58 protein-coding genes and 2 pseudogenes (2 of these 60 only partly in view) are annotated in these 56,844 nt (G+C 69.1%); 29 read left to right on the forward strand and 31 right to left on the reverse strand.

All coding sequences use genetic code 11. From position 1 onward, the window contains the following. A protein-coding gene (gene glpD / locus B9C99_RS09610; protein ID WP_039584835.1) for a glycerol-3-phosphate dehydrogenase crosses the window boundary here: on the forward strand, positions 1-960 show its 3' portion. 771 nt of this gene lie to the left of the window's left edge; the window shows 960 of its 1,731 coding nt (coding positions 772-1,731); its start codon lies beyond the left edge, outside the window; its stop codon occupies positions 958-960. A gap of 36 nt (positions 961-996) precedes the next feature. Here the strand turns inward: glpD and B9C99_RS09615 are convergent, their stop codons facing one another. Then, positions 997-1,518: a hypothetical protein gene (locus B9C99_RS09615; RefSeq protein WP_088897670.1), complete on the reverse strand. Its 522-nt coding sequence runs from the start codon at positions 1,516-1,518 to the stop codon at positions 997-999. 53 nt (positions 1,519-1,571) lie between these two features. After that, a pseudogene (locus B9C99_RS09620) lies at positions 1,572-2,174 on the reverse strand (oxygenase MpaB family protein); the annotation flags it as partial. Between the two features lie 355 nt (positions 2,175-2,529). On the opposite strand from B9C99_RS09620, the gene B9C99_RS09630 reads away from it, so the two are divergent. Further along, a complete protein-coding gene (locus tag B9C99_RS09630) occupies positions 2,530-4,338 on the forward strand; it encodes a zinc ribbon domain-containing protein (protein ID WP_088897671.1) in 1,809 nt (602 codons plus the stop codon). Between the two features lie 35 nt (positions 4,339-4,373). On the opposite strand, the pseudogene B9C99_RS09635 reads toward B9C99_RS09630, so the two are convergent. Beyond that, positions 4,374-4,649: pseudogene (locus tag B9C99_RS09635) on the reverse strand (oxygenase MpaB family protein); the annotation flags it as partial. Between the two features lie 163 nt (positions 4,650-4,812). Here B9C99_RS09635 and B9C99_RS09640 point away from each other — a divergent pair. Further along, the gene (locus B9C99_RS09640) at positions 4,813-5,481 is read left to right on the forward strand and encodes a TetR/AcrR family transcriptional regulator (RefSeq protein ID WP_160874324.1); all 669 of its coding nucleotides are present in this window, start codon (positions 4,813-4,815) and stop codon (positions 5,479-5,481) included. On the opposite strand, the gene B9C99_RS09645 is transcribed toward B9C99_RS09640, so the two are convergent. The 5 genes from B9C99_RS09645 to B9C99_RS09665 are packed head-to-tail and all read right to left on the reverse strand — an operon-like array spanning position 5,451 to position 14,394. Then, entirely contained in the window at positions 5,451-6,251 is an 801-nt protein-coding gene (locus B9C99_RS09645) for a DNA-formamidopyrimidine glycosylase family protein (protein ID WP_088897673.1), read from the reverse strand. The genes B9C99_RS09640 and B9C99_RS09645 overlap by 31 nt on opposite strands. A gap of 1 nt (position 6,252) precedes the next feature. Further along, positions 6,253-10,815 (reverse strand): ATP-dependent helicase, encoded by a 4,563-nt coding sequence (locus tag B9C99_RS09650; RefSeq protein ID WP_088897674.1) that lies wholly within the window; start codon positions 10,813-10,815, stop codon positions 6,253-6,255. 51 nt (positions 10,816-10,866) lie between these two features. Next, positions 10,867-11,427, reverse strand: a complete 561-nt coding sequence (locus B9C99_RS09655) for a hypothetical protein (RefSeq protein WP_088897675.1) — start codon at positions 11,425-11,427, stop codon at positions 10,867-10,869. A gap of 37 nt (positions 11,428-11,464) precedes the next feature. After that, positions 11,465-12,850: an FAD-binding oxidoreductase gene (locus B9C99_RS09660; protein ID WP_088897676.1), complete on the reverse strand. Its 1,386-nt coding sequence runs from the start codon at positions 12,848-12,850 to the stop codon at positions 11,465-11,467. Further along, entirely contained in the window at positions 12,847-14,394 is a 1,548-nt protein-coding gene (locus tag B9C99_RS09665) for an AMP-binding protein (protein WP_088897677.1), read from the reverse strand. Before B9C99_RS09665 ends, B9C99_RS09660 begins: the two co-directional genes overlap by 4 nt. 100 nt (positions 14,395-14,494) lie before the next feature. On the opposite strand from B9C99_RS09665, the gene B9C99_RS09670 reads away from it, so the two are divergent. After that, a complete protein-coding gene (locus tag B9C99_RS09670) occupies positions 14,495-14,752 on the forward strand; it encodes a Rho termination factor N-terminal domain-containing protein (protein WP_016692801.1) in 258 nt (85 codons plus the stop codon). Positions 14,753-14,774: 22 nt separating this feature from the next. Here B9C99_RS09670 and B9C99_RS09675 read toward each other — a convergent pair whose 3' ends face one another. Continuing rightward, on the reverse strand, positions 14,775-16,280 hold the full coding sequence (locus tag B9C99_RS09675; RefSeq protein ID WP_088897678.1) for an aldehyde dehydrogenase family protein: 1,506 nt from the start codon (positions 16,278-16,280) through the stop codon (positions 14,775-14,777). Positions 16,281-16,316: 36 nt separating this feature from the next. Here B9C99_RS09675 and B9C99_RS09680 point away from each other — a divergent pair, with 36 nt between their 5' ends. The 3 genes from B9C99_RS09680 (at position 16,317) to B9C99_RS09690 (ending at position 19,061) form a co-directional block, all read left to right on the forward strand. Beyond that, positions 16,317-16,781, forward strand: coding sequence for an Lrp/AsnC family transcriptional regulator (locus B9C99_RS09680; RefSeq protein WP_016692799.1), 465 nt, complete (start codon positions 16,317-16,319; stop codon positions 16,779-16,781). Positions 16,782-16,848: 67 nt separating this feature from the next. Then, positions 16,849-18,183 carry an L-lysine 6-transaminase gene (gene lat, locus B9C99_RS09685; RefSeq protein WP_088897679.1) on the forward strand — a complete coding sequence of 445 codons (1,335 nt, stop codon included), beginning with the start codon at positions 16,849-16,851 and terminating at the stop codon, positions 18,181-18,183. Between the two features lie 47 nt (positions 18,184-18,230). After that, entirely contained in the window at positions 18,231-19,061 is an 831-nt protein-coding gene (locus B9C99_RS09690) for a tyrosine-protein phosphatase (protein WP_088897680.1), read from the forward strand. 3 nt (positions 19,062-19,064) lie between these two features. On the opposite strand, the gene B9C99_RS09695 is transcribed toward B9C99_RS09690, so the two are convergent. The 11 genes from B9C99_RS09695 to B9C99_RS09745 form a co-directional block, all read right to left on the reverse strand. Beyond that, positions 19,065-19,937: a hypothetical protein gene (locus B9C99_RS09695; protein WP_253250021.1), complete on the reverse strand. Its 873-nt coding sequence runs from the start codon at positions 19,935-19,937 to the stop codon at positions 19,065-19,067. 49 nt (positions 19,938-19,986) lie between these two features. Next, entirely contained in the window at positions 19,987-21,123 is a 1,137-nt protein-coding gene (locus B9C99_RS09700) for a hypothetical protein (protein ID WP_253250022.1), read from the reverse strand. Positions 21,124-21,125: 2 nt separating this feature from the next. Then, entirely contained in the window at positions 21,126-21,407 is a 282-nt protein-coding gene (locus B9C99_RS09705) for a hypothetical protein (protein WP_088897683.1), read from the reverse strand. Further along, a complete protein-coding gene (locus B9C99_RS09710; RefSeq protein WP_088897684.1) occupies positions 21,404-21,721 on the reverse strand; it encodes an SAV_915 family protein in 318 nt (105 codons plus the stop codon). Before B9C99_RS09710 ends, B9C99_RS09705 begins: the two co-directional genes overlap by 4 nt. Positions 21,722-21,818: 97 nt before the next feature. After that, a complete protein-coding gene (locus B9C99_RS09715) occupies positions 21,819-22,181 on the reverse strand; it encodes a VanZ family protein (protein ID WP_088897685.1) in 363 nt (120 codons plus the stop codon). A 3-nt stretch (positions 22,182-22,184) separates the two neighbouring features. After that, positions 22,185-22,619 carry a DUF1707 domain-containing protein gene (locus B9C99_RS09720; protein WP_088897731.1) on the reverse strand — a complete coding sequence of 145 codons (435 nt, stop codon included), beginning with the start codon at positions 22,617-22,619 and terminating at the stop codon, positions 22,185-22,187. Positions 22,620-22,738: 119 nt separating this feature from the next. Beyond that, positions 22,739-23,116: a DUF1707 domain-containing protein gene (locus B9C99_RS09725; protein WP_088897686.1), complete on the reverse strand. Its 378-nt coding sequence runs from the start codon at positions 23,114-23,116 to the stop codon at positions 22,739-22,741. A 129-nt stretch (positions 23,117-23,245) separates the two neighbouring features. Then, positions 23,246-25,036, reverse strand: coding sequence for an acetyl/propionyl/methylcrotonyl-CoA carboxylase subunit alpha (locus B9C99_RS09730; protein WP_088897687.1), 1,791 nt, complete (start codon positions 25,034-25,036; stop codon positions 23,246-23,248). A gap of 120 nt (positions 25,037-25,156) precedes the next feature. Further along, a complete protein-coding gene (locus B9C99_RS09735) occupies positions 25,157-26,662 on the reverse strand; it encodes a condensation domain-containing protein (protein ID WP_088897688.1) in 1,506 nt (501 codons plus the stop codon). A gap of 7 nt (positions 26,663-26,669) precedes the next feature. After that, complete coding sequence (locus B9C99_RS09740; protein ID WP_016696122.1) at positions 26,670-27,083, reverse strand: SufE family protein; 414 nt, start codon at positions 27,081-27,083, stop codon at positions 26,670-26,672. Beyond that, complete coding sequence (locus tag B9C99_RS09745) at positions 27,080-27,973, reverse strand: sulfurtransferase (protein ID WP_016696120.1); 894 nt, start codon at positions 27,971-27,973, stop codon at positions 27,080-27,082. The genes B9C99_RS09740 and B9C99_RS09745 overlap by 4 nt, the downstream gene beginning before the upstream one ends. Positions 27,974-28,035: 62 nt before the next feature. Between B9C99_RS09745 and B9C99_RS09750 the strand changes: the two genes are divergently transcribed. After that, complete coding sequence (locus tag B9C99_RS09750; protein ID WP_088897689.1) at positions 28,036-28,452, forward strand: group III truncated hemoglobin; 417 nt, start codon at positions 28,036-28,038, stop codon at positions 28,450-28,452. Positions 28,453-28,465: 13 nt separating this feature from the next. Here B9C99_RS09750 and B9C99_RS09755 read toward each other — a convergent pair whose 3' ends face one another. From B9C99_RS09755 to B9C99_RS09765, 3 genes are all read right to left on the reverse strand, one after another. Continuing rightward, a complete protein-coding gene (locus B9C99_RS09755; RefSeq protein ID WP_088897690.1) occupies positions 28,466-29,128 on the reverse strand; it encodes a nucleoside triphosphate pyrophosphatase in 663 nt (220 codons plus the stop codon). Position 29,129: 1 nt separating this feature from the next. Then, positions 29,130-29,456 carry an acyl-CoA carboxylase subunit epsilon gene (locus tag B9C99_RS09760; RefSeq protein WP_088897691.1) on the reverse strand — a complete coding sequence of 109 codons (327 nt, stop codon included), beginning with the start codon at positions 29,454-29,456 and terminating at the stop codon, positions 29,130-29,132. Between the two features lie 156 nt (positions 29,457-29,612). Further along, positions 29,613-31,253, reverse strand: coding sequence for an acyl-CoA carboxylase subunit beta (locus B9C99_RS09765; protein WP_016694905.1), 1,641 nt, complete (start codon positions 31,251-31,253; stop codon positions 29,613-29,615). 116 nt (positions 31,254-31,369) lie between these two features. Here B9C99_RS09765 and B9C99_RS09770 point away from each other — a divergent pair, with 116 nt between their 5' ends. From B9C99_RS09770 to B9C99_RS09785, 4 genes are all read left to right on the forward strand, one after another. Beyond that, positions 31,370-32,215, forward strand: coding sequence for a biotin--[acetyl-CoA-carboxylase] ligase (locus tag B9C99_RS09770; protein WP_016694904.1), 846 nt, complete (start codon positions 31,370-31,372; stop codon positions 32,213-32,215). Between the two features lie 55 nt (positions 32,216-32,270). Beyond that, positions 32,271-32,834 carry a PH domain-containing protein gene (locus B9C99_RS09775; protein ID WP_088897692.1) on the forward strand — a complete coding sequence of 188 codons (564 nt, stop codon included), beginning with the start codon at positions 32,271-32,273 and terminating at the stop codon, positions 32,832-32,834. Positions 32,835-32,909: 75 nt separating this feature from the next. Next, positions 32,910-33,593, forward strand: coding sequence for a response regulator transcription factor (locus B9C99_RS09780; protein WP_026061725.1), 684 nt, complete (start codon positions 32,910-32,912; stop codon positions 33,591-33,593). A 10-nt stretch (positions 33,594-33,603) separates the two neighbouring features. Next, the gene (locus tag B9C99_RS09785) at positions 33,604-34,911 is read left to right on the forward strand and encodes a HAMP domain-containing sensor histidine kinase (protein WP_016694901.1); all 1,308 of its coding nucleotides are present in this window, start codon (positions 33,604-33,606) and stop codon (positions 34,909-34,911) included. Positions 34,912-34,947: 36 nt separating this feature from the next. Here the strand turns inward: B9C99_RS09785 and B9C99_RS09790 are convergent, their stop codons facing one another. Continuing rightward, complete coding sequence (locus B9C99_RS09790; protein WP_088897693.1) at positions 34,948-35,481, reverse strand: GtrA family protein; 534 nt, start codon at positions 35,479-35,481, stop codon at positions 34,948-34,950. A 190-nt stretch (positions 35,482-35,671) separates the two neighbouring features. Between B9C99_RS09790 and B9C99_RS09795 the strand changes: the two genes are divergently transcribed. Then, on the forward strand, positions 35,672-36,946 hold the full coding sequence (locus B9C99_RS09795) for a 5-(carboxyamino)imidazole ribonucleotide synthase (RefSeq protein WP_088897694.1): 1,275 nt from the start codon (positions 35,672-35,674) through the stop codon (positions 36,944-36,946). Then, positions 36,939-37,451, forward strand: a complete 513-nt coding sequence (gene purE, locus B9C99_RS09800; RefSeq protein WP_016694898.1) for a 5-(carboxyamino)imidazole ribonucleotide mutase — start codon at positions 36,939-36,941, stop codon at positions 37,449-37,451. Before B9C99_RS09795 ends, purE begins: the two co-directional genes overlap by 8 nt. 13 nt (positions 37,452-37,464) lie before the next feature. On the opposite strand, the gene B9C99_RS09805 is transcribed toward purE, so the two are convergent. Further along, a complete protein-coding gene (locus tag B9C99_RS09805) occupies positions 37,465-37,944 on the reverse strand; it encodes a MarR family winged helix-turn-helix transcriptional regulator (protein ID WP_088897695.1) in 480 nt (159 codons plus the stop codon). Between the two features lie 145 nt (positions 37,945-38,089). Here B9C99_RS09805 and B9C99_RS09810 point away from each other — a divergent pair, with 145 nt between their 5' ends. Both B9C99_RS09810 and B9C99_RS09815 read left to right on the forward strand, forming a co-directional pair. Further along, positions 38,090-39,532: an MFS transporter gene (locus tag B9C99_RS09810; protein ID WP_016694896.1), complete on the forward strand. Its 1,443-nt coding sequence runs from the start codon at positions 38,090-38,092 to the stop codon at positions 39,530-39,532. A gap of 49 nt (positions 39,533-39,581) precedes the next feature. Beyond that, a complete protein-coding gene (locus B9C99_RS09815) occupies positions 39,582-39,995 on the forward strand; it encodes a hypothetical protein (protein ID WP_253250023.1) in 414 nt (137 codons plus the stop codon). Here B9C99_RS09815 and B9C99_RS09820 read toward each other — a convergent pair. Both B9C99_RS09820 and B9C99_RS09825 read right to left on the reverse strand, forming a co-directional pair. Continuing rightward, positions 39,973-40,683, reverse strand: a complete 711-nt coding sequence (locus B9C99_RS09820; protein ID WP_088897696.1) for a TIGR03089 family protein — start codon at positions 40,681-40,683, stop codon at positions 39,973-39,975. The genes B9C99_RS09815 and B9C99_RS09820 overlap by 23 nt on opposite strands. Positions 40,684-40,703: 20 nt before the next feature. Further along, positions 40,704-42,197, reverse strand: a complete 1,494-nt coding sequence (locus tag B9C99_RS09825; protein WP_088897697.1) for an LCP family protein — start codon at positions 42,195-42,197, stop codon at positions 40,704-40,706. 296 nt (positions 42,198-42,493) lie between these two features. Here B9C99_RS09825 and rfbD point away from each other — a divergent pair, with 296 nt between their 5' ends. From rfbD to B9C99_RS09845, 4 genes are read left to right on the forward strand one after another with little or no spacing between them, the layout of a single operon-like run. Next, positions 42,494-43,363, forward strand: coding sequence for a dTDP-4-dehydrorhamnose reductase (rfbD, locus tag B9C99_RS09830; RefSeq protein WP_088897698.1), 870 nt, complete (start codon positions 42,494-42,496; stop codon positions 43,361-43,363). A gap of 59 nt (positions 43,364-43,422) precedes the next feature. After that, complete coding sequence (locus tag B9C99_RS09835) at positions 43,423-44,349, forward strand: glycosyltransferase family 2 protein (RefSeq protein ID WP_088897732.1); 927 nt, start codon at positions 43,423-43,425, stop codon at positions 44,347-44,349. Continuing rightward, positions 44,339-45,424, forward strand: coding sequence for a sugar phosphate nucleotidyltransferase (locus B9C99_RS09840; RefSeq protein WP_016694889.1), 1,086 nt, complete (start codon positions 44,339-44,341; stop codon positions 45,422-45,424). The genes B9C99_RS09835 and B9C99_RS09840 overlap by 11 nt, the downstream gene beginning before the upstream one ends. Before the next feature lie 14 nt (positions 45,425-45,438). Further along, a complete protein-coding gene (locus B9C99_RS09845) occupies positions 45,439-46,203 on the forward strand; it encodes an SGNH/GDSL hydrolase family protein (RefSeq protein WP_088897699.1) in 765 nt (254 codons plus the stop codon). Positions 46,204-46,290: 87 nt separating this feature from the next. Here B9C99_RS09845 and B9C99_RS09850 read toward each other — a convergent pair whose 3' ends face one another. The 3 genes from B9C99_RS09850 to cofD are packed head-to-tail and all read right to left on the reverse strand — an operon-like array spanning position 46,291 to position 49,204. Then, positions 46,291-46,845: an NUDIX domain-containing protein gene (locus B9C99_RS09850; protein ID WP_060651331.1), complete on the reverse strand. Its 555-nt coding sequence runs from the start codon at positions 46,843-46,845 to the stop codon at positions 46,291-46,293. 2 nt (positions 46,846-46,847) lie between these two features. Beyond that, the gene (locus tag B9C99_RS09855) at positions 46,848-48,215 is read right to left on the reverse strand and encodes a coenzyme F420-0:L-glutamate ligase (RefSeq protein ID WP_088897700.1); all 1,368 of its coding nucleotides are present in this window, start codon (positions 48,213-48,215) and stop codon (positions 46,848-46,850) included. Further along, complete coding sequence (gene cofD / locus B9C99_RS09860; RefSeq protein ID WP_088897701.1) at positions 48,215-49,204, reverse strand: 2-phospho-L-lactate transferase; 990 nt, start codon at positions 49,202-49,204, stop codon at positions 48,215-48,217. Before cofD ends, B9C99_RS09855 begins: the two co-directional genes overlap by 1 nt. A gap of 334 nt (positions 49,205-49,538) precedes the next feature. Here cofD and B9C99_RS09865 point away from each other — a divergent pair, with 334 nt between their 5' ends. Then, positions 49,539-49,805: a WhiB family transcriptional regulator gene (locus B9C99_RS09865; RefSeq protein ID WP_167414258.1), complete on the forward strand. Its 267-nt coding sequence runs from the start codon at positions 49,539-49,541 to the stop codon at positions 49,803-49,805. Between the two features lie 120 nt (positions 49,806-49,925). Here the strand turns inward: B9C99_RS09865 and B9C99_RS09870 are convergent, their stop codons facing one another. Then, a complete protein-coding gene (locus B9C99_RS09870; protein WP_059382262.1) occupies positions 49,926-50,420 on the reverse strand; it encodes a metallopeptidase family protein in 495 nt (164 codons plus the stop codon). Between the two features lie 87 nt (positions 50,421-50,507). On the opposite strand from B9C99_RS09870, the gene B9C99_RS09875 reads away from it, so the two are divergent. The 8 genes from B9C99_RS09875 to B9C99_RS09910 form a co-directional block, all read left to right on the forward strand. After that, positions 50,508-50,903, forward strand: coding sequence for a DUF3499 domain-containing protein (locus B9C99_RS09875; protein ID WP_172414905.1), 396 nt, complete (start codon positions 50,508-50,510; stop codon positions 50,901-50,903). A 76-nt stretch (positions 50,904-50,979) separates the two neighbouring features. Further along, the gene (locus B9C99_RS09880) at positions 50,980-52,350 is read left to right on the forward strand and encodes a phosphomannomutase/phosphoglucomutase (protein ID WP_088897702.1); all 1,371 of its coding nucleotides are present in this window, start codon (positions 50,980-50,982) and stop codon (positions 52,348-52,350) included. 102 nt (positions 52,351-52,452) lie between these two features. Further along, positions 52,453-53,538, forward strand: a complete 1,086-nt coding sequence (locus tag B9C99_RS09885) for a tobH protein (protein ID WP_088897703.1) — start codon at positions 52,453-52,455, stop codon at positions 53,536-53,538. Continuing rightward, positions 53,538-54,815: a mannose-6-phosphate isomerase, class I gene (gene manA, locus B9C99_RS09890; protein ID WP_088897704.1), complete on the forward strand. Its 1,278-nt coding sequence runs from the start codon at positions 53,538-53,540 to the stop codon at positions 54,813-54,815. The genes B9C99_RS09885 and manA overlap by 1 nt, the downstream gene beginning before the upstream one ends. Before the next feature lie 208 nt (positions 54,816-55,023). Further along, positions 55,024-56,268 carry an alkane 1-monooxygenase gene (locus B9C99_RS09895; protein WP_088897705.1) on the forward strand — a complete coding sequence of 415 codons (1,245 nt, stop codon included), beginning with the start codon at positions 55,024-55,026 and terminating at the stop codon, positions 56,266-56,268. Positions 56,269-56,270: 2 nt separating this feature from the next. Beyond that, positions 56,271-56,438 carry a rubredoxin gene (locus tag B9C99_RS09900; protein ID WP_172414906.1) on the forward strand — a complete coding sequence of 56 codons (168 nt, stop codon included), beginning with the start codon at positions 56,271-56,273 and terminating at the stop codon, positions 56,436-56,438. Beyond that, complete coding sequence (locus tag B9C99_RS09905; RefSeq protein ID WP_016694878.1) at positions 56,435-56,620, forward strand: rubredoxin; 186 nt, start codon at positions 56,435-56,437, stop codon at positions 56,618-56,620. Before B9C99_RS09900 ends, B9C99_RS09905 begins: the two co-directional genes overlap by 4 nt. A gap of 69 nt (positions 56,621-56,689) precedes the next feature. Continuing rightward, positions 56,690-56,844: the 5' end (the start) of a TetR/AcrR family transcriptional regulator gene (locus tag B9C99_RS09910; protein WP_088897707.1), read on the forward strand. 451 nt of this gene lie beyond the right edge of the window; 155 of the gene's 606 nt are visible here — the first part of the coding sequence; its start codon is at positions 56,690-56,692; the stop codon falls past the right edge of the window.

Consider the following 56,844-nt stretch of genomic DNA (forward strand, 5'->3'; position numbering starts at 1 on the left):
TCGAAGGGTGTGCACATCGTCGTACCCCGCGACCGGATCGTCAGCGACTCGGCGATCATCCTGCGTACCGAGAAGTCGGTGCTGTTCGTCATCCCGTGGGGCAACCACTGGATCATCGGCACCACCGACACCGACTGGAATCTCGACCTGGCGCACCCGGCGGCGACGAAGGCCGACATCGACTACATCCTCGACCACGTCAACCGCGTGCTCGTCGTCCCGCTCACCCACGACGACATCGACGGTGTCTACGCCGGGCTGCGCCCGCTGCTGGCGGGGGAGAGCGACGAGACGTCCAAGCTCTCGCGTGAACACGCCGTCGCGCGGGTGGCACCCGGGCTCGTGGCCATCGCCGGCGGCAAGTACACGACCTACCGCGTCATGGCCGAGGACGCCGTCGACCTCGCGGCCGAGGACATCCCGGCCCGGATCGCGTCGTCGATCACCGAGAAGGTGCCCCTCGTCGGGGCCGACGGGTACTTCGCGCTGGTCAACCAGACCATGCACCTCGCCGAGCAGTACGGCCTGCATCCCTACCGCGTCAAGCATCTGCTCGACCGCTACGGCTCCCTTGTCGAGGACGTGCTGAGCCTCGCGAAGGGCCGGCCCGAACTGCTCGAACCGCTGACCGATGCCCCGCAGTACCTGCAGGTCGAGGTGGTCTACGGTGCGGCCGCCGAGGGCGCTCTGCATCTCGAGGACCTGCTGGCGCGCCGGACCCGCATCTCGATCGAGTACCCACACCGGGGCCTGCACTGCGCGGAGCAGACGGCCCGGCTGGTCGCTCCGGTCCTCGGCTGGGACGACGCGATGATCGACCGGGAGGTCGCGACGTATCGGGCGCGGGTCGAGGCGGAGATCGAGTCGCAGAACCGACCCGACGACGAATCCGCGGACGCGCTGAGGGCAGCGGCCCCCGAGGCCCGGCCGGAGATCCTCGAACCGGTGCCGATCACCTGACCGGCGTCGGTGCGCAGGTGCCGCCCCTCGCGACCGTCAGTGTGTGAGCACGACCTTCACGACGACGACGATCGTCGCGACCAGCGCGACTCCCACCGCGGCCACCACGGTCCGGTGGTTCGGTCTGCGGCCCTGCAGTCGGCGCACGACGAACACGGTCGAGCCGATACGGATCAGCACGGCGACCTCGGCGAGGATGTGCGCCGTACGGGGCTCGAGCCAGCCGATCCAGGCCGTGGCGAGCACGAGACAGGGCAACACCGCCGACGACAGGATCGGAACGGAGTCGCGGAGTTCCTCGATGCGTTCGCTGCGCGTGAGTTGTTCACCCGAACGAACGGATTGGGCGACCGACTCCGCGAAAACGTGGGCGATGAACGTCGAGAGCGCGGTGCCGACCACGATGGCGATCCCGATGTACTCGGGAGAGGTCGTGATGGGGACGAGCGCGGCCAGCACCAGGATGTTGCCGTAGACATAGGCGCTGATACGGGAGGCCGCCGAACTCGGCGGCAGGGGACGGCGCCGTCGGGACAACAGGTACGAGGGCGTGGACACCTCGATAGCGTGACACAGAACGCCCTCGTCGACGCCCCTACCGGCAGGACGCGTCAGGGTGAAACAGAAGTGGGACGGTGGTGATCCGTCACCTTCGGGCTGTAGTGCATCGGCGAGTCGCGGCGGTCGAGGGGCGGCAGGTTGCGCCCCGGTGTCTCGAGCAGGGCGGTATCGGCGGGGATCCGCCCGAAGGCGCGGTCCCAGCCGGCCCGCGCCCGCGGGTGGTAGCGGTACCGCCACGGCACGAGTTTCGTGCCGAGTCCGATCGCGCGACCGACGAGAGCGTGCAGTGCCGCCTCCGGTCGGCTCCACCGGTAGCCGAGCAGCTCGCGCACCGGCGGGTCGTACAAGCCGACGGTGAGCCACAGGAAACCGGCGGTCACCGGTGGGCGGATCAACTTCCACACCCCTTCGGGGAACCACCGTAGGAAGGGCGGACGGTCGAGGTTCGACAGGTCGAGCACGTCGCGGGTGGCCTTGTTGTCCTCGAGCACGGTGCGGCACATGCGGTCCCAGTACTCGAGGAAGTCCTCCCAGGAGGCGGGGACCGAGTGCATCGGCATGCCGTACAGCCGGTACCACTGCACGTGCTCGTCGAACAGGCGGTGCTTCTGTTCGAGGGTGAGCGGGCCGTCGAACCACTCGATGGAGACGACGAGGCTCACAACAGTCGACGAGAAGCCCGATACTCCCTCATACTCACTGACACTTCTTCCGACCTCCTTCGCCCTCGAGGAGACCACGAAGTACCGCAGCATCCTGCGTAGCGCAGGTTCACATCCCCTGTTCGTCGAACCGGTTCCGATCACCGCACTATCGCAGAAACAACCCTCGTGTATCCAGGGACAACCCCGTCGCACACCACCCACGACGTAGTGGTGCGGGCCGAACAGAACATATCGGTACCCCGCGATACCGTCACCGCCGAGAATCTGACACCGGCACTGCCGGAAAGGAACACGTGCGGCAGCCTGAGTGCAGCCCGCACCGGGGGCGACGAGGGGGGACGCGATGGCCGGCACCGACCCGACCGAGCGACGTCAGTTCGCGTTCACCACCCGCCCCCATATGGCGGTCGACGACACTACCGGCGATCCGATCGGGCTCGACGACCTCGACAGTCGCGTCCGGTGGCTGCTCGACCTGATCACCGGCGCCGAAACCGAACTGCTCACACGCCTGTGGCAGCCCGCCACCTTCGACACCCTCGCTGCCGGTCGTGAGGGTGACGGCCGGGCACTACCGAAACACGGGCACGTCGCCGCTGCCCGTCTCGGCTGGACCCCCACCTACCCCGACGACGTCTGTGTGCCGTCGCGAGTGTCGCGGGTGGTCACCGCACAGGCCACCGCGACGCTACGGACCTTGACCTACCCCGACACTGCGATCGCGTCGCTCTCGGCCCGGTTCGATCCCGCCACAGGACACATCGCCCCGCCTACCGGTGGGGAGGTATATGTGCCGTCGGGGTTCGCCCGCGGTGTACGACGGCAGTTGGTCGCCCGTACCCGCAGGGGCGACGAGGCGACCTCGGATGCTCCGACCTCGGATGTTGCGCAGCCCGAACGGCTGCGGATCACCGACATCCAAACACCACCGAAGGTCACCGCGATGGCCCGCCTCGCCGTCGCCGACAAACAACTCGCCGAGCTCACCGTCACCGACCGCACGATGGAGTTGACGGTGAAACTCCCGACCGCAGCGTCCCCCACCCGGCGAGCACACTGGCAACGAGTCCGGTTGACCGCTGTGCTTCCACCGCACCTGCACGGCCGCCCGATCACCGGGTGGCATCTGCCGACTCTGACCCTCGACGGTCGGGGGCTGTTGCTGCGCTGCGCGGCCACCGAAGCTGTCCCCGCACCGGATCTGCCAGCAGCAACGGTCGCGGTGGGGGTGGACTGGTCACCGGCCACTCTCGGAGCCGCCGCGATCACCACCGACACCGGCGACGGCCTGATCTCCGATCTGCGGGGTTACACCTACGATGACCGCGGACTCGGCATCAAACTGGCCCGCCTGCAGACCGAAGGCCAGTTCCTGCACCGCAAGGCCGCCCGCTTACGCCAACTGGCCGAGAACGCGCCACCCCAGGTGCGGTCGGAGTTGGAAGCGAAGATCGCCGTGCTCGACGAGAATCGCGCCGCGGTCGGTGCCAAGCGCGGCAAGATCAATCGGGAGCTGGCGTTTCATTTCGCGCGTCAGGTCGCCGACTACGCGGTCGCCGCCGATGCGACGATGATCGCCGTCGAAGACCTCGCGACCCTCGAGCCGCGTGGGCGTGGCCGGGTGAACAACAATCGGGCGGCGCAGTCCGCGCGCCACAAGGCCGCCGACGCGCTGGCGCATACTGCCGCACGGGTGGGTGTGGTGGTGGTGACGGTGCCGGCGAAGGGGTCGTCGGCGTGGTGTCCGGGCTGCAACGAGGAACTTGCCCGGCCGAAGGGATATCACGATGCCTGGTGCGGATCCTGCCGACTGGGTGGGAATCGTGATTATATGGCGGGGGTGAACCTCGCCAAACGCGGATTGTTGGGACGAGGGAAAGCGGTCCGCACCCGCGGCGGGGGTGTGAAGGTCCGGACCACCGAGCATGCTCCGGTGCGTAAATGTCGGGACAAGACCGGCCCGACACCGGGCAGGCCGCGGCATCGCCGTGTCCGCCATAGTGTTCCGGCCTCGACACCCGCTGAGGGGGTGAACACGTTGAAGTCTCGTCCTGCACCTGAAGCGTCGGTGTGGGACACGGTCGAGCCCGCGGCATCGGAAGATGTCTCGGGTAGCCGTGAGGAACGTGAGTCTGGGCCGCCTGGCACGTAGGTGGCAGGAAGTATCAGGTTTACGCAGACGCTGTAGAAGAAGGTCGCGTGCGCCCAGTAGAAGGTGTCGGGATCGAGCGCGTGGTACCTGCGGCCCTTCTTGTCGATCCCCTTGATGGTGTTGTGGTAGCCACGCACCTTCGCTGCGGTCTCCGGGGCGCGGGGGCCGTCGAAGACGACGCCGTAGATCGGGTACAGCGACCGGTAGAGCCGTTCCCATCGTTCGTCGAAGAACTTCGAGTGCTCCTCGACCCCGGCGCCGAGTCCGGGATGCATGTTCTGCATCGACCCCGCCCACGGCCCGAAGAGCATGCCGCGCCAGCCGCCGAAGTATCGCCAGGTCGAGGAATCGGGACCCAGGGGTTCCGGGAGGTCCGGCCGCGCAGGGCGCGGTGCCGCGTGGTGCGACGACTCGGCGGTGTCCGGCCCGACGGAACCCTGACTACGCATGTTGTCAGAGTAGGATTCGGCGGGCATGCAGTCAACGACGGGAAGCGACAAGGTGGACACCACGCGCCGCAGCTGGGCGGGCGTCGGCATCGACGAACGCCGTCGGCTGCGCAGGGAACGTCTCCTCGAGGTGGGCGTCGACCTGCTCGGAGCGCCCGACGGCGCGGCGGCGAACGTCCGGGCCGTGTGCCGGGCCGCCGAACTCACCGAACGGTACTTCTACGAGAGCTTCACCGACCGCGACACCTTCGTCCGCGAGGTCTACGCCCACGTCGCCGACCGCGCCCGCGACGCGCTGACCGAGGCAGTGCTCTCCGCCCCCACCCTCGGCCGGGCCGAGGCCGCGGTGCGGGCGTTCGTCGAGCTCATGGTCGACGATCCCGCGAAGGGACGCGTGCTCCTCCTCGCTCCGCTGCGCGAACCCGCGATCAGCCGGCGCGGTATCGAACTCGCGCCGGCCTTCGTCGCGCTGGTCCGCGACCAGCTACCACCGGGCGGCGACGAGGGGCAGCGCCACATGGTGGCCGTGGGTGTCGTCGGCGCCCTCACCAGCCTGTTCATGGGGTATCTCGAAGGCGACCTCGCGGTGTCGCGGGAGACCCTCGTCCGGCACTGCGTCGCGCTCGTCGAGGACGCCGGTAGGGCGGCGTGCCTGCAGGGCGATCAGGCCGGGGATCCTTCCGGGCGCGGCTGACATCGCGGGCACCGGTAGACCACCCGTTCGGGATCGGTCGCGGTGCCGATCTCGCCGAACCGGATCGGGGTATGGCAGCGTCTGCACGGCTTCCCGCGACGCCCGTACACCCACAGATTGCGACCCGGTCGCCGGTCGCCGGTGGTGATGCGGGTCGTCCGGTCCCGGTTCGCGACCAGCAACCGGTGCGCGAGGTCGACCCACGCTGCGGGATCCCCGGCCTGCGCGACCGGCGTCCACGGATCGACACCCCGCAGGAAGCACAGTTCGGAGCGGTACACGTTGCCGACGCCGGCCATGATGCGCTGATCGAGCAGGGCCACCCCGATCGGACGGTTCGGATCGTGCGCGAGATTCGCCGCCGCACGCTCGGGATCCCAGTCGGGACCGAGCAGATCCGGCCCGAGATGACCCACGGCGTCGTCCTCCCGGTCGCGAGCGAGTACCTCGACGATGCCGAGCTCGAAACCCACCGCCTGCACGTCCTCGGTGCCGAGCACGATGCGCGCCTTGTATCCGGGCTTGCGCCAGCGTGTTCCACGCGGGTAGACGTGCCATTCGCCTTCCATCTTCAGGTGCGAATGGATCGAGACGTCGGCTACACGGACGAGCAGGTGCTTGCCCCGCGAGACCACCTCGTCGACCGTGCATCCGGTGAAATCGGCGGTGGCGAAACGCGGCACCCGGAAGTCCGTCTCGGTGAGCACCTTTCCCTCCAGAGCGGTTCGGAGGCGGTGCGCGGCACGGAACACGGTGTCTCCCTCGGGCACGTCAGAACCTCAACCGGTAGCCGCGCGGCGTCGCCGAGAATCCCGCCTCGGCAAGATATCCGGCGAACTCGTGCCCGTGGATCGACTCACCGTCGACCTTCTCGACGACGATCTTGTCGACACCACCGCGTTTGACGGTCGCGGCGAGCGACGCGCACGCGTTGCGCAACCGGCCCGGATCGTCGTCGAAGGTGAGCAGTGTGCGTCCGCCGCGTTCGACGAACAGCACGAGCGCCCCGTCGACGAGCACCACGAGCCCACCGGCCTTGCGGCCCGGCCGGTGCCGCGGCCCGTCGTCGTCGGCCGACGACTTCGGCCACGGCAGCGCCGCACCGTACGGGTTGGCGGGATCGCACGCCGCGAGGGTGACGGCCGCGGTCTCGGAGTGCCGGCCCTCGATCGAATCCGAGAACGACCGCAGACGGTCGACGACCGACGGTGTCGAGAACTGCGCTCCGCCCAGCGAATCGACGAAATAGCCGCGACGGCACCGGCCGGTCTCCTCGAACCGGCTGAGCACCTTGTACATCGTCGCGAACCCGCCGGGCACACCCTCACCCACGACGACACCGCGGGTGACCACGCCGTACCGCTCGAGCAGCAGTTCGGCGGTGGTGTGCGCGCGGACCGTCGCGTCGGTCTCGCGCTCGGGCAGCATCGACCAGCGCCCGCTGACGGTCGGGGGCCCGGTGCGGCTCGGCAGGGTGGGCCGCGCTCGGTACATCCGGGCCCGCGGCGCCCGGCGCGGGGTGCGGTGGGCGGGCTTGGCGCGGGAGGTGTCGCCGATCAGGGCGCGCAGCGGGGCGAGGGTGTCGCCCGCGACGTGCCCGCTCCACACCAGCTCCCACAGAGCGTCGGCGACCGTCGTGTCGCTCGCCGTGGTGTGGAGGACGGTGACGGCGTCGACGAGTTGCCGGAAGAAGTACGCGCCGCCGCCCGCGAGCGACTCGAGGATCGCCCGGTGCACCGGTCCGAGCTCGATGTCGTCGACCGGAGCCAGGCTCACCGGGGCCAGATCGGCCGGATGCAGTGCCACCCAGCCGTCCTTCCCGGAGATGGACCCGGCACCCGACCACAGGACCTCGCCGGTCGTGGTGAGCTCGTCGAGCATCGTCGGCGTGTAGTCGCGCACACGCGGCGCGAGGATCAGCGGTTCGAGGGCGCTCGCGGGCACCGGTACCCCGGCGAGCTGTTCGACGACGGTGAGGACACCGTCGATGCCGTAGAGCGCACTCGTACCCGGGCCGGTGCCGAGGTGGTGCCAGTCGGGCAGGAATCGTCCGAGGGTCGTGGTGCTGACGGGTTCGACGTCCTGCCGGGCGGCGGCGAGCGACCGGCGCCGCAGCCTCCGGAGCACCTCCGTGTCGCACCATTCCGATCCGCTCGCGCCCGGACGGAATTCGCCTGCCGTGACACGCTTCTCGGCCGCCAGCCGGTCGAGGACGGATTCGACGACCGCCGTGCCCAGTCCGAACCGGGCGGCGGCCTGCGCGGTGGTGAACGGACCGTGGGTACGGGCGTGCCGGGCGATCAGATCGCCCAGCGGGTCGGGGACCGGCTCGACGAACACCGTCGGAACGCCGATCGGCAGGGGCACGCCCAGCGCGTCGCGCAGACGCGAGGCATCCTCGATCGCCGCCCACCGATGTTCACCGGCATACGAGACCCGCAACGCGCGACGCTGGGTCTCGAGGTCGGCGATCCACTCCGCCGGATCGTCGGTGGTGCGCTCGCGCAGTTCGGCGTCCGTGAGCGGACCGAGCAGGCGCAGCAGATCGGCGACGCCCTCGGCGTCTCGCGCCCGTCGCTGCGGGGTCAGTCGCTGCAGTTCGTGCTCGGCCTCGGTGATGACGTCGGCGTCGAGCAGTTCGCGCAGCTCGACCCGGCCGAGGAGTTCGGCGAGCAACGTCGAGTCGAGCGACAGCGCCGCCGCCCGCCGCTCGGCGAGCGGGCTGTCGCCCTCGTACAGGAACTCGCCCACATAGGAGAACAGCAGCGACGTCGCGAACGGTGAGGCCGTGGGGGTCTCGACCTCCACCAGTCGGATCCTGCGCTGGGCGATACTGCCGAGCAGGTCGCGCAGGGCGGGCAGGTCGTAGACGTCCTGCAGGCACTCGCGCACCGTCTCGAGCAGGATGGGGAAGTCGGGATAGCGGCGAGCGACGTCGAGCAGCTGCGCCGATCGTTGGCGCTGCTGCCACAGCGGGGCCCGCTTGCCGGGGTTGCGGCGGGGCAGGAGCAGGGCCCGCGCCGCGCACTCCCGGAAACGGGACGCGAACAATGCGGATCCGCCGACCTGTTCGGTGACGATGTCGTCGATCTCCTCGGTGTCGAAGACGAAGATCTCCGAGCCGGGTGGGGCGTCTTCGGTGTCGGGCAACCGGACGATGATGCCGTCGTCCGAGGGGGTGGGATGGGATTCGACGCCGTAGCGTTCGAGCAGTCGCGCGCCCACCGCGAGCGCCCACGGTGCGTGCACCCGCAACCCGAACGGCGAGTGCAGCACCAGCCGCCAGTCGCCGAGTTCGTCGCGGAACCGTTCGACGACGAGCGTGCGGTCGGTGGGCAGGTGCCCGGTGGCGGTGCGCTGCTCGTCGAGCAGACGGATGAGGTTGCCGGTGGCGTAATCGTCGAGACCTCCCTTGCGGCAGCGCGTCTCGGCGTCCTCCGGTGAGGCGTGCCCCATCTCGCGGAGGAAGGCGCCGAGCGCGGCACCGAGTTCGGCGGGGCGACCCTGACTGTCGCCGTGCCAGAAGGGCAATCGGCCGGGCCGGCCGTAGGCGGGGGAGACCAGCACCCGGTCGAAGGTGATCTCCTCGATCCGCCAGCTGGTGGCACCGAGCGCGAAGACATCGCCCACCCGCGACTCGTAGACCATCTCCTCGTCGAGTTCGCCCACCCGCGTGTTCTTCTCGCCGACCATGTACACGGTGAACAGACCGCGATCGGGGATCGTGCCGCCGGAGGTGACCGCGAGTCGCTGGGCGCCGGGCCTGCCGGTAAGGGTGCCGGCCGTGCGGTCCCACACCACCCGCGGGCGGAGTTCGGCGAACTCGTCGGACGGATAGCGACCGGCGAGCAGGTCGAGGACGGATTCGTAGACACCGCGGGAGAGCGTCGCGAACGACCCGCTGCGCCGCACCGTGTCGAACCAGTCGTCGACGTCGACGGGTTCGAGGGCCGTGGCCGCGACCGTCTGCTGGGCGAGTACGTCCAGCGGATTCGCCGGGATCTGCAGCGCCTCGATGTGCCCCTCGACCATCCGCTCGACGGTCACCGCGCAGTGCACGAGATCGGTGCGGTGCTTGGGGAACAGCACGCCGCGCGAGGTCTCGCCCACCTGGTGACCGGCGCGGCCGACGCGTTGCAGACCGCTGGCGACCGAGGGCGGAGCCTCGACCTGGATCACGAGATCGACCGCACCCATGTCGATGCCGAGTTCGAGACTCGACGTCGCCACCACGCACCGCAACCGGCCCGACTTGAGGTCGTCCTCGATCAGGGCGCGCTGGTCCTTGCTCACCGACCCGTGGTGGGCGCGGGCGAGCACGGGGGCAGCACCGACGGTGGTCTCGGTGGGCGACCCGAGCTGCGAAGGCGGTGCGCCCTCGCGGTCCACCTCCTCGCCGAGGCGTTCGGCGTGGATCTCGTTGAGCCGGGCGGTGAGACGTTCGGACAGTCGCCGGGAGTTGGCGAACACGATCGTCGACCGGTGCTCGGTGATGAGGTCGACGATCTGTTCCTCGACGTGCGGCCAGATCGACCCGGCCTGCGGTGTGGGGGAGAACGATTCCTCGTCGGGCTCGGAGACCCCGAGTTCGGTCATGTCCTCGACCGGTACGCGCACCGCGAGATCCCACGTCTTCGCCGAGGGCGGCGCGACGATCCGGATGGGGGCGGAACCGGCGAGGAACCGGCCGACCTCCTCGTGTGGCCGCACGGTGGCCGACAACCCGATGCGTTGGGCCGGCGCACGCAGGAGCTGGTCGAGACGCTCGAGCGACAGCGCGAGATGCGCCCCGCGCTTCGTACCCGCCACAGCGTGGACCTCGTCGACGATCACCGTCTCGACACCCACGAGGTTCTCCCGTGCGGACGAGGTGAGCATCAGGAAGAGCGACTCGGGCGTCGTGATGAGGATGTCCGGTGGCGTGCGGGCCAGGGCGCGACGATCGGCCTGGGAGGTGTCGCCGGAACGCACACCGACGGTGATGTCGGGCGGCGTCAGACCGAGACGTTTCGCGGTCTGCGTGATGCCGACGAGCGGCGAGCGCAGATTGCGCTCGACGTCGACGGCGAGGGCCTTGAGCGGCGAGACGTACAGGACGCGGGTGCGGTGCTCGCGCGCTGCGTGCTCGTCGGCCGGGGTGGACGAGAGCCGGTCGAGCGACCACAGGAATGCCGACAGGGTCTTGCCCGAGCCGGTGGGGGCGACGACGAGCGTGTGGGCTCCCGAGGAGATCGAATCCCACGCGCCGAGCTGGGCCGGGGTCGGGGACTCGAACGCCCCGGCGAACCACGCCCGGGTCGGCGCGGAGAAACGATCGAGGATGTCGGTCACCATCCCATCGTCTACCCGCCGACCGACACACTCAGTCGCCGCACGTGAACCCGCTCAGTCGTCGTACGCGAACCGGGCGATCTGCCGGCAGTGATCGTCGGCCCAGCAGTTGCGGCCGCCACGCATCAGTTCCGTCACGAGCGCCCGCGCCGGGGCCCGCCACGGCAGCGCCTCGAACTGCTCCCGCGCGGCGGGTTCGTCACTCCACACCACGGACACCACGGAGCCCTCGTCGACGAAGGAGAGGTCGGGGGAGTCCGCCGCGAGCTGCTCGCGGGTCGAGCCCGAGGCCTTCTCCAACTCGGGCCCCGACACGCGGACGTAGCCGGCGAGGCTCCGCTGCCCGTCGGAGAGGTCGAGGAACACCCCGGCGACCGCCATATTGCCGGCGTGCACCGAGACCAGCGGCTTCCGCGGGTCGTCCGGCTCCCCGGTGGGAAGACACACGACGGACCAGTACTCGCATTCGCTCATGCGGGCGTTGGGCACGATCGACGACACGACATCGCGAAGCCAGGCCGTGACGGAGCCGAACTCGGGATACTGTTCGAGCTCGCGGTACTTGGTCTCACGCAGCGGCAGGGCAGCCGTCGACGGGGGCACACGGGTGTTCACGCGACGATTATGACCGCTGCCGATGTGGTGCGGGTCATCAGATCACCACGCCGGGATTCAGGATCGCGTTCGGGTCGAGCGCGGCCTTGATCCGCTCGGTCAAGGCCATCACGTCCGGTCCCACCTGATCGGGTAACCAGGCTTTCTTGAGCCGGCCGACACCGTGCTCACCGGTGATGGTGCCGCCGAGTTCGATCGCGAGATCCATGATCTTCCCGAAGACCACCTGTGCCCTCGCCGTCATGTCCTCGTCGGCGGGGTCGTACACGATCAGCGGATGGGTGTTGCCGTCGCCGGCGTGGGCGATCACGGCGACGGTGACGTCGTGTTCGGTTGCGAGATCGGCGATCCCGCTCACCAGTTCCGGCAGTGCGGGGATCGGCACCCCGACGTCCTCGAGCAGCAGACTGCCCGTGCGTTCGACGGCCGGGATCGCCATGCGGCGGGCGACGGTGAACGCCTCACCCTCCTCGGGATCGTCGGTCGCGAAGACGTCGTCGGCACCGGCCTCGCGGCAGGCCCGCACCATGATCTCGATCTCCTCCGCGGCGGCGCTGCCGGGTGCGTCGGAGCGGGCGATGAGCATGGCCTCGGTGGTGCGGTCGAGTCCCATGCGGAGCATGTCCTCGACCGCCCCGATCGACGCCCTGTCCATGAACTCGAGCATCGCCGGTCGCAGGACCGCGGTGATCGCGACGACCGCGTCGGCGGCGGCCTGCACGGTGGCGAAGGTCGCGACCATCGTGGAGGCCGGTGGCGGCGGTGGGACGAGTCGCAGGGTCACCTCGGTGATGACCCCCAGAGTGCCCTCGCTGCCGACGAACAGCTTCGTCAGCGACAGGCCCGCGACGTCCTTGACCCGCGGACCGCCGAGCCGCACCGCGGTGCCGTCGGCGAGGACCACCTCGAGTCCGAGCACGTAGTCGGTCGTCACCCCGTACTTCACGCAGCACAGCCCACCGGCGTTGGTGGCCGCGTTGCCACCGATCGTGCAGATCTCGAAGGACGACGGATCGGGCGGATACCAGAGGCCGTGTTCGGCCGCGGCCTGCTTCACCTCGACGTTGAGCAGACCGGGTTGGACGACGGCGGTGCGGGTCGCGGTGTCGACGGTGATCGCCCGCATCTTCTCGGTGCTGAGCACGATCCCGTCGGCGAGCCCGCCGGACCCACCGGACAGGCTCGTCCCGGCACCGCGGGGTACCACCGGCACCCTGTGGGCGTTCGCCCACCGCAGTGTCGCCTGCACGTCCGCAGTGGACGTCGCGCGCACGAGCGCGAGCGGAACTGCGGCGTCCGGGTCCTGCGCACGATCCTGCCGGTAGCCGGCGAGGATGTCGGGATCGGTGACCAGCACGCCGGCGGGTAGTTGCCCGGCGAGTTCGTCGAGGGCCGGGGTCGTATCGGTGGCCGGGCGGCTCATCCGCGCACCGGCTCCACGTAGCGCGCACGCAGCTTGTGTTTGACGAGCTTGCCCGTCGGGGTGCGCGGGAGGTCGTCGGAGAAATCGATGCTGCGCGGCGCCTTGAAGTGCGACACACGGCCGCGGACGTAGGCGAGCAGTTCCTGCTCGAGTTCGGGGCTCGGCTCGATTCCGTCGACGAGCTGCACGACGGCCTTGACCTCCTCACCCATCTCCTCGTTCGGCACGCCGATCACTGCGACGTCGAACACCTTCGGATGCAGCGTGAGGACGTTCTCGGATTCCTGCGGGTAGATGTTGACGCCGCCCGAGATGATCGTGAACGCGGCCCGGTCGGTGAGGTAGAGATATCGTTCCTCGTCCAGATAACCGATGTCGCCGCTGGTCGTCCACGTCGGATGCTCGGGATGCGTCGCCTCCTCGGTCTTCACCGGGTCGTTGTGGTACTCGAACGGACGCTCGTCGCGTTCCCACCACACCGTGCCGATCGAGCCGGTGGGCAGTTCCTGCCCCTGGTCGTCGCAGATGTGGACGGTGCCCAGGGCACCGTCACGGCCCACCGAGCCGGGATGGGCGAGGGCCTGGGCGGAGTCGATGAACGTCGCGCCGGCGCCCTCGGTGGAGGCGTAGTACTCGTTGATCACCGGCCCCCACCACTCGATCATCGCCCGCTTGATCTCGGGAGGGCACGGCGCCGCGGCGTGGATCGCGACCTTCATGCTCGACACGTCGTACTTCGCGCGGATCTCCTCGGGGAGCTTGAGCATCCGGACGAACATCGTCGGCACCCACTGGCTCGCCGTGACCGAGTAGCGGTCGATGAGCGCGAGCGCTTCCTCGGGATCGAAGTGGTCCATGAGGATCACGGTGCCGCCGACCGACTGGATCGTGCCGCAGAAGCGCAGTGGCGCAGCGTGGTACAGCGGTGCAGGGCACAGGTAGACGGTGCTGTCGTCGAATCCGTACATCGGGGCGAAGACCGCCGTGTAGGGGTCGGGGATGTCCTGGACCTGCCCGTCAGGGAGCTTCGGCTTGATGCCCTTGGGCCGGCCCGTGGTGCCCGACGAGTACAGCATGTCCTGGCCCCGGGGCTGGTCGTCGAGCGGTGTCGCGTCGAAACCGGCGAGCGCGGCGTCGTACTCCTCGAAACCGGCCGGCGACCCACCGAACGCCAACCGGTGGGTGACGCCGGGATACGCGCCGGGGGACAGGTCGACCGCACCGACGGCCTGCGCCGACACGACGAGGGCCTTCGCGCCGCAGTCGTCGACGATGTAGGCGGCTTCGGCCGGGGTCAGGTGCCAGTTGACGACGGTGATGTAGAGGCCCGAGCGCAGCGCTGCCCAGTAGACCTCCATGACCCGCAGGTCGTTGTTCGAGATCAGGGCGATGTGATCGCCGCGTTCGAGGCCGAGGGACCTCAGGTACTTCGCCAGCCGGATCGAGCGTTCGTCGAGTTCGCGATAGGTCAGCGACTCCCCGGTGGCGGGGCGGATGATCGCGGGTTTGTCGGGCGTGGTGGCGACGAAATTCCCTGGATACATGCCCAAGGTCTACCACAGGATGTGTCACAGGCCACATATCCTCTGATTGGGCGCAGTGTCGTCGGGTACCCGTGCGGAAGGACCATGGAAGGAGAAGACGATGCCGAACCCGTCGATCAAGAACGAGAAGATGTACGAGGAGCTGCGCGAGGACGGCGCCTCGAAGGAGAAGGCAGCCCGGATCTCCAATGCCGCTGCGAACGAGGGCAAGTCGGAGGTCGGGAAGAAGGGCGGCAAGTCCGGCTCCTACGACGACTGGACGGTCGACGACCTGAAGAAGCGCGCGAAGGAACTGGGCATGACCGGTTACTCCGACATGAAGAAGGACGAGCTGATCGACGCACTGCGCAACCATTAGCCACCCGGACCCCGAGTTCGGATCAGCCGAACTCGACACCTTGGGCGAGCGGCAGCTCCGTCGAGTAGTTGACGGTGTTCGTCGCCCGCCGCATGTACGCCTTCCACGCATCCGATCCGGATTCGCGCCCACCGCCGGTGTGCTTCTCCCCGCCGAAGGCACCCCCGATCTCGGCCCCCGAGGTGCCGATGTTGACGTTGGCGATACCGCAGTCGGATCGAGCGAGGAACAGTTCGGCCTCCCGCTGGTCGAGTGTGAAGATCGACGACGAGAGTCCTTGCGGTACACCGTTGTGCAGGGCGATCGCCTCGTCGAGATCGTCGTAGTCGAGGACGTACAGGATGGGGGCGAAGGTCTCCTCGCGCACCACCTCGGTCTGCGCGGGCATCCGGACCAGCGCGGGCGAGACGTACACGCCACCACCGGCGACCTCCACTCGGTCGCCGCCGACGACGAGCGTGCCCCCGTCGGCCTGCGCGCGGTCGAGCGCCGCGGTCATCGCCTCGTAGGACCGTTCCGAGATGAGCGGACCCACGAGGACACCCTCGTCCAGCGGATTCCCCACCCGCAGACCCGAGTACGCCTTCGCGATGCGATCGACGAACTCGTCGGCGATCGACCGGTGCACGATCAGCCGACGTAAGGTGGTGCAGCGCTGGCCCGCCGTTCCGGCGGCCGCGAACACGACGCCCCGGACGGCGAGATCCTGATCGGCGGACGGAGCGACGATCGCCGCGTTGTTGCCGCCGAGTTCGAGCAGGCTCCGGCCGAACCGGGCCGCGACGCGCGGCCCGACGATCCGCCCCATCCGGCTGGAGCCGGTCGCACTCACCAGCGCGATTCGAGGGTCGTCGACGAGCGCTTCACCCACCGTGTGGTCGCCGAGGAGAAGATGGTGGAGCCCTTCGGGGGCGCCGACATCGGTGGCGGCGTGGCGCAGCAGCGCGTCGCAGGCGAGCGCGGTGAGCGGGGTGGTCTCCGACGGCTTCCACACCACCGGGTCGCCGCACACCAGCGCGATCGCGGTGTTCCACGACCACACGGCCACGGGGAAGTTGAACGCGGAGATCACGCCCACCACGCCGAGCGGATGCCAGATCTCCATGAGCCGGTGCCCGGGGCGCTCGGACGGCATCGTCCGTCCGTAGAGCTGCCGCGACAGACCGACGGCGAACTCGCAGACGTCGATCATCTCCTGCACCTCGCCCGCGGCCTCCGACGGGATCTTCCCGGCCTCGAGAGTGACGAGTTCGGCGAGATGCGACTTGTGTTCGACGAGAAGTTCCCCGAGCCGTCGCACCACGCGGCCGCGCACCGGAGCGGGGACGTCGCGCCATTGTTCGAAGGCCTGTGCCGCCGCCGTGATCGTCGCGTCGACCTCGGCAGTCGAGTGGACCGGAAGGTGTCCGATCACGCTGCCGTCGATCGGGCTGGTCACCGCGAGCGCCCCGTCGTCGGACAGGGCGCCGACACCGCACTGCCTCAGGGCGGTCGCCGCGCGATCGGCGAGATCGGTGGTCGCATTCATCGGTGAGCTCCTTTACTGCTCGGATACCCTGCGCTGGTGCCCGAATCCTCGAGAAACGACTCGTCGAAGGAGTCGCTGGACGACATCGATCGGATGCTGCTGCGCGAACTGGTCGCCGACGGTCGTGCGACGCTCGCGGCGCTCGCCGAGAAGGCAGGATTGTCCGTCTCGGCCGTGCAGTCGCGGGTGCGCCGACTCGAGGCGCGCAACGTGATCCGCGGATACAGTGCGCGCGTCGATCCCGAAGCGCTCGGGCTGATGTTGTCGGCGTTCGTGGCGATCACCCCTCTCGACCCGTCGCAACCCGACGATGCACCGGCCCGCCTCCGGCACATCTCCGCGATCGAATCGTGTCACTCGGTGGCGGGCGACGAAAGCTACATCCTCCTCGTGCGTGTCGAGTCTCCTCGCGCTCTCGAGCGGTTGCTGCAGGAGATCCGCGCGACCGCGAACGTTGCCACCCGCAGCACCGTCGTTCTGCAAACATTTTACGAACGATAGGCCCCTACACCGTAAGTGTTGCTGTGATACCGGGTTTGTCCCGTTGATTATCGCGTACGGTGGGGTCATGAGCACTGCATTCCGAAACCCGGACGGTGCCGAGAATCTCGCCCCCGACCGGGTACACAGCATCCTCGACCGGCACATGCTCGCCGACGGTTTCGACCTCGTCCTCGATCTCGACCGTTCCCGCGGAGTACGCCTCGTCGACGCCCGGGACGGAACCACGTGGCTCGACATGTTCGGGTTCTTCGCGTCGTCCACGCTCGGAATGAATCATCCTGCGTTGACCGATCCTGAGGCAGCGCACGAACTCGCCGCCGTCGCGGCGAACAAGCCCAGCAACTCCGACATCTACACCGTGCCCATGGCGCGCTTCGTCGAGACCTTCGTGCGCGTTCTCGGCGACCCGGCTCTCCCGCACCTGTTCTTCGTCGACGGTGGTGGGCTCGCCGTGGAGAACGCGCTCAAGGTCGCGTTCGACTGGAAGAGCCGTCTCAACGAGGCCCGCGGTCTGCCCGCCCACCTGGGCGGATCGGTGCTGCACCTGACCGAGGCGTTCCACGGCCGCACCGGGTACACGCTGTCGCTGACCAACACCGATCCGGTCAAGACCGACCGGTTCCCCAAGTTCGACTGGCCGCGGATCGATGCGCCCTATCTCACCGAGGGACGCGACGTCGCCGCGGCCGAGGAGATGGCCCTCGAACAGGCACGCCGCGCCTTCGCCGAACGTCCGCACGACATCGCGTGCTTCATCGCCGAACCGATCCAGGGGGAAGGCGGCGACCACCACTTCCGTCCCGAGTTCTTCAGGGCGATCGCGCGGTTGTGCCGGGAGAACGACGCCCTGGTGATCTTCGACGAGGTGCAGACCGGCGCCGGCACGACCGGCACCGCGTGGGCCTACCAGCAGCTCGGCGTCACCCCTGACATCGTCGCCTTCGGCAAGAAGACGCAGGTGTGCGGGATCATGGCCGGCGGACGTATCGACGAGGTGCCCGACAACGTGTTCGCCGTGAGTTCGCGGATCAACTCGACGTGGGGCGGCAATCTCACCGACATGGTGCGGGCCCGCCGCATCCTCGAGGTCGTCGAGCGCGACCGGCTCATCGACCGTGCCCGGTTGAGCGGAGCGCACCTGCTGTCGGGGTTGCAGCAGATCGCCGCGCGACGACCGGTCGTCACCGAGCCGCGCGGACGCGGACTGATGTGCGCGGTCGACCTCCCGACTCCGGAGATCCGCGACGAGGTGCTGCGACGGCTGTACCGCGACGAGCACGTCCTCGTGATCGGGACAGGCACGCGCGGCATCCGCTTCCGGCCGCCGCTGATCGTCACCACCCACGAGCTCGACGAGGCGCTCGACGCGCTCGACAGGGTGACCTCGCAGTACGAATGACGGGGCGGGTCCCCCTGTTCGGGGCCGCAGGCGGTAGCTTGTCGGATATGGCCGATTCACTGGACGAGACCGTGACCGGCGGCGAGTCCTTCGCGATTCCGTCGCTCGCCAACCTGAGGGACATCGGCGGTTGCCGTAGTTCGTTCAGCGGCGTGGTCCGCACCGGGGTGGTCTTCCGTTCCACCGACCTCAGCCGCCTGACCGACACCGACCTCGAGACCCTCGATGCCCTGAGTATTGCGACGGTCTTCGACCTGCGCACGCTCGAGGAGCAGCAGGCCCGTCCCGATCGCGTCCCCGACGGCGCCCGGCACCTCGGCCTCGACGTCCTCGCTGATCGTGAAGGTGGATCGATCGCGGCGGCGCTGCCGCAACTCGTGTCGAATCCGGAGTTGGTGTCGCAGATACTCGGGGACGGTCGCGCCACCGACTACCTACGTCAGAGCTACCGCGATTTCGTCACTCTTCCGAGCGCAGTGGCGTCGTACCGGACCCTGGCCGACACCGTCGCGCACGGCGACGTTCCGGGGCTCGTGCACTGCAGTGCCGGCAAGGACCGCACCGGGTGGGCGGCGGCGTCGCTGCTCCTGTTCGCCGGCGCCGACCAGGAGGCCGTGTTCACCGACTATCTCCGCACCAACGACGAACTGCTCCCGCACTTCGACGACTTCTTTGCCCGGTTCGCATCGCTCGGCGGTGACCCGGATCTGCTCACGCCCCTGCTCGGGGTGCGCCGCGAGTACCTCGAGGTGGCGATCGACGAGGCGCTGTCACGCTACGGAACCATCGAGCAGTACTTCGCCGCCGGACTCGGTCTCGACGACGACACCCTGCAGGCCCTGCGGACCCGGCTCGTCGATCCGGACGCGACCGCCTGACCGTCACCTCGGCGCCGGCGTGCTCAGGGTCGGCACGGGGACCGGACCGTAGCGTCGCCACCGCGGTCCGGGTGCGTAGGAGCGCAGCTCGTCGACTCGGCGTGCGACAGCGTCGGGATCGGCGAGTTCGGCGCGGGCGTCGGGGTCGCGGAGATAGTGGTCGAGCACGGCGTCGAGGAGTTCGGGTGCGATCTCGAACCGGCGCCGGTCTATGCGGGCAGTGTGCCCGGGGCGGCGCCGGGATGAAGGACGTAGGTCGCCGTCCTTGCGATCGTCGATGATCCGCCATGGCAGTGGAACCCGCGAACTCGTGGTGGCGCCACGCGCCGGTAGGGCCGGCACGACGACATAGAGGGGATCGGCCAGTACTCCGGACGCCGTTGCCTCCCAGGGGATCCAGGTGTGCGTGGCGTGATCGCTGAAGCGGATTCCCTCGGCGGAGAGTGCGATGTAACCGGGGCGTAGTTTGTGTCGGACGATGAGGAAGCAGTAGCCGACCTGCCATGCGCATGCGAGCACGGTCAGGACGATGCTTCCGGACAGCTGTTCCCGAGACCCGTCGCTGACCCAGATGATCACGAGGAGCATGAGCGTGAATGTCCCGATCTGAATGACGGCGCTCCAGAATATCGCGGGAGATTGCCGGAGAAGGAGAACCGGCTGAGAACTCTCGGAGCCCGCGACGATGTGATCAGCGCTGATCCGGGGGCTGTACATGAGGACACCGAGCACCGGATACATCAGGATGGTTGCGCCCAGTGTCAGGAGGAAGGCCGTAGCGTCGGGAAACGCGAACGGTAGTCCTGCCGCCACCCGTTCGATCATGGCCGCGACGATCAGCAGCGGGCACAACAGACCCACGAGGGCAGTGAACACGAGGACGGGGGTGGCTCGAGGATCCCCGTAAGTCCGGAGATCGGGACGATCAGAAGACGGCATCGAGTATTCCTCTTCCCAGGCGCAACGTTCCACCGACGGTGGCGCCGGCCAACTTTCCGGTAGCTGCGGCGGCACTTTCGACTTCTTCCCAACCGGCGTCTATCGCTCTCCACGCGGACTTGGTACTCGACTCGTAGAGGTTGTCGACCGCTCCCGATGTGAAGATTCCGGCGGCCGTCCCCACTCCCGCGCCGACCGCCGCTCCGAACGCCGTGCCGGCGCCCGGAACGATCGACCCGACCATCGCACCTGCCGCGGAACCGGCGGCTATCGATGCTCCGAGACCGAGGCCGTTGGATACCACGGCCTGTTCGAGGGACTCACCACCCGCGAAATAGTCGAGCCCTACACCGGCGACGAGACCTATGGCCCCCGCGGCTCGGCCGGCTGTCCGGGACATCGACGCCATGTCGTCGAGGCGACCGATGGTCGCCACCAGATCGTCGAGTGGTTCCCGCGCACAACCGAACAGGCGTCGCAGCTCGTCGTAGGGTGTGTCCGGCGAAAGCGTGAGAAATCGCTCCATCTCACGGATCGCCTCGGTCCGGAGGTGCTGGCGCATGGTGAGGAGGTCCGCGATCCTGCCTTGCAGGGTCTTGTCGACGTAGTCGAGCGCGGTGCTCACGAGGAAGGACGCGGACCACGGGTGTCCGGTCCAGGTGTTCGTGGCGGTTGCGACTGCGACGGACCAGCGAGCGTGCACCGCCTCGGCGGCGTCACTCACATCTTGATATGCCGAGGTCCTCCGGAAAGCGGCTTCGTCGTCACCCGGGGGAGGATTACCGATCGTGTTGCATACGACCGGCAATCCCGCGGCCACGGCGCGAGCGCGGATGTCGGCCATGTCGGACAGGGCGTGCGACAGTTCACCCGCCAGGCCCGCGAAGATATCGGCGGTCTTCGATGTCTGCTCGTGGAAATCGTCGATGTCGTGGACGTGTTCGCTCGACCTGTCGAGGTAGGTCTCGGAAGCGTCGCCGTCCCAGGCGTCGTCGGCGATGCGCCGCGCCCGGGCCGCGGCGTCGGCGACGCTCGTGATCGTGGTGCCCAGCGTCGTGCGGATCCAGTCCTCGACCCGTCGGATATCGGTGGGGTTGCCTGCGATGAAAGTATCGATCGGCACGGTCACTCCGACCAGGTCCGGACGAGCGCGGCGGCGGCCTCGTCGTCGGCGTCCCGGTACGTCTGCGCCGTGGTCGTCAGCAGGCCACCCGTTCCGCCGAGCACCTCGACCATGCCGGCGAGGTCGGTGACGATCTGGGCAATCATGCCGGTGAGCGGGCCGGTCGCGAGACCCGCGTCCACGCTCGTGGGGCAGGTGTCGACGAGAGCCGCGGTGTCCGTGGCCGCACCCGTGTAGATGCCTGCGGCCCGATCGAGTTCGGCGGGATCGACGTACAGGCTCATCTCCCGTCTCCGGAGGCCGGGTGTCGGCGTTCCGCTTCGGGTATCGGGACGTCGAGCAGCAGCGAATCCCACGGCTGTGCCTCACGCAGTCGCGGGAGCACGTGCGTGGGCAACGCCAGCCACGGTTGGCCGGCGCCGCAACAGGAGTGGAGACGGTCGAGTGCCGTGTAGGCGAGCAGGGCGATGCGGCCGTCGCTGAGATATCGATAGTCGACGGTGGCATCGGCCGGATCCGGGACCGCTTCCGCGCACGGTAGATAGAGATACGGCGGGAGCACCGTCGGTAGTGCGTCCGCGACCTGTTCCTGCGACATTCGTTCCCCCGTGAACAGCCCGTCCGATCCCCCGTCGGACTGTCGGCGCGGAGGAGGCTACCAGCGTCAGGTCTTGTGACGAATCACGGGTTGCTGCTTACGGTCTCGACCGCGTGCGGGAACGCGAGCCGACGGCGGCCGCGACGGCGAGGCCGATCGCGACGCCGGCGAGATCGGCGCACCAGTCCCAGAACGACCCGGAGCGCCGGACCGCGACGGTGGCCTGGAGGATCTCCGTCAGCACGCCGTAGAGACCCAGCCACACCACGGTGACGACGGGAGAGATCCGTGCGTAGCGGGAACACAGCGCGAGGGCCACGAACATCACCGCGTGCGTGACCTTGTCGGCATGGGGAGGACCGCTCGGCACGGTACCGCCGGGAGAGAGCAGCATCGCGGTGATGACGACGACCGCGAGGACCAGGGGCAGAGCGCGGTGCCGGAGGAGCGTGGAGGGCACGGTTCAGGCGTTCTTGTTCTCACCACGGTGGGTGTCGGCGTCGTCGGTGCTGTGCCCGTGCCGGTCGCGACCGGCGAACAGGACGATGCCCACAGCGGGGATCAACAGGAAGAACAACCACGTGTCGAACGTGAAGAACAACACGAGCGCGACGAGCGGGGTCAGCCCCATCACGATCTCGCGCCGACGCTCGGGATCCTTCCTCGGGGTGATCACCGGCAGGTCGTCGCGGGTCGTCGTGGGCAGCTCCGTGACGTGGGCGGGCAGGTCGGTGAACAGCACCTGGAGATCGCCCCGCGTCGTCGCGGCCGACGCCTTCGCGCTGCGTTCGTCGAACTCCGACAGCGTCAGCCGGCCGAGCGCGAAGTGTTCGCCGAGCAGGTCGAGCGCCTCACTGCGTTCTGCGTTGCCGATCCGGATGTCGGGGTGTTCGGGCATGCCGGCCACACTAACCTGTGCGGTCGGACCGGCGACAGGCACGGGCACCCCGCGAAGGGCTGTGATCCCCACTACAGGATCTCCGCGACGGCAGGAGGACGCGGCCGGGCACCGCGAGGTCAGGACGGCCCGCGGCCCTCGCCGAGGAGTCGGTAGGCCCGGCGACCCGCGACGAACAGCACACCGAAGGCGATGAGCAGCGCGATCGGATGCCGGAAGACGACGATCACGAGCAGCGCGACCAGGATGAACGGAACCAGCGTGAGCAGCTGCTCCGCCAGATCCCGCGGCCCGGTCGAGGCCATCGCGGCCGGCGCCGACGGTAGGTCGGCGAAGAGAGGGATCAGGTCGCCGCGCACCGTGGCCTGCGTGGCGAGTGCGACCCGCTCGTCGAACTCCGCGAGGCTGAGACGGCCCGCGGCGAAATGCTCGCCGAGCAGCGCTACAGCTTCTTCACGCTCGGCGGTGCCGATGCGGATATCGGGGCGGTCGGCCATGACTCCAGGCTAGTGGTTTTCGCGCGCATGAGCCGGGCCGCGACAAGCTCGATACAGCGAGGTCCCCCGCATCGTGAACGATGCGGGGGACCGTCGGCCGTATTACCCGAGCGTTGCTCGGGCGGGGTCCTACTTGATCTCGGTGAGCACGGTGCCCTGGGTGACCGCGGCACCCGGCTCGACCGCGAGGCCGGTGACGACGCCCGCCTTGTGGGCGTTGACCGGGTTCTCCATCTTCATGGCCTCGAGCACGGCGATGAGCTCACCCTCGGCGACCTCCTGGCCCTCGGCGACCGCGACCTTGACGACGGTGCCCTGCATGGGTGCGGTCACCGCGTCGCCCGACGCCTTGCCCGCGCCGCCGCCACCGCGCTTGCGGGGCTTCGGCTTCTTGCGGATCGCGCCGGCACCGCCGCCGTTACCGCCGAGCGAGAACTGGCCGGGCAGCGACACCTCGACGCGGCGTCCGCCGACCTCGACGACGACGTTCTGACGCGGCAGGGCCTCGTCCTCGTCCTCGATCGGGGCACCACCGGTGTACGGCTCGATGGTGTTCTCCCACTCGTTCTCGATCCACTTGGTGTAGACGTCGAACTTCTCGCCGTCGCCCACGAAGGCCGGGTTCTCGACGATGTGGCGGTGGAACGGGATGACCGTGGCCAGGCCCTCGACCTCGAACTCGGCCAGCGCGCGGGCAGCGCGCTGCAGCGCCTGCTCGCGGGTCTCACCGGTGACGATCAGCTTGGCGAGCATCGAGTCGAACTGGCCGCCGATGACGTCGCCCTGAACGACACCCGAGTCGACACGCACGCCGGGGCCCGTGGGCTCCTTGTAGACGGTGATCGGGCCGGGGGCGGGGAGGAAGCCGCGACCGGCGTCCTCACCGTTGATGCGGAACTCGAAGGAGTGGCCGCGCGGGGTCGGGTCCTCGGTGAGCTCGAGCTTCTCGCCGTTGGCGATGCGGAACTGCTGACGCACGAGGTCGATGCCGGCGGTCTCCTCGGTGACCGGGTGCTCGACCTGCAGGCGGGTGTTGACCTCGAGGAAGGAGACGGTGTCGCCCTGCACGAGGTACTCCACGGTGCCGGCGCCGTAGTAACCGGCCTCGCGGCAGATGGCCTTGGCGGAGTCGTGGATGCGCTTGCGCTGCTCGTCGGTCAGGAACGGCGCGGGGGCCTCCTCGACGAGCTTCTGGAAGCGACGCTGCAGCGAGCAGTCGCGGGTGCCGGCGACGATGACGTTGCCGTGCTGGTCGGCGATGACCTGGGCCTCGACGTGGCGGGCCTTGTCGAGGTACTGCTCGACGAAGCACTCGCCGCGACCGAAGGCGGCGACGGCCTCACGGGTGGCCGACTCGAACAGCTCGGGGATCTCCTCGATGGTCTGCGCGACCTTCATGCCGCGTCCACCACCGCCGAAGGCGGCCTTGATCGCGACCGGCACGCCGTACTTCTTGGCGAACTCGACGACCTCGTCGGCGTTCTTGACCGGGTCCTTGGTGCCGGCCGCCATCGGAGCCTTGGCGCGCTCGGCGATGTGGCGGGCGGTGACCTTGTCGCCGAGGTCGCGGATGGACTGCGGCGAGGGGCCGATCCAGATGAGGCCGGCGTCGATCACGGCCTGGGCGAAGTCGGCGTTCTCGGAGAGGAAGCCGTAGCCGGGGTGGATGGCGTCGGCGCCGGACTTGGCCGCGGCGTCGAGGATCTTGTCGAACACCAGGTAGGACTCGGCCGAGGTGGTGCCGCCCAGTGCGAACGCCTCGTCGGCGAGCTTCACGAACTGTGCGTCTGCGTCCGGTTCGGCGTAGACGGCGACACTGCCGTAGCCCGCGTCCTTGGCGGCTCGGATGACCCGCACAGCGATTTCGCCGCGGTTCGCGACGAGCACCTTCGTGATCTGCGCGCTGGCATGACTGGGCACGGAGCCTCCTGTTGATCGATCGTTAGGTTATTTCCGTCGACGGGCAGTCTAAGCGCCGATCGGATCGACGATGTAACCGGATGCCCATATACATTACGGCGGCCGTTCGAGCGCACAATGCTACTCACCGGTAGGTGGGACTGCTGCCGTTTCCGGCCGCGCGATCCACGGCCCACCCACCGCGACCTCGTGCATCAGTTCGCGGGTGCGCGTGAGAAGGCTCGGGACGTTCTCGCCCGCGACCGTGTTGTCGGGGAATCGCGCCGACATGTTCACGCCCTCGGGCGTGCGATTGATCCACACGTAGACGTCGTGGGTGAAGCTGCGGCTCCGCAGCGCCTGGGCGTTCCATTCGGGCCACTGGGCCGCCATCGGCACGAACCGCACGTCCATGTACGAGACGACGAAACGGGGCCGGATGGGCACGCCGAGGAGTTCACCCACCCGCACGAACGGCACCCGTGCGCTCGCGCGGGTGCGGTGCAGTTCATCGCCGGCCCGCATCGCCAGGGTCTCGAAATCCGTTGTGTCCGTGAGCTTCAGGTCGATCGGTCGCAGGCCGACGAACCAACCGAGCGAACCCGCCCAGATCGGCCCGGCGCGGGTGTGCGCGGGCGCGACAGTCCGGAACCGGTCCGCGCCGGTGAACTCGGCCGTCGCCCGGCCGAAACACGCCAGCACGCCGGCGAAGAAACCCGTCCCGGCGCGTCGGCAGCATGCGGCGAAGGCGCTCGCCTCGTCGTCGTCGAACCAGCGTTCCGACAGTCGCTGCTGGGGTGTCGCGTGCGCGGGTCGCGCTCCGATCGAGAGGGGGAAGGCGGGCGGTTCGCCGCCGCATTCGGTGAGGGTCCGCCGCCAGATCTGCACGGCCTCGTCGTCGTCGTCGAGATGCGCGGACTCGTCACGTTCGGCGGCGCCGAAGTCGATGTAGCTGCCCACCGGGAACAGGTCGGCGGCGCGACCGGTGCGCTCCTCCTCGTAGAGCGCCGAGATCTCGTGTGCCACGAGCACCACGGAGTACCCGTCGATGATGGAGTGGTCGGCGCCGAAGAAGACCGTGAACCGATCGTCGGTGTCTTCCGTGCCGCCTGTACCGGCTGTGCCCGTCGTGCCGCCTGTACCGGCTGTGCCGGTCGTGCCGTCCGAGTTCCCGTCCGGTGTCCGTTCGAGCGTCGCGAAGACGTAGGACGGCCACAGATGCGGCGTGGTGTAGTCGTCGAACAGACCGAGCAGGTGGTCGTGGATGGTGTCGGGATCGGCGGGATCGTGCCGGATGGGTCGCACCGACACCCGGCCCGGGGGAGCGGTGCGCCGCACCAGACCGCCGCCGCTCTGCTCCTCGTCGAGGTGCGCGTGGCTGCGCAGCGGTTCGTGCCGGTCGATCCAGCGCTGCAGGGTCCGCCGGAACCGCTCGGTGTCGAGCGGTCCGGGGACCTCGAAGGCCGTGCCGAGCCAGGAGTCGCGGCCCCCGCCGTACCGGACCCCCGAGGTGCGCCTCAGATGCGCCTCGTGGATGTACGAGGCGGGGCGAGGGTCCTCGCGCCAGTCGTCCTCGGCCGCACACGGCAGCCATTCGGTGAGAACCCCCGGGGGGATCCGGTAGTCGGCGAGCTCGGTGAACTCCATGACCGCGTCAGGTTCGGAGGTGCCGCTTGATGCGCGTGAGCATTGCGCTCATCCCTCGCAACCGCAGCGGGCTGACCGCCTCGGCGAGCCCGAGCGACGCGTAGAAGTCGTCGGGCACGTCGAGGATCTCCTGCGCGCTCAGACCGTCGAGTCCCTGCTGCAGGATCGACGCGAATCCGCGCGTGGTCGGCGCTTCGGCGGGTGCGCTGAAGTGGAGCTTCACCCGAGACCGGTCGGAGGCATCGACAGACAGGAACAGCGGCGACTGGCACTCGGGTACCGGTTCCATCGCCGCCTCCTCCAGCTCCTCGGGAAGGGGCGGGAGTTCGCGGCTGAACTCGAGCAGCAACTGCAGCTTGTCCTGACCCTCGACGGCGGCGAAGTCGTCGACGATCTCGGCGAGCGGGGCGGGGATGCTCATACGGCCGGCACTTCTCCGGGCTCGTCGCCCTTGACGATGGGCACGCGGACGGCGTTGCCCCACTCGGTCCACGAACCGTCGTAGTTGCGCACATTCGAGTAACCGAGCAGGTAGGTGAGGACGAACCAGGTGTGGCTCGAGCGCTCGCCGATCCGGCAGTAGGCGATCACGTCGGCGTCCTGGTCGATGTCGCCGTAGATCTCCTCGAGCTCGGGCCGCGCACGGAACCGGCCGTCCGGCGCCGCTGCCTTCGCCCACGGGATCGACACCGCGGTGGGGATGTGGCCACCGCGCAGGGCGCCCTCTTCCGGGTAGTCGGGCATGTGGGTGCGCTCGCCGGTGTACTCCTGCGGCGAGCGCACGTCGACCAGCGGGCCCTTGCCCAGGTGCGCGAGGACGTCGTCCTTGAATGCGCGGATCAGCGCGTCGTTGCGCTCGACGACCGGGTAACCGCTCGTCGTGGCGACGGGGATGTCGAGGGTGGTGTCGCGGTTCTCGGAGATCCACGCGTCGCGGCCACCGTCGAGCAGGCGGACGTCCTCGTGCCCGAAGAGGGTGAAGACCCACAGCGCGTAGGCGGCCCACCAGTTGGACTTGTCGCCGTAGATGATCACGGTGTCGGTGCGGCGGATGCCCTTGCGATCCATGAGCGCGGCGAACTGCTCGCCGTCGATGTAGTCGCGGGTGACGGGGTCGTTGAGATCGAGATGCCAGTCGATCTTCACCGCACCGGGGATGTGCCCCACGTCGTAGAGAAGGACGTCCTCGTCGGACTCTACGACCTTCACTTCGGGATGGCCGAGATGAGCGGACAACCACTCCGTCGACACGAGACGGTTGGGATCGGCGTATACCGCGAACGAAGGGTTGCTATCGGGTGCGACGGGCACATGGGCTCCTGAGGCTGTGGTGGCAGGTGCGCCGTCGATTCTAGGCGGTACCGTGACGGGACGTGACCCACAGTGACACCCACCCCGACCGGCCGGCCCCGGTCGAGCTCGCATCGCGGGAGCACATCGACCTGCTGGTCCGGCGGTTCTACGAACGGGCCCTCGACGATCCCGTGCTCGCGCCGGCATTCGACGTCCTCGCCGTGGTCGGACTGGACGACCATCTGGTGGTCGTCGGCGACTTCTGGGAGCAGATCCTCTTCCGCACGACCCGCTATCGCGGAGCATTCGTGCCGGTGCACCGGGCGTTGCACGGACATCACGGACTGACCCCCGCCCGGTTCGAGCGGTGGTTGCAGTTGTGGTGCGGGACCGTGGACGAGATGTTCCACGGTGTGGATGCCGAGCGCGCGAAGGCCAAGGCCGAGGCGATGACGGGCTCGTTGCAGAAGACCCTGTACGGCGGCCCGAGCCGATAGTGCCGGGTACGGCTCAGTTCTCGAGCGCCTCGACGGGGATCGCGGCGTTCTCGGCCCACAAGCGTGCGACGGAGATGCCGATTTCGGCGAGAAGACGCCGCACCAGCGGGAGCCCGATGCCGATCACCGACGACGGATCGCCCTCGATGCCCTCGACGAACCAGCCCCCGTGACCGTCGAGTGTGAAGGCCCCGGCCACCTCGAGCGGCTCACCGCTGTCGAGATACGCCTCGAGCTCCTCGTCGGTGGGGGTGCCGAAATGCACGACGGTGCCGCTGTGGTCGGCGGCCTCCGCGACGACCTCGTCGTCGCGGATACGGAGCACTGCATGGCCCGTGAGCAGCTCGCCGCTGCGGCCGGCCATCGTCCGCCAGCGCTCGCGGGCCGCCTCGACGGTGCCGGGCTTGCCCTGCAGAGCGCCGTCGACCAGCAGCATCGAGTCGCAGCCGATGACGACGGCGTCGCGCAGCTTCTGCTCGCGCAGGACGGGCAGGATGTCGGTGGCCTTGGCGCGGGCCAGCTCGGTGACGACCTGCGCCGGTGGCGTGCCGGGGCCGAGGGACGCGATGAGTGCGTCCTCGTCGACCTCCGACACCTGCACCAACGGCTTCACGCCCGCCGCGTGGAGAACCGCGAGGCGGGCGGGTGAAGCCGAGGCCAGGACGAGCCGGGGCATGTCAGCCGCGGTTCGGGTACGAATACGGCGAGAACGGCGCCCACTGCCGGTGCATCCGCGTCGGATCGCCCCAGGTCTCGGGCGGCCGGGTGTCGACCACCTCGTCGCCTGCCGACGCAGCGGCAGCGGCGAGCACGGCGACGAGAGCTGCGATCTCCTCGTCGGCGGGGTTGCCCTTGACGATGCGGATGGCGGCCGCGGTCTCAGCGACCGCGGTGCTCTCCTGGGCGGCTTCGGTCGCGTCGTCGGCGGCCGTGGCCTCGGCCGCGGGCGACTGCTCTTCGACCTCGAACTCGGTGATGATCTTGTCCTCTGCCGTCGCTGTCACAGGGCACCCCCCGGGTACGCGTCCACACGGGCATCGGATGCCCACCGGGTCGCTGTCATGTCGATCCCTCTCTCGGGTTCATCGCACGTCGTCGGCGACGTGCTACGCCGTACGGTCGCGGCAGGACCGAGCTGAGCCCGGTCCTGCCGCCGAGCGTCACAGCGGAATGTTTCCATGCTTCTTCGGCGGGAGCGAAACCATCTTCCGCTCGAGCAGGCGCAGCGCGGAGACGATCTGACCGCGCGTGTGCGACGGCGGGATCACCGCGTCGACGTAACCGCGCTCGGCGGCGACGTACGGGTTCACCAGGGTGTCCTCGTACTCGTTCTGCAGTTCGAGGCGCAGCGCGTCGACGTCCTCACCGTTCTTGGCGGCCTCGAGCAGGCGCTTGCGGTAGACGAAGCCGACGGCGCCGGAGGCACCCATGACGGCGATCTGCGCAGTGGGCCATGCAAGGTTGACGTCGGCACCCATGTGCTTGGAACCCATGACGTCGTACGCGCCGCCGTAGGCCTTGCGGGTGATGACCGTGATCTTGCCGACGGTCGCCTCGCCGTAGGCGTAGAGCAGCTTGGCGCCGCGGCGGATGATGCCGTTGTACTCCTGCTCGGTGCCGGGCAGGAAGCCGGGGACGTCGACGAGCGTGATGATCGGCACGTTGAACGCGTCGCAGGTGCGGACGAAGCGCGCAGCCTTCTCGGACGCGTCGATGTCCAGGCAGCCGGCGAACTGCGTGGGCTGGTTGGCGACGATGCCGACGCTGCGGCCGTCGACGCGACCGAAGCCGACGATGATGTTCTTGGCGCGCTCGGCCTGGACCTCGAGGAACTCGTCGTCGTCGAGCAGGCGACGGATGACCTCGTGCATGTCGTACGGCTGGTTCGGCGAATCCGGGATCAGCGTGTCGAGCTCGATGTCCTCAGCGGTGAGGGAGTCCTCGATCGCACCCTCGATCGGGTCGCTCGGGGCGAGACGCGGCGCAGCGGCCTGGTTGTTGCTGGGGAGGTAGGACAGCAGGTCCTTGACGTAGTCCAGGGCATCCTGCTCGCCGTCGGCGACGTAGTGCGCGACACCCGACTTGACCATGTGGGTGTGGGCGCCGCCGAGGTCCTCCATCGTGACGTCTTCGCCGGTGACGGTCTTGATGACGTCGGGGCCGGTGACGAACATCTGGCTGGTCTGGTCGACCATCACGACGAAGTCGGTGAGTGCGGGGGAGTAGACGTGACCACCGGCCGCGGGGCCCATGATCAGCGAGATCTGCGGGATGACACCGGAGGCCTGCACGTTGCGGTGGAAGATCTCACCGTAGAGGCCGAGGGAGACGACACCCTCCTGGATGCGCGCGCCGGCGCCCTCGTTGATGCCGATCAGCGGACGGCCGGTCTTGAGGGCCAGGTCCATGACCTTGACGATCTTCTCGCCGTAGACCTCGCCGAGGCTGCCGCCGAAGACGGTGGCGTCCTGGGAGAAGACACAGACGTCGCGGCCGTCGATCGTGCCGTAGCCGGTGACGACGCCGTCGCCGAGCGGACGGTTGTCGGCCAGGCCGAAGTTGGTGCTGCGGTGGCGAGCGAGGGCGTCGAGCTCGACGAACGATCCTTCGTCGAGGAGCGCCTGGATGCGCTCGCGAGCGGTCAGCTTGCCCTTGGCGTGAACCTTCTCGACTGCGGCCTCACCGACCGGGACGCGGGCCTGTGCTTGACGGTTGCGCAGGTCGGCCAGCTTGCCGGCGGTGGTGTGGATATCGGGCGTACTCGCCGCCTCGGGCGCGGACGGCTCCTGGACAGTGGTCATGGCCAGTCAGCTTAGCGATCGTCATACAAGGCCGCTGCATCGAGGTCCCGAAGGCCGGACCACCGCTCCGGACCTACCGGCGGGTAGGTAGCGAAGGTCCACTTTAGGCTGTGTACATGGCTTCCGACCGGCCCACGACCGATCTTCTCGCCCTCCGTACACCGCTCGACGAGGCGGCGCTGCGCGATGCCCTCGTCGGCGCCGAGCGCGAAGGCTTCTACACACGTCTCGACGTCGTCGCCGACACGGCGTCGACGAACGCGGATCTGCTCGCCGTCGCCGCGACCGGCGACGACCGTCGCGTGCTGCTCGCCGAGTTCCAGCACGGTGGCCGCGGCCGCCACTCGCGCACCTGGAACGGTGTTCCCGGCGCGCAGGTCATCGTGTCGGTCCTGCTGCGGCTGCCCGAGTGCCCGCTGCAGAACATCGGCTGGCTCCCACTGCTGTGCGGCATCGCCGCCGTCGACGCCGTGCGATCCGTGACCGGTGTTGCGGCACAACTGAAGTGGCCCAACGACGTCCTCGTCGACGGGCGCAAGCTCGCCGGGATCCTCGTCGAGGTCGCGGCCACCTCGCCGGTGCCCACGGTCGTCGCGGGGATCGGCATCAACGCCACCCTCGGGCGCGACGAACTGCCCGTCCCCACCGCCACCTCGCTGCTGCTCGAGGACGCCACGGAACTCGATCGCACCCCGCTCGCTCAGGCACTGCTCGCCGGCTTCGGCGACCGGATCCGGGCGTGGGCCCGCGCGGGATGGGACACCGCCGAACTCGCCGCGGCCTACCGCGAACGGTGCAGCACGGTCGGGCAGCGTGTCCGCGCGATCCTGCCCGGCGACACCGAACTGCACGGCGTCGCGACCGACGTCGACGACCAGGGACGGATCGTGATCCGTCCCGACGGCGGGGGAGAGGCCGTGGCGGTCGCTGCGGGCGACATCACACATCTGCGACCGGTCTGAGCACCCTGCGACCGCTCGCATCGGTACAAGACCGACATATGCCATCGTGGGCGGTATGGGATATCCGGAGGACGCCCTCGCACCCGAGGAAGAGTTGCTGCTGCATCGGCATCCGCACTGGAAGTCTCTCGTGCTGCCGACGGTGACCTTTCTCGTGTCGACGATGGTCGCCGGTTTCCTGCTGGGACTCGTCCAGGCCCGGCTCGACGGCGCCGCCGCGACCTGGTGCGGTTTCGCCGTGGCCGCGGCGTGGCTCGGCCTGGTCGGCTGGCGGTGCGTCCCTCCCTTCGTCGGGTGGCTCACCACGCACTTCATCGTCACCGACCGGCGCGTGCTCGTCCGCACCGGTGTGCTCACCCACACGGGTATCGACATCCCGATGGGCCGGATCAGCAACGTCCAGTTCCGGCACGGTCTCGTCGACCGGATGCTCAGGACCGGCACGCTCGTCGTGGTCTCCGCGGCGGACGATCCCATCGAGTTCGACGACATCCCTGACGTCCAGCAGGTGCATGCCCTGCTCTACCGGCAGGCCTTCGACGCGCAGGACCAGCGCTCCGACGACCGCCATACCACCCGCTATCGGCGCGACGAACACGAGCACCGCAAGGCCTGGTGACCGCGAGTCGCAGGTGTGCCGACACGACCCGCCGGTAATCCCGACAAAGCGAACCCCGATCCGTAGGCTGGCGTGGTGACTGCCGTTCTACTCGCCGAAGACGACGACGCAATCGCTGCACCGCTGTCCCGTGCGCTGGGACGCGAAGGGTACGAGGTGACCGTCGAGGACAACGGTCCGGCCGCGCTCGAACAGGCACTGTCGGGCAGGTTCGAACTGCTCATCCTCGACCTCGGCCTTCCCGGGATGGACGGACTCGAGGTGTGTCGCCAGATCCGGGCGAGCCGCTCCGATCTGGCCGTGCTCATGCTCACCGCCCGCACCGACGAGGTCGATTTCGTCGTCGGTCTCGACGCCGGCGCCGACGACTACGTCGGCAAACCGTTCCGTCTCGCCGAACTCATGGCGCGCGTGCGCGCGCTGCTGCGCCGGCGCGGCGGCCCGGAGAACGACGACGTCGTGGACGTCGCCGGGATCCGGCTCGAACGCGCCGCGCGCCGCGTCCTCGTGGACGGCTCCGAGGTGACTCTCGCCAACAAGGAGTACGAGCTCCTGCGCGTGCTGCTCGAGCACGCGGGGCAGGTCGTCTCCCGCGATGCGATCCTCGAGGAGGTGTGGGGCGACGCCGACCTGCGCGGTTCGAAGACGCTCGACATGCACATGTCGTGGTTGCGCCGCAAGATCGGCGACGAGGGACCGGCCGGGGAACGTCGCATCGCCACGGTGCGCGGTGTCGGTTTCCGGCTGAACACCGACTAGCGTCTCCGGCGTGCGCAGCCGCATCCTCAACGCCGTCCTGGCGACCGTGCTGCTCGTCGCGCTGTTGCTCGGCATCCCGCTCGCCTACACGGCGTTCCTGTTCGTCGAGGACACCGCCCGCCGCGACCTGCAGAACCGGCTCGAACGCATGGCCGACGAAATCATTGCCCAGGAGGGCACCGACGGATTCGTCGTCGGTGGCCTCGACACGAGCTCCCTGCGCCTGCTCGTTCCCACCGACGGGCGGGCCGTGGTGGTCTACCCGACGCCCGAGAACGTCGCGGCGCGCCTGGACATCGGCACGCCGGTGCTCGGGGCGTCGATCGTCGAGTCGTTGTCGATGGGGACGTCCGGCTCGCTGCTCATCGAGGTGCCCTCGGAGAGCATGCGCACCCTGCAGCAGCAGGTGCTCGCCGCGGTGAGCCTGCTGGTGCTGCTCTCCGTCGCGGCCGGAGCGCTGGTCGCGGTGGCGACCGCCCGACGACTCGCCGACCCGCTTCGCGACGTGGCGAACCGGGCGGCCCGCCTCGCCGAGGGCGACTTCCGCCCGGTGGCCCGGCGGCACGGCATCCCCGAACTCGACCGCGTCTCCGACGTGCTGGATTCGGCCGCCGTCGAGATCTCACACCGCCTGCAGCGCGAGCACGCGCTCGTCGGCGACGTCTCGCATCAGCTCCGCTCCCGGATGACCGCGATCCGGCTGCGGCTCGACGAGCTGTCCACCCACGACGATCCCGCCGTGGTGGAGGAGGCCGAGGCGGCCATGGCACAGGTGGACCGGCTGACCACCGCGATCGACGGCCTCGTGCGCCAGTCCCGCGACAGCAGCGCCGACCAGCGCACCGACGTGTCGGTGGTCGGCGAACTCACCGGTGTCGTCGCCGACTGGCGCGGCCCCTACGAGGAGGCGGGACGGGAACTGGTGCTGCGCGGCGACCCGTCGCTGCGGGCGGCGGTGACCGGTTCGCGGTTGCGTGAGGCGGTGGCGGTGCTCGTCGACAACGCGCTCGTGCACGGCGGTGGCACGTGTACGGTCTCGGTGCGGCAGGTCGCGACCCGCGGCGACGTCACGGTGTGTGTCGAGGTGGCCGACGAGGGGGAGGGCGTCAGCGACGAGGTCGCGCCGTACGTCTTCGACCGCGGCTTCTCCGGGGGCGGATCGACCGGGGTGGGACTGGCGCTCGCCCGCGCCCTCGCGGAGGCCGACGGCGGTCGTCTCGAACTGCAGCGACGCCGGCCCGCACTGTTCGCGCTGTTCCTCGGCGCGCCCCGCGATCGGGACGTCCCTACGCCGAACGGCACGCGCGAACCGCGCTAGACCTTCTCCCGGTCGGGCCCGGTCGAGATGCTCTGCTCAGGACCGGTCGAGCTGTTCGGTGGGTTCGTCGAGGGGAGCGTCCGGGACCATCTCCTCCGGGAAGACGAACTTCTTGAAGCAGTAGAAGCGGAAGATCATCTGGAGCAGGTTGCCGATGATGTACGCGCTGACGAAGTCGGCGATGTTCTCCGTCGCGAGGCTCACCTCGGGTACGCGCAGGTTGAAGACGTAACTCGAGATCCACAACGGGATGAACGAGAGCACTACCCCGATACCGCTGACGAAGAAGAACAGGAACGCCTCGTGGGCGCGCTCGCGGCCGCCGCGATTACGGAAGGACCATTCGCGGTTGAGGATGTACGAGCAGATCACCGCGACGACACCGGCGATGATCTTGGCGGTCACCGGCTTCTCGGACAGAACTGTGAGCTTGAGCGTGTAGAAGATCGCCGAGTCGATCACGAAGGTGGTGCCACCGACGATGGCGAATTTGATCAATTCGCGATGCCGGAGCAACAGCCCCCGGAAAGGCTGGGGAACTCTGCTCAACGCTTCATCGACGATTGTCACTTGGAGAAGTGTACGAAACGAAGATGTGAATTTCCGAAACCCGACCGCACATGTCGGCATTCCCACACCACCGCGCGGGTCGTTCCGCGGCGTCGGTACACGCTCGTGGCGGGTCGGTGGGAGGTCCCTCGACGCTCGGCGGGGGAGCAGCGGAACGACGCCACGACATGCTGTGACACCATGGACAGCCGTGACAGGCAGACCTGAATCGTCCCCCAGATCCGACACGCCCCGCACCCTGACGACGGGTATGCCGGTCGTCACGATGATCGGTGGTGGACAGCTCGCGCGGATGACCCATCAGGCGGCGATCGCGCTCGGCCAGACGCTGCGCGTCCTCGCCGGGAGCGCCGACGAGCCCGCCGCGCAGGTCAGCCCGAACGTGGTGCTCGGCAGCCACGACGACCTCGACGCCCTCCGCCGCGCCGCGACCGGCGCGCACGCGCTCACCTTCGACCACGAGGGTGTGCCGACCGAACACCTCGAGGTCCTGCAGCGCGAAGGCGTCGCTGTGCTGCCGCCGCCGCAGGCCCTGATCTACGCCCAGGACAAGATCGCGATGCGCAAGCGGCTCGGTGAGCTCGGCGCACCGATGCCGAAGTTCGCGGAGATCACCTCCGTCGAGGACGCCCGCGCCGCGCTCGACACACTCGGCGATCCGTACGTGCTCAAGGCCGCACGCGGCGGCTACGACGGCCGCGGCGTGTGGATCCTCGACGACCACGCCGAACTCGAGCAGGTCGTTGCCGACCAGCTCGCCGCCGGTGTCCCGCTCCTCGCCGAGGAGAAGGTCGAGTGGACGCGTGAGCTGTCGGCGATGGTCGCGCGGGCCCCGTTCGGTCAGGGCGCGTCGTGGCCGGTCGTCGAGACCGTCCAGCGCGACGGCCAGTGCGCCGTCGTCATCGCACCCGCCCCGAACCTGCCCGAGGACGTCGCCACCGCCGCCGAGCAGCTCGCGCTGCGCATCGCCGGAGAGCTCGGCGTCGTCGGTGTCATGGCGGTCGAGTTGTTCGAGACACGCTCGGGTGAGCTGATCGTCAACGAACTCGCGATGCGTCCGCACAACTCCGGTCACTGGGGCATGGACGGTGCCCGCACCGGCCAGTTCGAACAGCACCTGCGCGCCGTGCTCGACTACCCGCTCGGCGACACGAGCCCGATCGCGCCGGTGACGGTGATGGCGAACGTGCTCGGCGCGCCCGAGGCGCCGGCGATGAGCATGGACGAGCGGCTGCACCACCTGTTCGCCCGGATGCCCGACGTGCACGTGCACCTCTACGGCAAGGGCGAGCGCAAGGACCGCAAGATCGGCCACGTCAACGTGCTCGGCGCGCCGTCCGGGTCGATCGACGATCCCGAGTACGTCGCCGCCGTGCGCGAACGCGCGGAACGCGCGGCGCACTGGCTCTCGCACGCGGTGTGGACCGACGGTTGGAACGAACACACGGGAGAAAGCGGTGAGTGACGTGGCACAGGGTGCACAGGTCGGCCTGATCATGGGCAGCGACTCGGACTGGCCGACCATGCAGGCCGCTGCCGAGGCGCTGGTCGAGTTCGGGATCCGCTTCGAGGTGGGTGTCGTCTCGGCGCACCGCACGCCGCAGCGGATGCTCGATTACGCCAGGGACGCCGCAGGTCGCGGGATCAAGGTCATCATCGCGGGCGCCGGCGGCGCCGCCCACCTGCCCGGCATGGTCGCGTCGGCGACCCCGTTGCCGGTGATCGGTGTCCCGGTACCGCTGAAGTACCTCGACGGCATGGATTCGCTGCTGTCGATCGTGCAGATGCCCGCCGGTGTCCCGGTCGCCACCGTCTCGATCGGCGGCGCCCGCAACGCGGGTCTGCTCGCCGCGCGCATCCTCGGTGCCTCCGATCCGGCGCTGCGTGAGCAGATGGAGAAGTTCCAGGCGGGTCTCGAGCAGATGGTGCTCGAGAAGGACGAGGCGCTGCGGCAGAAGCTGCTCGGCTGACGGAGAGGGCTGCCTAACTCTCGCCGGGCGGGCGGATGTGGGCCGGTCGGGTCCACGGCGCCCCGGACCTCCGCTCGATGTCGGTGTTGAACCGTTCGAGATAGCGGGCGAACAGTGTCACGTCCTCGGCGTCCCAGTCGACCAGAACGCGCTCGAGTCCTTCGACGGCTCGGGCGCGTTCGTCGTCGAGTCGGCGCTCACCCTCGTCCGTGATCCGGAACTTGCGGGCGATACCGCCGTCCGGGTCGGGGATGCGCTCGGCGAGTCCCGACTTCAACAGGACCGCGGTCTGCCGGTTCACGGTGGAGGCGTCGAGACCGAACGCGTCGCTGAGTTGCCCGATGGTCATCGGTCCCTGGGCCCACAGCCGGCTCAGCATCGTGTAGGCGCTGCGATCGAGGTGTCCGGCATCGCGGCGGCGTGGACCGAAGAAGGTGAGATGCCGCCCCAGGAGCATGATTTCGAATTCGATCAGGTGCGTCGGCTTGTCCATGCGTGCGCTTCATCACTCCTAGATGGGTCCCTGTCCAGTATGGGCGGTCCCGCGTTGACCGACGGATATGCATCATGCATACCATGTGCGCCATACATATCCTTGCCGGCGCAATCGGCGCTTCTCATCGATCACGGAGTAGTTCATGTCGGAGTCACCCGGGGCGCAGCAGATGCGCTCCTCCCTGCTGGTGGGGGTCCTCGCCTTCACCGGCATCGTCGGCGCCCTCACCCAGACCCTGGTCGTGCCGCTCATCGCCCAGTTGCCCGCGATCCTGAACACGTCCTCGTCCAACGCGTCCTGGGTCATCACCGTCACCCTGCTCACCGGAGCCGTCGCCACGCCCGTCGTCGGGCGCCTCGGCGACATGTACGGCAAGCGGCGGATGCTGCTCATCTGCACGGTTCCGCTCATCGTCGGCGCTGCCCTGTGCGCCATGGCGTCGACGCTCGTGCCGATGCTGCTCGGCCGCGGCCTGCAGGGACTCGGCGTCGGTCTGATCCCGCTGGGTATCAGCCTCCTGCGCGACGCGCTGCCGCCCGAGCGTCTGCACTCCTCGATCGCGCTGATGAGCGCGTCGATGGGCATCGGTGGCGCGCTCGGCCTCCCGATCGCCGCCGCGGTCGCCCAGAACGCCAGCTGGCGCGCCCTCTTCTGGGCCACGGCAGTGCTGAGCGCGGTCGTCTTCGTCCTGCTGTGGCGCGTGGTTCCCGAAGGGCGCGGCTCCGGCAGCACCGCCCGCTTCGACGTGGTGGGCGCGCTCGGCCTCGGAACGGCCCTGACCTGCCTGCTGCTCGCGATCTCGAAGGGCGGCGACTGGGGGTGGACGAGCTCGACGACCCTCGATCTGTTCGCCGCGGCCGTCGTCGTCCTGCTGGTCTGGGGTTGGTGGGAACTGCGTCGCTCCGAGCCGCTCGTCGATCTGCGGGTCGCGGCGCGGCTCCCGGTCCTGTTGACCAACTGCGCCTCGGTCGTCGTGGGCTTCGGCATGTATGCGCAGTCGCTGATCGTCCCGCAGCTGCTCCAGTTGCCGGCCGAGACCGGCTACGGCCTGGGTCAGTCGATGCTGGCGATGGGTCTGTGGATGGCTCCTGGCGGGCTCATGATGATGCTCGTCTCGCCGATCGGCGGGAAGCTCTCGTCGAAGCGCGGACCGAAGGTCACGCTCTTCGTGGGCTGCCTGATCATCGCGCTCGGCTACGGCTCGTCGGTCGTCCTCATGGGATCGACGTGGGGTCTGCTCGTCGTCACCGCGATCTGCAGCACCGGTGTCGGCTTCGCCTACGGCGCGATGCCCGCATTGATCATGTCGGCCGTGCCGCAGTCCGAGACGGCCTCCGCCAACAGCGTCAACTCGCTCATGCGCTCGATGGGCACGTCGATCTCGGCTGCCGTGGTGGGTGTGGTGCTGTCGCAGATGAGCGTGCAGGCCGCCGGCTACAGCATCCCGACCGAGGCCGGATTCCGTACCGGTCTGCTCATCGGATGCGGCGTCGCGCTGGTGGCCGCCGCGATCACGCTGACGATCCCGGTCGTCCGCCGCAAGGATCTCCACGCCGTCGACGGAAACGTACCCGCGAAGGTCTGAGCGGGCCGGCGGAGACTCGGAACGAACAGGGGCGGCGTAGGCTCGAGCCGTGTCGGGACGGGATCGGAAGCGTGCCAGGGCGATACGTGCATCGCGCGGCGTCCCGTCGGCGCGGTTCGTCACCGCGCTCGCGACGGTGTGGGGCAGGGCCTGGGGTGGCTCGGTGTCCTTCGACGACGAGTTCGGCCTGTTCGTCTGCAGCGGTATGCGCGGTGGATTCGCGCGCGGCGGCACCACCGTCGGTGGCGTCTTCCTCACTCGCATACGGCCCACGCGCGCGCTGCTGCGCCACGAAGCCGTCCACGCGGACCAGTGGGCCCGCTACGGCATCGGCTTCGCGGCGCGCTATCTGTGGGAGGAACTCCGCAACCCGGGGTCCCGCAACAGGTTCGAGATCGAGGCGGGACTCGCCGACGGCGGCTACCGCGAGGAGCGCGGGATCACCCGTCCAGACGAACGGTGATCTTCTCGCTCGCGACGCGGCGTTCGGTGGCCTCCGGGTCGGGATTGCTCACCTGCACCAGCGACGCCCGGGCCGCGAGCACCGCGAGCAACCCGGCGACGAGGTCGTCGGGCTGCGACCAGGACCGGGACGACAACACACGGTCGCCGCTGCCGATACCCGCCGCCGACGCCGACTCGGTGGCGGCGGTGAGCACGTCCGCCTGTGAACGTCCGGCGAGCACCGCGTCGCCCGCACCGGAGGACCGGAACCGGTCGCCGTGCATCCGCACGTCCGTGGCGTAGTCCGTGATCCCGGGCGCCAGGTCGCGGACGGGGGCACCGAAGGCGTCGAGCGACAACGCCGCGACCTCTGCGACCGTGTCGACCTCGTCCAGTCGGTCGGGGGTGACGAGAGCAAGCTCGGCGTCGGGGTCGGCCTCGAGCACGACCTCGGCGCCGGCCCACCACGCACCGAGCAGCACTGCTGCGCTCTGCCAGTGGGCGGGCAGCAGCACCGCGACGCGGCCGCCGGGAAGAACTCCGAACTGGTCGCGGATCATGTTGGCCGTCTTGGCGGCCCAGTTGGCGAGGGTGAGCGCCGACAGTTCGATACGCGCGCCGGTCGCGTCGTCGTACCAGGTGATCCGCGGACCCGCCGGATCTTCGGCGAGGATCGGGTCGAACAGTGCGTCGGTCAGGGTGGTCACGATGTCCTTCTTCTCGGCTGTCAGTTCACGCAGCGCGGGCCGTCGGAGCCCGCATCGATGGGCGGTGCGGCGGGAGCAGGGGTGGCTGTGTCACCGGCCGGGCTCACCCCGATGCCGGAGGCGGATGCGGCGGTGGACGAACCCGAGTACGACGACGAGCCCGGACCGGTGTAGTCACCTGCGAGCACGACCCGCACGGTGCCGGCGGGGAGCGAGGGGTCGGAGTCGGTGGCGAGACCACCGAGCGCCGCAGCCACTGCGCGGGTCTCGTCGGAGTCCTCGTCGGAACCGAAGACCGTCGAGGTGCCCACACCGGAACCGGTGTAGTTGCCCACCTCGCCCTCGACGTAACCCTCCTCGGACAGCGCTGCGGAGACCTGGGAGGCCAGACCGGAGACGGATCCGGCGTTCGCGACGTCGACCGTCACCGTCGACGCGTCGATGTCGGGAGCGGGCACCGGGGTCGAGGTGGTCTCGCTGCCGTCCGGCTCGCGGCCGATCAGTTCGGCCACGAAGGAGCGCACCTCGTCCGGGTCGACCTGCACGACCGACTCGCCGTAGTCGGTCATCGCGTTGATGTCCTGCACCGGGATCGTCGAGAACGTCACGTCGCCACCGGCGAGACCCTGCAACTGGGTGGCGAGCGCCATGATGTCCCAATCGGAGTCGAGTACCACGGAACGCTGCACCGCCGCGGTCAGCTGACTCACCTTCGACGGGTTGGACAATGTCTTCGCGCTGAGCACCTTCTGTGCCAGCGACGCCATGAACACCTGCTGCCGCACGATCCGGTCGAGATCGCCGCGCGGCAGATCGTGACGCTGGCGGACGAAGCTCAGTGCGTCCGAACCCTGCAGTGTCTGCACACCGGCATCGAAACGGGCACCCGACAGCGGCTCGTCGACCGGGGCGTTCAGGCACACGTCGACACCGCCGACGGCATCGGTGAGCAGCACGAAGCCGAGGAGCCCGACCTCGGCGTAATGGTCGACCGTCACCCCCGTCAGGTCGGCGACCGACTCGATGAGCGCCTCCCGGCCCGCCTGGGTCGATTCCTTCTCGAGTTCCGCCTCCGTCGCGTCGGCGTCCGCTTCGACGAGCTCGGCGCGCCGATTCGCCTTCGTGGCGCCGTAGGCCGCGTTGATCTTCGACATCCCGATCTCGGGCACCTCGACGTAGGTGTCGCGGGGGATCGACATCGCCGTGGCCGACCGGCCGTCGTTCGGCACTCGGAGCAGGATGATCGTGTCGGTGTTGTTCGCCACTTCCTCACCCGCGCGCAACGCGTCGAGCTCGCGCTGGGAGAGGGGATTGCCGTGCGCATCGGTGCGGCTGTCCGTGCCCACCAGCAGGATGTCGACGGCGCCGTCCTCCCCGCCGCCGAGGGCCAGGCCGCGGACCGAGGCCAACGACGACTGCAGCGCGTCGACGCTGCGCCAGGCAACACCGGTGACGACCAGCACCAGGCACGCCGCGATCGCGACGGCGATCTGCCACGGCCTGCCGCTGTACACCCGCGCCTCCGCCGGTGTTCCGGGGCTGCGGGAGGGCGGCTCGCGCCGGGCGGTACGCCGCGACTGTCGAGGGCCGGGATCCGACCCGTACCTGCCGTCGGCAGCTGTCGGATCGCCCGCGCGGGGGCGACGTCCCGTCGGGTCGGGACGCCGGCCGGTGCGGCGACGCGGCTCTGGCGGCACCTGGTACTCCTCCTGTGGCTGGTACGGGGTCTGCGTCGGTAGCTCTCGGTTGAAGGCTACTGGTGGGAACGCTCGCCCGGCGCGCACCACTCCGGCGTGCCAGACTTCTCCGAGTGCGTAGCGTTCTCGTCACCGGAGCCCGTGGCCAGCTCGGCCGTCATCTCGTGAACCGCGGCACCGCGGCGGGGATACCGATCCGCGGTGTCGGATCGTCCGAGGTCGACATCACCGATCCGCAGGCCGTGGCCGCCGCCGTCGCACCGGGATCCGTGGTGATCAACGCCGCCGCGTACACCGCCGTCGACGCGGCCGAGACCGACGAGGACCGGGCCGCTGTGGTGAACGGCACGGGCCCGGGCGTGTTGGCCGCCGTCTGCGCCGACAAGGGTGCCCGTCTCGTCCATGTCTCCACCGATTACGTCTTCGCCGGCGACGCGACCGAGCCCTACCGGGTGGACGCGCCGACCGGCCCGCGCACGGCCTACGGCCGCACCAAACTCGCAGGTGAAAGAGCAGTGCTCGAGGCGCTGCCCACCGCGCACGTCGTGCGCACCGCCTGGGTGTACACCGGCGACGGCAACGACTTCGTCGCGACCATGCGGCGACTCGAGTGCGAACGCGACACCCTGCGTGTCGTCGACGACCAACGCGGTTGCCCCACCTACGCCCGCGACCTGGCGGACGGCCTGCTCGAACTCGCCTCCCGCGCCGACGGCATCCCCGGCGGGATCCTGCACGCGACCAACGCCGGGGAAGCGACGTGGTTCGATCTCGCCCGGGCGGTCTTCGAGGAGATCGGTGCCGATCCGGAGCGGGTGCACCCGTGCAGCAGCGACGAGTTCGTCCGGCCCGCCCCCCGGCCCGCCTACTCGGTGCTCGACGACAGCGCGTGGATCGGTGCCGGCCTGACACCCTTCCGTCCGTGGCGGGAGGCCCTGCACGCAGCGATCGCCGGTGACGGAACCGTGCCGCCTGCACGATGACGTCCGACGAAGCGGCCCGTGAGGTGTCGCACACCGTCGAGGTCGCTAAGGTGACCGGCGTGGAATCGACGCTGGCCGTGGTGACGGTGACCTACTCGCCCGGAGAGCACCTCGAGAACTTTCTCACCTCGCTCACCTCCGCGACCGTTCTGCCGACGCAGGTGATCCTGGCCGACAACGGTTCGACCGACGGTGCTCCCGAGGCCGCCGAGACGGCACACGAGAACGTGCGACTTCTCCGGACCGGCGGGAACATCGGTTACGGCGGTGCGATCAACCGCGCGGTCGCCGAGGTCGACCCGTCCGCGGAGTTCGTCGTCGTCGCGAACCCGGACGTCCGGTGGCACCCCGGTTCGCTCGACGAGATGCTCGACGCGGCGCGTCGCTGGCCGCGCGCCGGCTCGCTCGGCCCGCTGATCCACGAACCCGACGGAAGCGTCTACCCCTCGGCGCGCACCGTCCCCACCCTCGCCTCCGGTGCCGGTCACGCGCTGCTCGGCACCGTCTGGCCGGCCAATCCGTGGACACGCCGCTACCGCCAGGAGAACGAGGAGATCAGCGAACGCCCCGTCGGCTGGCTGTCCGGATCGTGCCTGCTGCTGCGGCGAGCGGCCTTCGACTCGATCGACGGCTTCGATTCGCGATACTTCATGTACATGGAGGACGTGGACCTCGGCGACCGGCTCGGGCGAGCAGGCTGGCTCAACGTGTACGTGCCGTCCGCGGTGGTCACACACGCCAAGGGCCACGCGGCCGGACGGCACCCCGAACTGATGCTCCCGGCACATCACGAGAGTGCCTACCGCTTCCAGGCGGACCGTCACCCCCACGGGTGGCAGGCGCCGCTGCGATGGGCGTTGCGGGCCGGGCTCGCGGTGCGATCGCGAGTGGCGGTCGCGGCGGCCGTGCGGGAGCGTCGGAACGGGAGGACCGACCAGAACATTCCGGTCGGCACGACAGTGAACAGGGGAGACGATGACGAGTGATTCGGCACCGCACACCGATGCGGTGATTCTGGTCGGCGGACAGGGCACGCGGCTACGGCCGCTGACGCTGTCGGCACCCAAGCCGATGCTGCCCACCGCGGGGGTGCCCTTCCTCACCCACCTGCTCGCGCGGATCCGTGAGGCGGGCATCAAGCACGTCGTGCTCGGCACCTCGTTCAAGGCCGAGGTCTTCGAGCAGCACTTCGCCGACGGGTCCGACTTCGGCCTCGAGATCGAGTACGTCACCGAGACCGAGCCGCTCGGCACCGGCGGTGGTATCCGCAACGTGCTGCCGAAGCTGCGTGCCGACAACGTCATGGTCTTCAACGGCGACGTGCTCGGTGGCACCGATCTCGGCGCCGTGCTCGACACCCACGTGCGCACCGAGGCGGACGTGACCCTGCACCTGGTGCGGGTGAGCGATCCGCGTGCCTTCGGCTGTGTGCCGACCGACGAGGACGGCCGGGTGACCGCCTTCCTCGAGAAGACCCAGGATCCGCCGACCGATCAGATCAACGCCGGTTGCTACGTCTTCCGCCGCGAGATCATCGAGCAGATCCCCGAGGGGCGCCCGGTCTCGGTGGAGCGCGAGGTGTTCCCGGCGCTGCTGACCGAGGGCAAGAAGGTCTACGGACACGTCGATGCCGCCTACTGGCGCGACATGGGCACCCCGGAGGACTTCGTCCGCGGTTCGGCCGATCTGGTCCGTGGTATCGCCCCGTCGCCGGCGCTTCCGCCGCAGCGCGGCGAGTCGCTCGTGCATCCGGGTGCCTCCGTGGCTCCCGGCGCACTGCTGATCGGCGGCACGGTCGTCGGCCGCGGCGCGGAGATCGGTGCCGGCGCCCGCCTGGACGGCGCGGTGATCTTCGACGGTGCGCGGGTCGAGGCCGGTGCGGTGATCGAGCGGACCATCATCGGTTTCGGGGTGCGGGTCGGTCCGCGCGCCCTGATCCGCGACGGCGTGATCGGCGACGGCGCCGACATCGGCGCCCGATGCGAACTGTTGCGCGGTGCGCGGGTGTGGCCCGGGGTGAAGATCCCCGACGGCGGCATCCGTTTCAGCACCGACGTCTGAGTCGAGAGGACGAAGTGAGCTTCGAACGGTATGTGGCCCTCGGCGATTCGTTCACGGAGGGAGTCGGGGACCCGGATCCGTCGCGTCCCAACGGGTTGCGCGGCTGGGCCGATCTCGTCGCCGGTGAGCTGGCGCGGCACTCGGAGAACTTTGCGTACGCGAACCTCGCCATCCGGGGCCGGTTGCTGCGACCGATCATCGACGAGCAGCTCGAGACTGCTGTGGCGATGCGTCCCGATCTTGTGACGATCTACGCCGGCGGCAACAACCTCATGCGTCCGAAGCTCGACCTCGACGCGCTCGCGGCCGAGTACGACGAGGCGATCGGCAAGCTCGCCGCGACCGGCGCCCGCATCCTGATGTGGACGGCCTACGACGGCAGCTGGGCACCGGTCTTCGGGATGCTGCGCGGCCGCTGGGCCGTGTACAACGAGCTCGTCCGGGAGATCGCCGACCGGCACGGGGCGACCATCGTCGATTTCTGGCGGTTCGACGAGTATCGCGATCTGCGGATGTGGGACTTCGACCGGCTGCACATGTCCGCGGCCGGCCACCACAACATGGCGATCCGCGTGCTCGATCTGCTCGGCGTCGAACACGGTCTCGGACCGGTGGAGTTCGACGAGGCACCGGTCCTCACGCGGGCCCAGGAACGCGCCGCGGACCGCGCATGGATGCGCGAGTTCCTCGTCCCCTGGGTGGGCCGGCGGCTACGCGGGGTGTCCTCCGGCGACGGCATCACCCCGAAGTACCCCGAACTCGGACCGGTCCGGGTCTGACCTCACGGCCCGGTTCCGACCTCACGCTCGTCCCGGCGACCCGCCGGGACGAGCGTGGTCGTTCCAGGCCCGTCGGGCCGCCTCGGCTCAGGCCCGTCGGGCCGCGGCGAGCCGGACCATATGAGTGATCGTCTCGTGCTCGGCCTCCGGCGGGAGCGCGTCGACGGGCCACCACTGCAGATCGGTGGATTCGTCGCTGCGCACCGGCCGGGCACCCACGGGTGCGGTCACCAGGAACCGCAGGTCGAGGTGACGGGTGGGCACCCCGAGGGAGCACGTGATCGGATGCGTATGCGCCGAGAGCAGTTCCGGATCGATCACCAGATCGGCGATGCCCGATTCCTCGGTGGCCTCGCGCAGGGCCGCGTCGACGACGGTCTCGTCCGACGGCTCGCAGTGCCCGCCGAGCTGGATCCACCGCCCCACCCGCGGATGCAGGGTGAGCAACACGTTGCGGTGGTCGGCGTCGAGCACGATCGACGACGCCGTGATGTGCCCGGGCACGTGTTCGCGCAGGCACCCGTCGGGCGCCGAGTCGAGGAACGCCAGCATCGTGTGCCGCAGCGATTCGGCGTCCTCGGAGTCGGTGCGCCAGGCGGTGAGCCGGTCGATCGCCGAGGCGTGCAGGGAACGCGCCGACACGACTACAGCTCCACGAGGGCGTCGCCCGGGTCCGCGGGTTCGCGCGGCTCCGGTTCGGTGAGCGGGTAGCCGACGGCGACCGCCCCGAGCGGCGACCACTCGGCAGGAAGCCCGAGTTCCTCGCGAACCACCTCGGGCGCGAAGATCGTCGAGCCGATCCAGCAGCTGCCGAGCCCGCGGGTGGCGAGGGACACGAGCAGACCCTGCACCGCGGCGCCGGCGGCGACGGTGAACATCGTGGCCTCGGCCGCGGTACGACGGGCATCCGGATAGTGGTGTGCGCCGTCGGGCACCCAGAAGGGGACGATCACCTCGGGCGCGTCGTAGAGGATCGCGCCGCGGGAGATCCGGCGTTCGACGGCCACCGGGTCGAGTCCGTCGCCGTGGAGATCCTCGGCCCACCTGTCGCGCATGCGGTCGAGGAGCCGGCGGCGCACCTGCTCGGTGCGCACCCACACGAACCGCACCGGGCGGGTGTGATGGGGTGCGGGTGCGGTGAGGGCCTCGGCGACCGCTTCGCGCAGATCCTCGGGATCGACGGGCTCGGCGGCGAACTGCCGCACCGACCGGCGCAGCAGCAGTGCCTCGCGCCGACCGCGTTCGAGGGCTTCCTCGGTGCCGAGCCAGAACAGGTCGTCCTCGCCGCTGCGGATCAGGGCGCGGGCGGTGGATCCGTCGTCGGGCAGGTCGAGTCCGCGCACCACGGCGACGGGCACACCGCCGAGCTTGCCCTTGACCAGATCGCCTGCGGCGGCGATCTCGTCGGCGACCGCCACGGAGGTCACCTGCAGTTCGTTGCCCTGCGAGTCGTGCGAGCCGGCGTAGCCGTGCAGGACGGGAAGCCCCGACGAGCCGATCGCGGCGTCGGTCTGGCCGTTGCGCCAGGCGCGGCCCATGGTGTCGGTGACCACCACGGCGACCCGGACGCCGAGCAGCGCACCGACCCGCTCGCGGAGGGCCGCTGCGCTCGCGTCGGGATTCTCGGGCAGCAACGCGAGTTCGGCGCTGTCGACGTTCGATCCGTCGATGCCGGAGGCCGCCTGCACGATGCCGAGCTTGTTCTCGGTGATGAGGGTGCGGCCCTTGCGTGCCAGCACGCGCACGGCTTCCTCGTTCACGAGGCGGCGTCGGAGCGCGTCGCGGGCGTCGGGATCGGTGGGCGCGGCGACGATCCGTCCCTCGACCTTCGAGACCACCTTGCTGGTGACGACGAGGACGTCCCCGTCGGCCAGCCACGGTGCGGCCTGCGCGAGGGCCTCGGCCAGGTCGTCGCCGGGCCGGAATTCGGGAAGCCCGGCGACGGGCAGGATCTCGATCGGGCCGCCCGGCGCGTGGTCGCGCACTGCGGGGTCGGCGACGGCGTCCGGCATCACAGGGTCACTCCGGCGAGGTCGAGGGCGGCGTGGGCCATGTCGGCCGTGGCGTCGGTGTCGGTCATGAGCAGGGGAACGGATCGGACCTCGACGCCCGGCACCTCGGCACTGTCGGTCGAGTGCACGAGCCAGCCGTCGAGAATGCCTGTGCCCGAGCGGGCGCCGTAGTACCGGCCGACGGCCTCGGCGGTGGTCTCCACTCCGATGACGTCCAGGCACGCATCGGCCATGCCGCGCAGGGGCTTGCCGTCGATGACGGGGGACAGGCCGACGACTTTCGCCGACGTGGTGCGCAGCGCGCCGCGGATACCGGGGATCGCGAGGATCGCCCCGACGCTCACGACGGGGTTCGACGGGGCCAGGACGACGGCGTCGGCGTTCTCGATCGCCTCGAGCACACCGGGAGCCGGTTTCGCTTCTTCTGCGCCGATGTGCGCGAAGCTGTGGGTGGGCACCTGGGCGCGGTGGCGGACCCACCATTCCTCGAAGTGCACGGCCCGCTGTTCACCGTCCTCGGGATCGGTGATGACGACGTGGGTCTCGCTGCGGTCGTCGGAGACCGGCAGCAGGGTCACACCGGGCTTCCACCGCGCGCACAGTGCTTCGGTGATCGCGGAGAGCGGGTAGCCGGTCCGCAGCATCTGTGTCCGGATGAGGTGGGTGGCGATGTCGCGGTCGCCGAGACCGAACCAGTCGGGGATCGCCCCGTAGGCGGCGAGTTCCTCCTTGGCGTTCCAGGTCTCGCCGGCGCGGCCCCAACCGCGTTCGGTGTCGATCCCACCGCCGAGGGTGTACATGCAGGTGTCGAGGTCCGGACAGATCCTCAGACCGTGCATCCACACGTCGTCGCCGACGTTGACGATCGCGGTGATGCGGTGTGCCGCGTCCGGATTCGGCTCCACGCCCGGGGAAATATCGAGAAGTCGGCGCAAACCTGAGAGAAAACGCGCCCCACCGACACCTCCGACCAATACAGTCACATTCACGGCCCAAGCCTAAGCGGTGCGTCGTCTACCCGGTCGCGCACCGTCCGAAACGCGTTTCGGCAAAGCGGCCGATGATATGTGAACAACGCCGCTCCGCTTGACCGCGACACACCCGAAGTGTCTAATCACATACATGTCATTCGATAATCGAATTCGAGATCCCTTGCGGTGAACCCGCATTCGAACGAGTATTCGAAGGATGGCAGCGGGTTGATCCCCGGTCATGATTCGGCGCTGCAGGTGAGGAGGGACAATGGCCGGCGAGCGCGACAGCTTCGAGCTCACTCGAAGCGATACTGCAGTCGAGGCTGTCTGTGACTACCCGGACGTCGGGGTGCCCGTCCTGAGTTTGATCTCGGGATTCGGCGACCCAGCGGATGGCGAGGAGCAGTGGCAGGAGCGTGCGCTCTGTGCGCAGACCGATCCGGAGGCATTCTTCCCAGAGAAGGGTGGCTCCACCAGAGAGGCCAAGCGCATCTGCATGGGGTGTGAGGTCCGGGACGAATGTCTCGAATACGCACTCGCCCACGACGAGCGGTTCGGTATCTGGGGCGGGCTTTCCGAGAGGGAACGCCGTCGCCTCAAGCGCGGAATAGTCTGACGAGGGGTTCGGCCCGGTACGGGGAGTACGGGACCGAGTGAAACGCCGAGTCGGACGACGAAGGTCGGGTTGCGGCCGTGGGGGACGAGCAACCCGGCCTTCGTCATATCCGGATGTCGTTCAGTCCTCGTCGTCCTCACCGAGTGTCGGATCCACCACTTCCGGCTCGACGCCGAGATAGGTGGCCACCTGGTGCACGAGGACGTCGTGCACCAGATCCGTCAGATCGTCCGGATCCTTCGCGCGCACCTCGAGCGGCCGGCGGAACAACACGATCCGCGCCCGGGTGGCAGCGCCTCGTCGATCGATCCCTGCCGGCACGAGCCGGGACAGCGGCACCGGCCCGTCGGCGACCACCTCGTCCGGCCAGTTGACCGAGTCGGGGTCGCGTGCCCGGATCTTCGGGACCTCGTCGACGGCGATGTCGAGCTTGGTGAGGCGGTCGTGCCAGCGCGCATCGATCGGCGCGAACGCCCCCAACACGAGCAGGTCGAATTTCTCGGCGCGGGTCTTCCACGCCGGCAGGCTCTGCGGGAACAGGGGACCGCGGATTCCCCTGCCGCGGCGTGCCACGGAACGGGACGACACAGGGCGGGAACGTCGTGCGCGGACCATGCCATGGACACTACGACACGAAAATCGCTCCACCCTTTCGGTGTGTCCGAATAGTCCTGGCGCGTCCGGCGCGCTACGCTCCCAGTCGTGAGAACACTGCGTCGATGCTGCCGGCCTGGGTGCAAGAACCCTGCTGTTGCGACGCTGACCTACGTGTACTCGGACTCCACTGCCGTTGTCGGTCCCCTGGCGACCGTCGCGGAACCGCACTCGTGGGATCTCTGCGAGATGCACGGTTCGCGCATCACGGCACCCAAGGGCTGGGAACTCGTCCGATACGAGGGAGCGTTCTCGTCGGCCACCCCCGACGAGGACGATCTGACCGCCCTCGCAGAGGCCGTACGCGAGGCCGGCCTGGGGGAGCGTTCCCGTTCCGACTCGAGCGACGACGACGCCGAGGAACCCCAACGGGCCGTCGTGCCTCCCACCGCACGCACCGGTCGACGCGGCCACCTGCGTGTTCTTCCCGATCCCACGTCCTGAGCCGTTCGCACTAGGCTGAGCGAGTGCGATGTCGCGGAGGACGGCATCGCGCGAGTCGAGTTCAGGAGCTAATACAGTGGCGAGAGCTGCCGAGTCGGTGTCAGCAGTCATCAAGGCCTACGACGTACGGGGAGTCGTCGGAGAGCAGATCGACGAAGAGTTCGTTCGCGAGGTCGGAGCGTCGTTCGCACGCCTGTTGCGCAGTGAGGGCAGCGCGGACCGTGTGGTGATCGGGCACGACATGCGTGCCTCGTCCCCCTCGCTGTCGCAGGCCTTCGCCGACGGGGTCACCGCCCAGGGACTCGACGTGGTGCTGATCGGCCTCGCGTCCACCGACCAGCTCTACTTCGCGTCGGGTCTGCTCGACGCACCCGGCGCGATGTTCACCGCCAGCCACAATCCCGCGAAGTACAACGGCATCAAGCTCTGCCGTGCCGGTGCCAAGCCCGTCGGTCAGGACACCGGTCTGGCGCAGATCTCCGCCGATCTCGTCGAGGGTGTGCCCGCCTACGACGGCGAGCGCGGCAGCATCACCGAGCAGGACGTCCTCGGGGACTACGCCTCGTTCGTCCGTGGCCTGGTCGATCTCGCGGAGATGCGGCCGCTGAAGGTGGCGGTCGACGCCGGCAACGGCATGGGCGGTCACACCGTCCCCGCCGTCTTCGGCGCTCTGCCCGTCGATCTCGTGCCGCTGTACTTCGAACTCGACGGCACCTTCCCGAACCACGAGGCCAACCCCCTCGACCCCGCCAACCTCGTCGACCTCCAGCGTCTGGTCGTCGAGTCCGGCGCCGACGTGGGCCTGGCCTTCGACGGCGACGCCGACCGCTGCTTCGTCGTCGACGAGCGCGGCGAGCCGGTCACCCCGTCCGCGGTCACGGCGCTCGTCGCCGCCCGCGAGCTCGCCAAGGAACCCGGTTCGACGATCATCCACAACCTCATCACCTCGCGTGTGGTGCCCGAACTCGTCGCCGAGCAGGGCGGCAAGCCGGTGCGCACCCGGGTCGGGCACTCGTTCATCAAGCAGCAGATGGCCGAGACCGGTGCCGTCTTCGGCGGGGAACACTCGGCGCACTACTACTTCCGCGACTTCTGGGGTGCCGACTCCGGCATGCTCGCGGCCCTGCACGTCCTTGCCGCACTCGCCTCGCAGGACGGTCCGCTCTCCGAGCTGATGAGCTCCTACAACCGGTACGCGGCGTCGGGCGAGATCAACTCGACGGTCGCCGACGCGGCCGAGCGCACCGAGGCCGTCGTCGCGGCGTTCGAGGATCGCGCGGTGTCGGTGGACCGGCTCGACGGTGTCACCGTCGACCTGCCCGACAACGCATGGTTCAACCTGCGCGCGTCCAACACCGAGCCGTTGCTGCGGCTCAACGTGGAGGCCCGCACGGACGGTGAGGTCGAGGCATTGGTGAAGGAGATCCTTTCCGTCGTTCGTGCGTAGACGGAGGGACAACGGGAATAATCGAAGTGCCGGTGCATGGCGTGCCGGGCTCGGTCAGGTGGCTCGCCGAGGTCGCGGCGGCGGAAGGAAGGTGATGCGGTCGTGACGGCACCCTCACCGCTGTTCGACTTCGACGATGCGGGCGGCCTGCTCGCTGCCGATGTCGACGGCATCCTCAGGAGCGCGGCCCTCGGCGGCGCTCAGATGCGTGCGGTCGCCGCGGCGGTCGACGAAGGTCTGCTCGGCCGGCTCACCGACATGCACCCCCGCAGTGTGGTCTTCGTCGGCACCGACGCCCGCGCCCGGTCGGCCGCGGAACTGGTCGTCGCGATGTTCGGTGGACAGGCCGGTGTACCGCTGGTCTCCGCCCCTGCCACCCCGCCCTGGGTCGGCGCGCTCGACGTCGTGGTGGTCTCGGGGAACGACGCGGGCGATCCCGAGCTGGCGCGCAGCATCGACGCCGGGCTGCGGCGCAGTGCGGAGGTCGTCGTCGACGCCCCCGACGAAGGTCCGGTACGGGCGGTCTCGGCCGGTCGCGCGATGTCGTTGCCGCCGCGCGTCCGGGTCCAGACCCGGTACGTGCTCGCCCGACACGTCGCGGTGTTCTGTGCGGTGCTCGGCGTGTTGCAGCGCGCCGTCCGGATCACCGGTGTCCCGCCGCTCGCCGAGGTCGCCGACACGGCCGACGAGGAAGCGGCGCGCAATCATCCGGCGAACGAGGTCTTCCACAATCCCGCCAAGTCCCTCGCGGTGCGCATGCAGTCGCGTCGCGTGGTGTTCGCGGGAGATTCCGCCGCGACGACGGTGCTCGCCCGGCACGCGTCGGAGTCCCTGCTCCAGGAGGCGGGTGTGGTCGCCGGCGCTGCGGCACTGAGCGACGTGCTGGTCGCGCGCGACCGGCTCACGAACGTCGTCACCGCGAGCGGCGAGAACTACGACCCGTTCTTCCACGACGAGGAGCTGGACGGACCGGCACCGATCGCACCGGCGCGGGTGTTCGTGCTCAGCACCGACCCCGACCGCTCGGCGGCGCAGCGCAGGACGGCGGCACTTCCGGATGTGGAATTGATGTCCGTGATCGGAGAATTCGAATCGAGCACGGTTCCGACCGTGCTGGAACAGGTGGCAGTGTTGACCGTCCGCACAGAGATGGCGGCCGCATATCTCGGATTGGCAGGGGGGAGATAGTGCACCGACTCGAAGGTGCGGTGCGCTCGTACGCCTGGGGGTCGCGGACCGCGATCGCCGCCCTGCGTGGCCGCAATGTGCCGTCCCATCATCCCGAGGCCGAGTTGTGGCTCGGTGCGCACCCGGCCGATCCCGCCAGGCTGGTGGATCCGGACGGCGACGAGCACTCGCTGCTCGACGTGTTGTCGGCCGATCCGCAGCGACACCTCGGTGATCGCACGGTGGGGGCGTTCGGTCCCCGGCTGCCCTTCCTCCTCAAGCTGCTGGCAGCGGAGGAGCCGCTGTCGCTGCAGGCGCATCCCAGCGCCGGCCAGGCGGCCGAGGGCTTCGCTCGTGAGGAAGCACTCGGCATCCCGATCGACTCACCCGTCCGCAACTACAAGGACGCCAGCCACAAGCCCGAACTCGTGGTGGCGCTGACCCGGTTCGAGGCCCTGGCCGGCTTCCGCGATCCGAAACGGACCGTGGAACTGTTCGAGGCGCTCGCCGTGCCGGAACTCGACCCCTATGTGGGACTGCTCGCGGGCCAGCCCGATTCGAGTGGTCTGCGGGCGCTGTTCACCACCTGGATCACGTTGCCTCCGCCCGCTCTCGCGGCGCTGCTGCCGCGTGTGCTCGACGGTTGCGTGACCTATCTCGCGGCCGGACGGGACGGCGAACGCGATTTCGTTCCGGAGGTGCGCACGGCCCTGCAGCTGGCGGACTTCTATCCCGGCGACGCCGGAGTGCTGGCCTCGCTGCTGCTCAACCGCATCACGCTGCAACCGGGCGAGGGCCTGTACCTCGACGCGGGGAATCTGCACGCCTATCTGCACGGTATGGGCGTCGAGATCATGGCGAACTCCGACAACGTGCTGCGCGGTGGTCTCACCCCGAAGCACGTGGACGTGCCCGAACTGCTGCGGGTGCTCGACTTCGGTGCGGCCTCGGTGCCGATTCTCGAAGCCGTACCGGAGGCCTCGGCGGAGACCGGGCCGGGACAGGGACCGATCGAACGCCGTTACCGGACCCCGGCACCGGAGTTCGCGCTGTCACGCATCGATCTCGGCGCCGGCGACGCTCTCGGGGTCGGTGCCGACGGTCCGCAGATCCTGTTGTGCACCGCAGGCGGTGTCCGCGTCGAGTGCGACGGCGAGTCGGTGACGCTGAAGCCCGGCGACTCGGCGTGGCTGTCGGCGTGCGACCGGAACCCGACCGTCCACGGTTCTGCCGCAGACACGCAGGTCTTCCGGGCCCGTCTCGGCGAGATACCGGAATCGGTGACCGACGTGTCCTGAAACAGGTCCTTGTAGGGACGGAATCGAATCGAAGGCGAGCCCGCACGGGCTCGCCTTCGTCGTTTCCGGAGGCGTCTTCGTGAGATTTACAAATTCCTCCAAATGTCTAGACCTCGGACGAATGACGGCCTAGAGTCAAGATATGAGTGGTGTGCGTCACCGAGTGGTGGCGTGCCCGGCGCCATCGACGGTGATGAGGAGACCCGACATGAGTACGGCATCCGCGGATTCGGTGGATCGACCCGATCTCCAGTGGCGCGACCGGAAACGCCATCTGTGGCTTCTGGGGCTGGTACCCCCGACGGCACTGTTCGTCGCCACTGCCCTGGTGTGGGGTGGTAACGAACTCGGTCTGCAGAGCGTCACCCCGGTCCTGTGGTGGATCGGCCCCCTGTTGATCTACGTCCTCGTCCCACTGCTCGACCTGTTCGTCGGGCCCGACGGCGAGAACCCACCCGACGAGCTGTTCGAGCAACTCGAGAACGACCGCTTCTACCGCTACTGCACCTACCTCTACCTGCCGTTCCAGTTCGCGTCGCTGGTCTTCGCCTGTTACCTCTGGTCGGCCGACAATCTGTCCTGGCTCGGTATCGACGGCGGGCTCGGCGTGATGTCGAAGATCGGTCTCGCGATCTCGGTCGGCGTGGTCGCGGGCATCGGTATCAACACGGCGCACGAACTCGGCCACAAGAAGGTCGAATTCGAACGGCGACTGTCGAAGTGGGCGCTCGCCCCGTCGTTCTACGGGCACTTCTACATCGAGCACAATCGCGGTCACCACGTGCGGGTCGCCACCCCCGAGGACCCGGCCTCGGCCCGGTTCGGGGAGAGCTTCTGGCGATTTCTGCCCCGCAGTGTCGTCGGCAGCCTGCGGTCGGCGTGGCGCCTCGAACGAGCCCGCCTCGAACGGCTCGACAAGCCGGTGTGGAGCGTGCACAACGACGTCCTCAACGCGTGGGCGATCTCCGTTGCGCTGTATGCGGCGCTCCTCGGCGTCTTCGGCCTGTCGATCGCGCCGTACCTCGTGATCCAGGCGGTCTTCGGGTTCTCGTTGCTCGAGGTCGTGAACTATCTCGAGCACTACGGTCTGCTGCGGCAGAAGACCGCGAAGGGGCGCTACGAGCGCTGCTCGCCCGCACACAGCTGGAACAGCGACCACCTGGTGACGAACATCTTCCTGTACCACCTGCAGCGGCACAGCGACCATCACGCCAATCCCACGCGGCGCTACCAAACCCTGCGCAGCATGGAGATCTCACCGCAGCTGCCCGCGGGTTACGCGACGATGATCACTCTCGCCTACATCCCTCCGCTGTGGCGCAAGGTCATGGACCATCGCGTGCTCGACCACTACGACGGCGACCTCACCCGCGTCAACATCGAGCCGCGTCGACGCGAGAAGATCCTGGCCCGCTACGGAGCATCGGATCCCGCGGCCGCGGAAGGGAAGTGATCGTGGCGTCCTACCGCTGTCCCGTCTGTGAGTTCGTGTACGACGAGACCACCGGTGTTCCGCGGGAGGGCTTTCCGGCCGGCACCCCGTGGTCCGACGTGCCCGACGACTGGCCGTGTCCCGACTGCGGAGTCCGGGAGAAGATCGATTTCGAGGAGTACACCCCGTGAGCACCGACTACCGCTTGTTCCGTTGTCTCGTGTGCGGATTCGAGTACGACGAGGCCGAAGGATGGCCCGACGAGGGCATCGAACCCGGCACCCGATGGGAGGACATCCCCGACGACTGGTCCTGCCCGGACTGCGGCGCCGCCAAGGCCGACTTCGAGATGGTCGAGATCGTCCGCCGGTGAACCGCTGCCCGGTGGATCACTGCCCGTGTTGCTTTGACGAGCACATCCGTGCGTGAGAGCGTTCCCACCATGTCGAACGCGCGGGTTCCCTTCCACGAGGCCAGTCGGGTGCTGCTGCGCTCGACGATCCTCGACGCGATGCGCGAGCTGCTGCTCGAACGCGATTGGTCCGCGGTCACCATGAGCGACGTCGCCCGCGCCGCCGGTATCAGCCGGCAGACCCT

This window comes from Rhodococcus sp. BUPNP1 (assembly GCF_002215235.1).
Taxonomy (GTDB): Bacteria; Actinomycetota; Actinomycetes; order Mycobacteriales; family Mycobacteriaceae; genus Rhodococcus.

Excerpts from the sequence above, each read along its gene's own strand:
- B9C99_RS09630 (WP_088897671.1), top strand. The coding sequence starts at position 2,530 with ATGGCCGGCACCGACCCGACCGAGCGACGTCAGTTCGCGTTCACCACC.
- B9C99_RS09640 (WP_160874324.1), top strand. The coding sequence starts at position 4,813 with ATGCAGTCAACGACGGGAAGCGACAAGGTGGACACCACGCGCCGCAGC.
- B9C99_RS09650 (WP_088897674.1), bottom strand. The coding sequence starts at position 10,815 with ATGGTGACCGACATCCTCGATCGTTTCTCCGCGCCGACCCGGGCGTGG.
- B9C99_RS09660 (WP_088897676.1), bottom strand. The coding sequence starts at position 12,850 with ATGAGCCGCCCGGCCACCGATACGACCCCGGCCCTCGACGAACTCGCC.
- B9C99_RS09665 (WP_088897677.1), bottom strand. The coding sequence starts at position 14,394 with ATGTATCCAGGGAATTTCGTCGCCACCACGCCCGACAAACCCGCGATC.
- B9C99_RS09670 (WP_016692801.1), top strand. The coding sequence starts at position 14,495 with ATGCCGAACCCGTCGATCAAGAACGAGAAGATGTACGAGGAGCTGCGC.
- B9C99_RS09675 (WP_088897678.1), bottom strand. The coding sequence starts at position 16,280 with ATGAATGCGACCACCGATCTCGCCGATCGCGCGGCGACCGCCCTGAGG.
- lat (WP_088897679.1), top strand. The coding sequence starts at position 16,849 with ATGAGCACTGCATTCCGAAACCCGGACGGTGCCGAGAATCTCGCCCCC.
- B9C99_RS09690 (WP_088897680.1), top strand. The coding sequence starts at position 18,231 with ATGGCCGATTCACTGGACGAGACCGTGACCGGCGGCGAGTCCTTCGCG.
- B9C99_RS09705 (WP_088897683.1), bottom strand. The coding sequence starts at position 21,407 with ATGAGCCTGTACGTCGATCCCGCCGAACTCGATCGGGCCGCAGGCATC.
- B9C99_RS09710 (WP_088897684.1), bottom strand. The coding sequence starts at position 21,721 with ATGTCGCAGGAACAGGTCGCGGACGCACTACCGACGGTGCTCCCGCCG.
- B9C99_RS09720 (WP_088897731.1), bottom strand. The coding sequence starts at position 22,619 with ATGCCCGAACACCCCGACATCCGGATCGGCAACGCAGAACGCAGTGAG.
- B9C99_RS09725 (WP_088897686.1), bottom strand. The coding sequence starts at position 23,116 with ATGGCCGACCGCCCCGATATCCGCATCGGCACCGCCGAGCGTGAAGAA.
- B9C99_RS09735 (WP_088897688.1), bottom strand. The coding sequence starts at position 26,662 with ATGGAGTTCACCGAGCTCGCCGACTACCGGATCCCCCCGGGGGTTCTC.
- B9C99_RS09740 (WP_016696122.1), bottom strand. The coding sequence starts at position 27,083 with ATGAGCATCCCCGCCCCGCTCGCCGAGATCGTCGACGACTTCGCCGCC.
- B9C99_RS09755 (WP_088897690.1), bottom strand. The coding sequence starts at position 29,128 with ATGCCCCGGCTCGTCCTGGCCTCGGCTTCACCCGCCCGCCTCGCGGTT.
- B9C99_RS09765 (WP_016694905.1), bottom strand. The coding sequence starts at position 31,253 with ATGACCACTGTCCAGGAGCCGTCCGCGCCCGAGGCGGCGAGTACGCCC.
- B9C99_RS09770 (WP_016694904.1), top strand. The coding sequence starts at position 31,370 with ATGGCTTCCGACCGGCCCACGACCGATCTTCTCGCCCTCCGTACACCG.
- B9C99_RS09775 (WP_088897692.1), top strand. The coding sequence starts at position 32,271 with ATGGGATATCCGGAGGACGCCCTCGCACCCGAGGAAGAGTTGCTGCTG.
- B9C99_RS09805 (WP_088897695.1), bottom strand. The coding sequence starts at position 37,944 with ATGGACAAGCCGACGCACCTGATCGAATTCGAAATCATGCTCCTGGGG.
- B9C99_RS09810 (WP_016694896.1), top strand. The coding sequence starts at position 38,090 with ATGTCGGAGTCACCCGGGGCGCAGCAGATGCGCTCCTCCCTGCTGGTG.
- B9C99_RS09840 (WP_016694889.1), top strand. The coding sequence starts at position 44,339 with ATGACGAGTGATTCGGCACCGCACACCGATGCGGTGATTCTGGTCGGC.
- B9C99_RS09855 (WP_088897700.1), bottom strand. The coding sequence starts at position 48,215 with ATGCCGGACGCCGTCGCCGACCCCGCAGTGCGCGACCACGCGCCGGGC.
- B9C99_RS09870 (WP_059382262.1), bottom strand. The coding sequence starts at position 50,420 with ATGGTCCGCGCACGACGTTCCCGCCCTGTGTCGTCCCGTTCCGTGGCA.
- B9C99_RS09895 (WP_088897705.1), top strand. The coding sequence starts at position 55,024 with ATGAGTACGGCATCCGCGGATTCGGTGGATCGACCCGATCTCCAGTGG.